Origin of the sequence: Sphingomonas elodea ATCC 31461, from assembly GCF_000226955.1 — a bacterium.
In the GTDB taxonomy this organism is placed as follows: domain Bacteria; phylum Pseudomonadota; class Alphaproteobacteria; order Sphingomonadales; family Sphingomonadaceae; genus Sphingomonas; species Sphingomonas elodea.
In genome coordinates, this window is sequence record NZ_AGFU01000016.1 from 1 (window position 1) to 53,922 (window position 53,922).

The 53,922-nt window shown below is 67.9% G+C and carries 60 protein-coding genes, 1 tRNA gene and 1 pseudogene (1 of these 62 only partly in view); 25 read left to right on the forward strand and 37 right to left on the reverse strand.

Annotation, left to right across the window (positions count from 1 at the left end; all coding sequences use genetic code 11):
- The 3 genes and pseudogenes from KK7_RS0105570 to KK7_RS0105580 all read right to left on the reverse strand — a co-directional run.
- A pseudogene (locus KK7_RS0105570) lies at window positions 1–593 on the reverse strand (methyl-accepting chemotaxis protein); the annotation flags it as partial.
- A gap of 169 nt (window positions 594–762) precedes the next feature.
- Complete coding sequence (locus KK7_RS0105575; protein ID WP_010543654.1) at window positions 763–1,878, reverse strand: zinc-binding dehydrogenase; 1,116 nt, start codon at window positions 1,876–1,878, stop codon at window positions 763–765.
- Between the two features lie 20 nt (window positions 1,879–1,898).
- Window positions 1,899–2,369 carry a low molecular weight protein-tyrosine-phosphatase gene (locus tag KK7_RS0105580; RefSeq protein ID WP_029622887.1) on the reverse strand — a complete coding sequence of 157 codons (471 nt, stop codon included), beginning with the start codon at window positions 2,367–2,369 and terminating at the stop codon, window positions 1,899–1,901.
- A gap of 81 nt (window positions 2,370–2,450) precedes the next feature.
- Between KK7_RS0105580 and KK7_RS0105585 the strand changes: the two genes are divergently transcribed.
- Window positions 2,451–4,019 (forward strand): MFS transporter, encoded by a 1,569-nt coding sequence (locus KK7_RS0105585; RefSeq protein ID WP_010543656.1) that lies wholly within the window; start codon window positions 2,451–2,453, stop codon window positions 4,017–4,019.
- 4 nt (window positions 4,020–4,023) lie between these two features.
- On the opposite strand, the gene KK7_RS0105590 is transcribed toward KK7_RS0105585, so the two are convergent.
- Window positions 4,024–4,560: a superoxide dismutase family protein gene (locus KK7_RS0105590; protein ID WP_010543657.1), complete on the reverse strand. Its 537-nt coding sequence runs from the start codon at window positions 4,558–4,560 to the stop codon at window positions 4,024–4,026.
- 278 nt (window positions 4,561–4,838) lie between these two features.
- Between KK7_RS0105590 and KK7_RS0105595 the strand changes: the two genes are divergently transcribed.
- The 5 genes from KK7_RS0105595 to KK7_RS0105615 all read left to right on the forward strand — a co-directional run bounded on the left by KK7_RS0105595 (window position 4,839) and on the right by KK7_RS0105615 (window position 8,837).
- The gene (locus KK7_RS0105595; RefSeq protein WP_237709143.1) at window positions 4,839–5,468 is read left to right on the forward strand and encodes a DUF4893 domain-containing protein; all 630 of its coding nucleotides are present in this window, start codon (window positions 4,839–4,841) and stop codon (window positions 5,466–5,468) included.
- Window positions 5,469–5,655: 187 nt separating this feature from the next.
- Window positions 5,656–6,306, forward strand: coding sequence for a hypothetical protein (locus KK7_RS0105600; protein WP_010543659.1), 651 nt, complete (start codon window positions 5,656–5,658; stop codon window positions 6,304–6,306).
- A 94-nt stretch (window positions 6,307–6,400) separates the two neighbouring features.
- Window positions 6,401–6,826, forward strand: coding sequence for a globin domain-containing protein (locus KK7_RS20190; protein ID WP_010543660.1), 426 nt, complete (start codon window positions 6,401–6,403; stop codon window positions 6,824–6,826).
- Window positions 6,827–7,199: 373 nt separating this feature from the next.
- Window positions 7,200–7,355, forward strand: a complete 156-nt coding sequence (locus tag KK7_RS22830; RefSeq protein ID WP_157999982.1) for a hypothetical protein — start codon at window positions 7,200–7,202, stop codon at window positions 7,353–7,355.
- A gap of 867 nt (window positions 7,356–8,222) precedes the next feature.
- On the forward strand, window positions 8,223–8,837 hold the full coding sequence (locus KK7_RS0105615; protein ID WP_010543661.1) for a hypothetical protein: 615 nt from the start codon (window positions 8,223–8,225) through the stop codon (window positions 8,835–8,837).
- Between the two features lie 44 nt (window positions 8,838–8,881).
- On the opposite strand, the gene KK7_RS0105620 is transcribed toward KK7_RS0105615, so the two are convergent.
- From KK7_RS0105620 to KK7_RS0105635, 4 genes are read right to left on the reverse strand one after another with little or no spacing between them, the layout of a single operon-like run.
- Window positions 8,882–10,198 (reverse strand): amidohydrolase, encoded by a 1,317-nt coding sequence (locus KK7_RS0105620; protein ID WP_010543662.1) that lies wholly within the window; start codon window positions 10,196–10,198, stop codon window positions 8,882–8,884.
- 53 nt (window positions 10,199–10,251) lie between these two features.
- Complete coding sequence (locus KK7_RS0105625) at window positions 10,252–10,878, reverse strand: DUF4893 domain-containing protein (RefSeq protein ID WP_010543663.1); 627 nt, start codon at window positions 10,876–10,878, stop codon at window positions 10,252–10,254.
- Window positions 10,875–11,660, reverse strand: a complete 786-nt coding sequence (locus KK7_RS0105630) for a 3-hydroxybutyrate dehydrogenase (protein WP_010543664.1) — start codon at window positions 11,658–11,660, stop codon at window positions 10,875–10,877. The genes KK7_RS0105625 and KK7_RS0105630 overlap by 4 nt, the downstream gene beginning before the upstream one ends.
- 15 nt (window positions 11,661–11,675) lie before the next feature.
- Window positions 11,676–12,824 carry a patatin-like phospholipase family protein gene (locus KK7_RS0105635; RefSeq protein WP_010543665.1) on the reverse strand — a complete coding sequence of 383 codons (1,149 nt, stop codon included), beginning with the start codon at window positions 12,822–12,824 and terminating at the stop codon, window positions 11,676–11,678.
- 115 nt (window positions 12,825–12,939) lie between these two features.
- Between KK7_RS0105635 and ypfJ the strand changes: the two genes are divergently transcribed.
- The 3 genes from ypfJ to KK7_RS0105650 are packed head-to-tail and all read left to right on the forward strand — an operon-like array spanning window position 12,940 to window position 16,058.
- On the forward strand, window positions 12,940–13,836 hold the full coding sequence (gene ypfJ / locus KK7_RS0105640; protein WP_010543666.1) for a KPN_02809 family neutral zinc metallopeptidase: 897 nt from the start codon (window positions 12,940–12,942) through the stop codon (window positions 13,834–13,836).
- A gap of 53 nt (window positions 13,837–13,889) precedes the next feature.
- Window positions 13,890–14,978, forward strand: a complete 1,089-nt coding sequence (locus tag KK7_RS0105645; protein ID WP_010543667.1) for a YjgN family protein — start codon at window positions 13,890–13,892, stop codon at window positions 14,976–14,978.
- A 12-nt stretch (window positions 14,979–14,990) separates the two neighbouring features.
- Window positions 14,991–16,058, forward strand: coding sequence for a M48 family metallopeptidase (locus KK7_RS0105650; protein ID WP_010543668.1), 1,068 nt, complete (start codon window positions 14,991–14,993; stop codon window positions 16,056–16,058).
- Here the strand turns inward: KK7_RS0105650 and KK7_RS23580 are convergent.
- The gene (locus tag KK7_RS23580) at window positions 16,055–16,189 is read right to left on the reverse strand and encodes a hypothetical protein (RefSeq protein ID WP_272941565.1); all 135 of its coding nucleotides are present in this window, start codon (window positions 16,187–16,189) and stop codon (window positions 16,055–16,057) included. The genes KK7_RS0105650 and KK7_RS23580 overlap by 4 nt on opposite strands.
- Before the next feature lie 107 nt (window positions 16,190–16,296).
- Between KK7_RS23580 and KK7_RS0105660 the strand changes: the two genes are divergently transcribed.
- The 5 genes from KK7_RS0105660 (at window position 16,297) to KK7_RS0105680 (ending at window position 19,519) form a co-directional block, all read left to right on the forward strand.
- Window positions 16,297–17,022, forward strand: coding sequence for an alpha/beta hydrolase (locus KK7_RS0105660; protein ID WP_010543669.1), 726 nt, complete (start codon window positions 16,297–16,299; stop codon window positions 17,020–17,022).
- Entirely contained in the window at window positions 16,998–17,831 is an 834-nt protein-coding gene (locus tag KK7_RS0105665) for a tetratricopeptide repeat protein (RefSeq protein ID WP_010543670.1), read from the forward strand. Before KK7_RS0105660 ends, KK7_RS0105665 begins: the two co-directional genes overlap by 25 nt.
- Window positions 17,832–17,900: 69 nt before the next feature.
- A complete protein-coding gene (locus KK7_RS0105670; RefSeq protein ID WP_010543671.1) occupies window positions 17,901–18,335 on the forward strand; it encodes a VOC family protein in 435 nt (144 codons plus the stop codon).
- 4 nt (window positions 18,336–18,339) lie between these two features.
- Complete coding sequence (gene gloB / locus KK7_RS0105675; RefSeq protein ID WP_010543672.1) at window positions 18,340–19,074, forward strand: hydroxyacylglutathione hydrolase; 735 nt, start codon at window positions 18,340–18,342, stop codon at window positions 19,072–19,074.
- A gap of 43 nt (window positions 19,075–19,117) precedes the next feature.
- Window positions 19,118–19,519 carry a hypothetical protein gene (locus KK7_RS0105680; protein ID WP_010543673.1) on the forward strand — a complete coding sequence of 134 codons (402 nt, stop codon included), beginning with the start codon at window positions 19,118–19,120 and terminating at the stop codon, window positions 19,517–19,519.
- 39 nt (window positions 19,520–19,558) lie between these two features.
- Here KK7_RS0105680 and KK7_RS0105685 read toward each other — a convergent pair whose 3' ends face one another.
- The 5 genes from KK7_RS0105685 to KK7_RS0105705 all read right to left on the reverse strand — a co-directional run bounded on the left by KK7_RS0105685 (window position 19,559) and on the right by KK7_RS0105705 (window position 24,957).
- The gene (locus KK7_RS0105685; protein WP_010543674.1) at window positions 19,559–21,676 is read right to left on the reverse strand and encodes a S9 family peptidase; all 2,118 of its coding nucleotides are present in this window, start codon (window positions 21,674–21,676) and stop codon (window positions 19,559–19,561) included.
- A gap of 174 nt (window positions 21,677–21,850) precedes the next feature.
- Window positions 21,851–23,143: an ATP-dependent protease ATPase subunit HslU gene (hslU, locus tag KK7_RS0105690; protein ID WP_010543675.1), complete on the reverse strand. Its 1,293-nt coding sequence runs from the start codon at window positions 23,141–23,143 to the stop codon at window positions 21,851–21,853.
- A 117-nt stretch (window positions 23,144–23,260) separates the two neighbouring features.
- The gene (gene hslV / locus KK7_RS0105695) at window positions 23,261–23,827 is read right to left on the reverse strand and encodes an ATP-dependent protease subunit HslV (protein ID WP_010543676.1); all 567 of its coding nucleotides are present in this window, start codon (window positions 23,825–23,827) and stop codon (window positions 23,261–23,263) included.
- Window positions 23,828–23,931: 104 nt separating this feature from the next.
- A tRNA-Pro gene (locus tag KK7_RS0105700) sits at window positions 23,932–24,008 on the reverse strand.
- A gap of 58 nt (window positions 24,009–24,066) precedes the next feature.
- The gene (locus tag KK7_RS0105705; RefSeq protein ID WP_010543677.1) at window positions 24,067–24,957 is read right to left on the reverse strand and encodes an ROK family protein; all 891 of its coding nucleotides are present in this window, start codon (window positions 24,955–24,957) and stop codon (window positions 24,067–24,069) included.
- Window positions 24,958–25,286: 329 nt separating this feature from the next.
- Here KK7_RS0105705 and KK7_RS0105715 point away from each other — a divergent pair, with 329 nt between their 5' ends.
- From KK7_RS0105715 to KK7_RS0105725, 3 genes are all read left to right on the forward strand, one after another.
- Entirely contained in the window at window positions 25,287–26,768 is a 1,482-nt protein-coding gene (locus KK7_RS0105715) for a PAS domain-containing sensor histidine kinase (protein WP_010543678.1), read from the forward strand.
- Window positions 26,765–27,379, forward strand: coding sequence for a response regulator FixJ (gene fixJ / locus KK7_RS0105720; protein ID WP_010543679.1), 615 nt, complete (start codon window positions 26,765–26,767; stop codon window positions 27,377–27,379). Before KK7_RS0105715 ends, fixJ begins: the two co-directional genes overlap by 4 nt.
- A gap of 113 nt (window positions 27,380–27,492) precedes the next feature.
- On the forward strand, window positions 27,493–28,746 hold the full coding sequence (locus KK7_RS0105725; protein ID WP_010543680.1) for a NupC/NupG family nucleoside CNT transporter: 1,254 nt from the start codon (window positions 27,493–27,495) through the stop codon (window positions 28,744–28,746).
- Between the two features lie 134 nt (window positions 28,747–28,880).
- On the opposite strand, the gene KK7_RS23145 is transcribed toward KK7_RS0105725, so the two are convergent.
- Together KK7_RS23145 and KK7_RS0105730 are read right to left on the reverse strand one after the other, a co-directional pair.
- Window positions 28,881–29,042 carry a hypothetical protein gene (locus KK7_RS23145; protein WP_010543681.1) on the reverse strand — a complete coding sequence of 54 codons (162 nt, stop codon included), beginning with the start codon at window positions 29,040–29,042 and terminating at the stop codon, window positions 28,881–28,883.
- A gap of 10 nt (window positions 29,043–29,052) precedes the next feature.
- Complete coding sequence (locus KK7_RS0105730; RefSeq protein ID WP_040597841.1) at window positions 29,053–29,388, reverse strand: cupin domain-containing protein; 336 nt, start codon at window positions 29,386–29,388, stop codon at window positions 29,053–29,055.
- Between the two features lie 49 nt (window positions 29,389–29,437).
- Between KK7_RS0105730 and tgt the strand changes: the two genes are divergently transcribed.
- The 3 genes from tgt (at window position 29,438) to KK7_RS0105745 (ending at window position 32,736) form a co-directional block, all read left to right on the forward strand.
- Window positions 29,438–30,568 carry a tRNA guanosine(34) transglycosylase Tgt gene (gene tgt / locus KK7_RS0105735; protein ID WP_010543683.1) on the forward strand — a complete coding sequence of 377 codons (1,131 nt, stop codon included), beginning with the start codon at window positions 29,438–29,440 and terminating at the stop codon, window positions 30,566–30,568.
- Window positions 30,569–30,656: 88 nt separating this feature from the next.
- Entirely contained in the window at window positions 30,657–31,325 is a 669-nt protein-coding gene (locus tag KK7_RS0105740; protein WP_010543684.1) for a TylF/MycF/NovP-related O-methyltransferase, read from the forward strand.
- 196 nt (window positions 31,326–31,521) lie between these two features.
- Window positions 31,522–32,736 (forward strand): hypothetical protein, encoded by a 1,215-nt coding sequence (locus KK7_RS0105745; protein WP_010543685.1) that lies wholly within the window; start codon window positions 31,522–31,524, stop codon window positions 32,734–32,736.
- Here KK7_RS0105745 and KK7_RS0105750 read toward each other — a convergent pair.
- From KK7_RS0105750 to KK7_RS0105790, 9 genes are all read right to left on the reverse strand, one after another.
- On the reverse strand, window positions 32,721–33,092 hold the full coding sequence (locus tag KK7_RS0105750; RefSeq protein WP_010543686.1) for an Mth938-like domain-containing protein: 372 nt from the start codon (window positions 33,090–33,092) through the stop codon (window positions 32,721–32,723). The genes KK7_RS0105745 and KK7_RS0105750 overlap by 16 nt on opposite strands.
- A 1-nt stretch (window position 33,093) precedes the next feature.
- A complete protein-coding gene (gene secF, locus KK7_RS0105755) occupies window positions 33,094–34,065 on the reverse strand; it encodes a protein translocase subunit SecF (RefSeq protein ID WP_010543687.1) in 972 nt (323 codons plus the stop codon).
- Between the two features lie 12 nt (window positions 34,066–34,077).
- Window positions 34,078–35,664, reverse strand: a complete 1,587-nt coding sequence (secD, locus tag KK7_RS0105760) for a protein translocase subunit SecD (protein ID WP_010543688.1) — start codon at window positions 35,662–35,664, stop codon at window positions 34,078–34,080.
- Window positions 35,664–36,002, reverse strand: a complete 339-nt coding sequence (yajC, locus tag KK7_RS0105765; protein WP_010543689.1) for a preprotein translocase subunit YajC — start codon at window positions 36,000–36,002, stop codon at window positions 35,664–35,666. Before yajC ends, secD begins: the two co-directional genes overlap by 1 nt.
- 130 nt (window positions 36,003–36,132) lie before the next feature.
- Entirely contained in the window at window positions 36,133–37,434 is a 1,302-nt protein-coding gene (locus KK7_RS0105770; RefSeq protein ID WP_010543690.1) for a hemolysin family protein, read from the reverse strand.
- A gap of 64 nt (window positions 37,435–37,498) precedes the next feature.
- On the reverse strand, window positions 37,499–38,002 hold the full coding sequence (locus KK7_RS0105775; RefSeq protein ID WP_010543691.1) for a hypothetical protein: 504 nt from the start codon (window positions 38,000–38,002) through the stop codon (window positions 37,499–37,501).
- A 60-nt stretch (window positions 38,003–38,062) separates the two neighbouring features.
- Window positions 38,063–38,491: a nucleoside deaminase gene (locus KK7_RS0105780; RefSeq protein ID WP_010543692.1), complete on the reverse strand. Its 429-nt coding sequence runs from the start codon at window positions 38,489–38,491 to the stop codon at window positions 38,063–38,065.
- Between the two features lie 64 nt (window positions 38,492–38,555).
- Window positions 38,556–38,738: a YqaE/Pmp3 family membrane protein gene (locus tag KK7_RS21800; RefSeq protein WP_083836043.1), complete on the reverse strand. Its 183-nt coding sequence runs from the start codon at window positions 38,736–38,738 to the stop codon at window positions 38,556–38,558.
- Entirely contained in the window at window positions 38,735–38,986 is a 252-nt protein-coding gene (locus KK7_RS0105790; RefSeq protein WP_010543694.1) for a hypothetical protein, read from the reverse strand. The genes KK7_RS21800 and KK7_RS0105790 overlap by 4 nt, the downstream gene beginning before the upstream one ends.
- A 148-nt stretch (window positions 38,987–39,134) precedes the next feature.
- Here KK7_RS0105790 and rpmB point away from each other — a divergent pair, with 148 nt between their 5' ends.
- Entirely contained in the window at window positions 39,135–39,434 is a 300-nt protein-coding gene (gene rpmB / locus KK7_RS0105795) for a 50S ribosomal protein L28 (RefSeq protein ID WP_010543695.1), read from the forward strand.
- Between the two features lie 76 nt (window positions 39,435–39,510).
- On the opposite strand, the gene KK7_RS0105800 is transcribed toward rpmB, so the two are convergent.
- The 4 genes from KK7_RS0105800 to KK7_RS0105815 form a co-directional block, all read right to left on the reverse strand.
- The gene (locus tag KK7_RS0105800) at window positions 39,511–40,506 is read right to left on the reverse strand and encodes an esterase-like activity of phytase family protein (RefSeq protein WP_010543696.1); all 996 of its coding nucleotides are present in this window, start codon (window positions 40,504–40,506) and stop codon (window positions 39,511–39,513) included.
- Between the two features lie 197 nt (window positions 40,507–40,703).
- Window positions 40,704–41,426 (reverse strand): acetoacetyl-CoA reductase, encoded by a 723-nt coding sequence (phbB, locus tag KK7_RS0105805; RefSeq protein WP_010543697.1) that lies wholly within the window; start codon window positions 41,424–41,426, stop codon window positions 40,704–40,706.
- Window positions 41,427–41,461: 35 nt separating this feature from the next.
- Entirely contained in the window at window positions 41,462–42,469 is a 1,008-nt protein-coding gene (gene hemH / locus KK7_RS0105810) for a ferrochelatase (RefSeq protein ID WP_010543698.1), read from the reverse strand.
- Window positions 42,466–44,709: a xanthine dehydrogenase family protein molybdopterin-binding subunit gene (locus KK7_RS0105815; RefSeq protein ID WP_029622897.1), complete on the reverse strand. Its 2,244-nt coding sequence runs from the start codon at window positions 44,707–44,709 to the stop codon at window positions 42,466–42,468. The genes hemH and KK7_RS0105815 overlap by 4 nt, the downstream gene beginning before the upstream one ends.
- A 128-nt stretch (window positions 44,710–44,837) precedes the next feature.
- Between KK7_RS0105815 and lgt the strand changes: the two genes are divergently transcribed.
- From lgt to pgeF, 4 genes are read left to right on the forward strand one after another with little or no spacing between them, the layout of a single operon-like run.
- Window positions 44,838–45,716 (forward strand): prolipoprotein diacylglyceryl transferase, encoded by an 879-nt coding sequence (lgt, locus tag KK7_RS0105820; protein WP_010543700.1) that lies wholly within the window; start codon window positions 44,838–44,840, stop codon window positions 45,714–45,716.
- A 10-nt stretch (window positions 45,717–45,726) separates the two neighbouring features.
- The gene (locus KK7_RS0105825) at window positions 45,727–46,821 is read left to right on the forward strand and encodes a class I SAM-dependent methyltransferase (RefSeq protein ID WP_010543701.1); all 1,095 of its coding nucleotides are present in this window, start codon (window positions 45,727–45,729) and stop codon (window positions 46,819–46,821) included.
- Window positions 46,818–47,321, forward strand: coding sequence for a GNAT family N-acetyltransferase (locus KK7_RS0105830; RefSeq protein ID WP_010543702.1), 504 nt, complete (start codon window positions 46,818–46,820; stop codon window positions 47,319–47,321). The genes KK7_RS0105825 and KK7_RS0105830 overlap by 4 nt, the downstream gene beginning before the upstream one ends.
- Entirely contained in the window at window positions 47,318–48,085 is a 768-nt protein-coding gene (pgeF, locus tag KK7_RS0105835) for a peptidoglycan editing factor PgeF (RefSeq protein ID WP_010543703.1), read from the forward strand. Before KK7_RS0105830 ends, pgeF begins: the two co-directional genes overlap by 4 nt.
- A gap of 132 nt (window positions 48,086–48,217) precedes the next feature.
- Here pgeF and KK7_RS0105840 read toward each other — a convergent pair whose 3' ends face one another.
- The 8 genes from KK7_RS0105840 to KK7_RS0105875 all read right to left on the reverse strand — a co-directional run.
- Entirely contained in the window at window positions 48,218–49,129 is a 912-nt protein-coding gene (locus tag KK7_RS0105840; RefSeq protein ID WP_010543704.1) for a hemolysin family protein, read from the reverse strand.
- An 8-nt stretch (window positions 49,130–49,137) separates the two neighbouring features.
- Window positions 49,138–49,647, reverse strand: a complete 510-nt coding sequence (gene ybeY / locus KK7_RS0105845; RefSeq protein WP_010543705.1) for an rRNA maturation RNase YbeY — start codon at window positions 49,645–49,647, stop codon at window positions 49,138–49,140.
- Window positions 49,647–50,042 (reverse strand): type II toxin-antitoxin system VapC family toxin, encoded by a 396-nt coding sequence (locus tag KK7_RS0105850; protein WP_010543706.1) that lies wholly within the window; start codon window positions 50,040–50,042, stop codon window positions 49,647–49,649. Before KK7_RS0105850 ends, ybeY begins: the two co-directional genes overlap by 1 nt.
- Complete coding sequence (locus KK7_RS0105855) at window positions 50,039–50,290, reverse strand: type II toxin-antitoxin system VapB family antitoxin (RefSeq protein ID WP_010543707.1); 252 nt, start codon at window positions 50,288–50,290, stop codon at window positions 50,039–50,041. The genes KK7_RS0105850 and KK7_RS0105855 overlap by 4 nt, the downstream gene beginning before the upstream one ends.
- 51 nt (window positions 50,291–50,341) lie before the next feature.
- Window positions 50,342–51,349 carry a PhoH family protein gene (locus KK7_RS0105860; RefSeq protein WP_010543708.1) on the reverse strand — a complete coding sequence of 336 codons (1,008 nt, stop codon included), beginning with the start codon at window positions 51,347–51,349 and terminating at the stop codon, window positions 50,342–50,344.
- 215 nt (window positions 51,350–51,564) lie between these two features.
- The gene (gene miaB / locus KK7_RS0105865) at window positions 51,565–52,869 is read right to left on the reverse strand and encodes a tRNA (N6-isopentenyl adenosine(37)-C2)-methylthiotransferase MiaB (protein ID WP_010543709.1); all 1,305 of its coding nucleotides are present in this window, start codon (window positions 52,867–52,869) and stop codon (window positions 51,565–51,567) included.
- Between the two features lie 176 nt (window positions 52,870–53,045).
- A complete protein-coding gene (locus KK7_RS0105870; protein WP_010543710.1) occupies window positions 53,046–53,867 on the reverse strand; it encodes a lysophospholipid acyltransferase family protein in 822 nt (273 codons plus the stop codon).
- A gap of 49 nt (window positions 53,868–53,916) precedes the next feature.
- On the reverse strand, window positions 53,917–53,922 hold the 3' portion of the coding sequence (locus tag KK7_RS0105875) for a Fur family transcriptional regulator (protein WP_010543711.1). Its footprint extends 417 nt past the window's final position; only the last 6 of its 423 coding nucleotides appear in the window; its start codon lies off the right edge, out of view; the stop codon is at window positions 53,917–53,919.

The following is a 53,922-nucleotide window of genomic DNA, read 5'->3' on the forward strand; positions in this document are numbered from 1 at the left end:
CTTTCGGTGCGCCGCGACAGATCCTCGGAGGCGCTGGCGATCTCGTTCGATCCGGTGCTGATCGTCTCGGCCGACACCGCGACCGAGCGGACCAGTTCGCGCAAGGCCGCGAGCGCTTCGTTGAAGTTGGTCTTGAGCACGGCGTTGGGACCGGGGAAATCCGCGGTGACGTCGGCGGTCAGGTCGCCCTTGGCGAGTTTCTCGAGCGAGTGCCCCAGCTCCCGCACCACCTCGGCCTGCTGCTCGGCGGCTTCCTTCTGCGCCACGGCGGCATCGCGGAACACCAGCATCGCGCGTGAGATGCGGCCCACGCAGTCCTCATAGTCGGTATGGGCGATCGGCGCGCGCAGGTCGCCGCTGGCCAGCCCCTCCATCCGCACTACGGTTGCGACATAGGGGTCGGCGATCATCCGGCGGAACATGCGCGTCATGCCGAAGGCGACGGCGATGACGACGACGTTGAGCCCCAGCATCACCCAGTGCGGCAGGAACGTGTTGAGTATCGCCAGGATCACCATGACCCCGATCATCGCCCCGAACGCGACCTTCAACTTCTCCCGGATGGGAGCCTTCACTTCAAACCAATGCAGCATTCGTGACGTCCTCAATTGGGGCGTCTTCGACGTCACTGCGTCTCCCGCCCTCTTCGCTCACCCTGCAACATTGTAGGAAGGAAGAGAGCGGGTGTGGGATTCTGACAAAGATTAGAAACAAGATGTCACGTGGAACATACGCTTTCCTAAGGGTCAGCCCCTTCGCCGATCAGCCAAGCGACGGATCAATCAGAAATTTCTCGCCGGTGGCCTTGCGCTCATAGGCACGCAGAACCTCGGGCTGCAGCGCCTCCGCCAGCCCGATCGTGCGGGTGTAGCGACTCGCGAACGTAGTCTTGAGCTCGGCCAGGATACGCTTCCGCATCGCGCCGAGCGTCTCCATGCCGGCACGGCGCAGGAACGGCATCAGCAGCCAGCCGGAAACGCTCCACTGGAAGCCGAAGGCAAGCCGGTTGAGCGAGGTCGGCGCCAGGTCGAGCGCGCCGTAGATATAGAGCTGCTTGAACTGCTCAGAGCCGTAGCGGCTGTATTCGGCCATCTGGCGCACCGCCGCCGCTTCCATCGCCTGGAGGATATCGCTGCCCAGCGTGCCGCCGCCGATCGCGTCGAAGGCGATGGTGGCGCCGGTCTCCGCGACGGCGTCGACCAGCCTGGCGCGGAAGTCCTCGTCCCGGCTGTTGAGCACATGAGTGGCACCGAGGTCGCGCAGGATCTGCGCCTGCTCCTCGGAACGTACGATGTTGACCAGCGGCACGCCGTCGGCGAGGCAGATCTTCTGCAGCATCTGCCCCAGATTGGATGCGGCGGCGGTGTGCACGATCGCGCTGTGCCCGTCCCGCCGCATCGTCTCGACGAAGCCGAGCGCGGTCAGCGGGTTGACGAAGATCGCCGCCCCGTCCGCGGCGCTGGCATCCGCCGGCAGCTCGACCACGTCACGCGCCTTGAGCAGGCGGTAGTCGGCGAACATCGCCCCACCGATCGCGGCGACGCGTTTGCCCATCAGCGCTCCGGCCTCCGCACCGGCAGCCACGACCGTGCCCGCGCCTTCATTGCCCACCGGCATCGCCTGGCCGAGCCGTGCCTTCATGCTGGAAAGCCGCCCCCTGGGCACGTCGAACAGCAGCGCGCCGCCCTCTTCGCGCAGGGTATCGACCTGCGCCGGGCCGAGCAGCAGCCCCAGATCGCTGGGGTTGATCGGCGCGGCCTCGATACGGACGATCACTTCGTCGGCCGCCGGATCGGGGTAGGAGACCTGCTCCAGCGACAGGCGCAGCGTGCCGTCCTCATGCAGCGTCGAGCGCAGCTCGCGTCCGGTGAAGGTCATCATTCCTCTCCTCTTTTCGTTCAACGGGTCTGTACGAGTTCTTCGACCAGCCGGTCGGCGGCGGCGCGTACCTCGTCCCAGGTGCGCGCGAAGCCTTCGGGGCCGCCATAATAGGGATCGTCCACCGCGCGGCCCTGCCAGCCGGGCACCGCATCGAGCAGCAGCCGCAGCCGGGCGCGACCGTTGGCCGGCGCGATCCGGCGCAGATCGGCAAGGTTCTGCGGGTCCAGCGCCAGGATATGATCGAAGCGATCGAAGTCGCCGCGTTCGACCTGCCGGGCGCGCAGGCCCGAAATGTCGATGCCGTGCTGCGCCGCCACCGCGATCGAGCGGCGATCGGGCTTCTCGCCGGCGTGCCACCCGCCGGTGCCCGCCGAATCCGCGATCACCGAAATGCCGGCCGCCGCCGCCGCCGCGCGAAACGCCGCCTCGGCCAGCGGCGAGCGACAGATATTGCCCAGGCAGACGAACAGGAATGCCGGTTCGGCCATCGTGCGATTCATCCTTTCGTAAAACGGGTACGCTCTGCTAGCCTCGCTGGCAACGGCACGAACCAAGCCGAAGGAGAGGATATGGCCAGCTTGCCCTCCACGCCCGATGGGGCGAAGGCGTCTCCCTATGCCTGGTATGTGCTGTCGCTGCTGCTGCTCGTCTATATCCTGAACTTCGTCGATCGCCAGATCGTCGCGATCCTGGCCGACGACATCAAGCACGACCTGGGCCTGCGCGACCAGGACATCGGCTTTCTCTACGGCACCGCGTTCGGCGTGTTCTATGCGCTGTTCGGCATTCCGCTCGGCCGGCTGGCGGACAGCTGGCACCGGGTGCGACTGATGACCGCCGGGCTGGCGCTGTGGTCGAGCATGACGGCACTGTCCGGCTTCGCACGAAGCGGGCTGGTGCTGGGGCTGGCGCGGATCGGCGTCGGCATCGGCGAGGCGACCGCGAGTCCCGCCGCCTATTCGCTGATCTCCGACTGGTTTCCCAAGCGGCTGCGCGCCACCGCGCTCGCGCTCTATTCGTCGGGCATTTATCTGGGCGGCGGCCTTTCGCTGTTCATCGGCGCGATGATCGTGCAGCGCTGGAACCACGCCTTTCCCGGCGGCGGCCCGCTGGGCCTTGTCGGCTGGCAGGCGGCATTCCTCGCGGTGGGCGTGCCCGGACTGCTCGTCGCGGCCTGGGTGTTCACCCTGCGCGAGCCGCCGCGCGGGTTGTCCGAAGGGCTGGCGACCCCCGCCCACCCCGCTCCGTTCCTTGCCTTTTCCGAGGAACTGTTGACCATCGTGCCGCCCTTCACGCTGATCGGCGCCGCCCGGCTCGGGCCCGCCGCACTCGCGCGTAATCTGGCGGTGCTGGCGCTTGTCGCCGGGGTGGTGGCGCTGCTCGTCGCGCTGGGCGAGCCGATCCCGCAATGGGCGGCCGTGGGGATCGGGGTCTATGCCGTCTACAGCTGGGCAACCGCCCTCAAGCGCCGGGATCCGGCGACCTATGCGCTGATCCTCGGCACCCCCGCCTTTCTGTGCGTGGTACTGGCCTATGGCCTCAATACCTTCCTCGCCTATGCCATGGCCGGATTCGCGCCGAGCTTCCTGCGGCGCAGCTTCGACATTCTGCCCGAACAGCTGGGCGTGCTCGGCTTCTGGATCGGTGCGCCCGTCGCGCTTGCCGGCTTCCTGGGCGTGACGCTGGCCGGCCGCGTCGCCGACGCCCTGCGGGCGCGCAGCCCGGTGGGACGGATCCATGTGATCCTGTTCGGTTGCCTGGCGCCGCTCCTCCCGATGGCGCTGCTGTTCACCGCCGACAGCCTTGCCTTCGCGCTGTGGATGCTGCCGCTGGCGCAGTTCCTGATCTGCGGCGCGCTCGCCGCGGCGGCGGCGACGACGCAGGATCTGGTGCTGCCGCGGATGCGCGGGACCGCCACCGCCGCCTTCTTCATCGGCACGACGCTGATCGGCCTGTCGCTCGGGCCCTATACCGCGGGACGGATCGCGACGCTGACCGGCAACCTCGCCACCGGTGTGCTCGCGCTGTTCGCCAGCGTGCCGGTGGCGCTGGTCGCGATCATCGGCGCCTATCGGCTGTTGCCGGCGGCGGAGGCGAGCAAGCTGAATCGCGCCCGCGCCGCCGGCGAAGCGGTGTGACCGCTCAGACCGTCTGGAACACGCCGCAGGCGATGCGCCCGCCGCTGTTTCCCGCAGGGTCGCTTTTGTAATCGTCCTCGCCGGCATGAACGACGAGCGCCGCGCCGTCCTGATCGATCAGCTGGTCGAACGTGCCGCCGGGCAGGGTGAAGCTGAGATGACCATGGCCCTTCTCGTCCACCTTCATGTTCGGCAGGTCGCCGGCATGCGGGCCCATCGGGTTTTCCTTGCCGTGCTTGGCCGCGCCCGGATTCCAATGACCGCCCGCGCTGGCGAAATCGGGCGGCGTGCAGACGCCGATGGTGTGGACGTGCACGCCGTGCGGCCCCGGCGATATGCCGGTCACGTCGACCAGCACGCGGATCGATCCGTCGATCTGTTCGGCGACCGCGGTGCCGACCGCCTTGCCGGCCGCATCGTGCAGTTCCGCCTGGGCGCGGAAACGGCCCGCCATGTAGCGATCGTTCTGCGCCTTGGTCGCGCAGCCGCCCAGCAGCAGCGCAACGCCCGTCGCACTCGCGGCGATTCCCCAAGCCTTCATACTCCGTCCTCCGGCCATGTCCTTGAACAAGCGTAATGGCCCTTCGCGTCGACGGTTCCAAGGGCCAAGCCGCACGGAGCGCGGCCGCACGGTGCCGTTGATCGCCGGGCACCACTCGGCTCGCCGCATCGGGGCGCCGTCCATCGCAGCTTTTACTTTTCGTTAACATTCCTTTACGAAAATTCGCGACGGGGACGCTGCGGCAGGGCCGCGCGCCAAAAACGTCACAGGGGATCATCACCATGCACCGGCTCGCCTGCGCGATGCTTGTTCTGCCCATGCTTGCAGCCTGCCATGCCGGCAGCGCGGAGATCGGCGTGCGCCCCACGGCTGTCGTCGAGGAAGCGCCGCCCCCGCCCCTGTGGCGCACCCGCATCGCCGATGCGGACCTGCCGCGGCTGGAAAGCCTGCCCAGCGCCTGGCGGGAACTGTACGAGCAGGTGCGCGCGCCCGTCCGCAAGGTGCAGGGCGCGGTGCTCGATCCCGATGCAGGCCAGCCGCATCCGGCGCTGCCTCCCGGCTCCTATCGCTGCCGCACGCTGCACCTGAAGCGCGGGCCCAGCGGCCGGGCGCTGGTCCAGCCCAGCCCCGCCGGCTTCTGCTACATCTCCGCCGCAAACGAAGAGGCGGATGACGCGCCGCTCGGCCTCGCCAAGCAGACCGGCACCGATATCGTCGCCGGCTATGTGTTCCCGGACGGCAAGCGCTATGTCTTCCTTGGCGCGCGCCAGGCCAAGGCGGGGGCGAACGATACCGGCTATGGCAATCCGGGCGCCCGCGACGTGGTGGGCATGGTCGAGCGCTTCGGCGCGTTCCGCTGGCGCCTCGCTGTTCCCGGCGCGCTGCCCGGCAGCGTCGATCTCTACGAACTGACCCCCGTTCCTCCCGAGGGCCAGCCCAAGGGCTGAGCCGCCTTTCCGTTCATCGAAGCGACAGAAACCGTTGCCGCAGTGCAACACATGCCGACAAAGCTTCGCGGCGATGCAACCTTGCCGCTCGCCCGGGCATTTGACGGTCCATCTCCAGCCGCCCGCCTTTCGCCGTGGGCCCGCTGCAGGGATATGTGTTTCACCAGCGTAGAGGTTTCCTCCCCCCATGCGTACCATCATCGCCGTCGCGGCACTCGCTGCCGCGCTCCCCGTCGCCGTCCCCGCATTCGCCCAAGACGCAGGCACCACCGGTGCCGGCACGATGGAGACCACCGCCGCCCCCACCGCCGCGCAGGAAAGCGACACCCCGCGTTCGCCGGACGGTTCCAAGGCCTTCGGCATCGAGCCCTATGTCGGCGTGCTCGGCGGCTGGGAGCGTTTCGACCGCCAGTCCAATGCCGGCATCCCGATCCCGCCGCGCGGCTACCGTCTCGACGGCGCGCTGGTGCAGGGCGTTGCCGGCGTCAACGTGCCGCTGGGCCCTGTGTTCGTTGGTGCCGAGGGCAATGTCGCCAAGGGCGTGAGCGGCGACATCGACTGGGAATATGGCGCCGCCGGCCGCTTCGGCCTGCGCGCCGGTGACAGCGGCCTGATCTACGGCAAGGTCGGCTACCAGTGGATCAACTTCGACAAGATGGCCAATACCAATCGCGACTATCACGCGATGACCTATGGCCTCGGCGTCGAAGTCGGCCCGAAGGATATCGGCCTCGGCGGCATCACCGGCCGCAGCGGCCTGCGCCTGCGGTTCGAGATGAACACGTTCAACAACGCGAAGAGCTTCCGCCCGATGGCGGGTGTGATCGCGCACTTCTGATCCGGCGCGCCGCCCTTTCCCCACGTGGAAAGGGCGGCAACCCGTTGATTCCGGTCAACGCCTCGCACGCGCTTTTGCGCTAGAGGCGATGGTCATGTCCGAATCCAGCCTGCCTTTCGACCGCGTCGGCGGTGAAGAGTCCGTTCGCGCAATCGTCGACCGCTTCTACGATCTGGTCGAGCAGGATCCCGCCTATGCCGCGCTCCACGCGATGCATCAGCCCGACCTGACGGCGCTGCGCCATTCCCTCACCCGCTTCCTGATCGCCTGGCTGGGCGGCCCGCGCGACTGGTTCGATGCGCGCCCCGGCATGTGCATCATGGGCTTTCACCGCCAGCTGAAGGTCACCGCGCAGACCGCGGCGCAATGGGCGCACGCGATGGACCGCGCGATCGGCGCCGATCCCGGCATCGAGCCCGAAACCGCCCGCCAGATGAGCGAAGCGCTGCACCGCATGTGCCGCGCGATGGCAGTGCAGGCCCGCACCGTCGCCGAGGCCGAGACCGCCGCCGCAGCTTGATCCGCTTCGGACAAGGTCCGCCCCCGCGAATCGCTCTCCTGCGCTACCAGTGCTGCAGAACGAAGGTGTGACGCGTCCGTCAGCGCTGCGCACGATCCTTCGGACCAAACGGGTGGCGCGGGCCTCAACCCCCTCCCGCAACACCCGCAGCGCGCGAGCGCGGGGGACGGGTCTGCCGGAGGTGGTGCTCCGGCAGGCCCGCAACTCGCGCCGCGATGGGAGGGGGTGCGCGTCGGGGGTCAGCGGGCACGAGCGACAAAGCAACAAAACGACACGTGGCAAATCGGCGGCCGGCATGGCCGAGCAACGAAACGCCTGCCGGGACAGGCGACCGCGGTGGCGCAGGCGTACCCGCCGATATACGCTGCCCTGCATGGAAGACGACGATCCACCAACGCCATCGATCTGGGACGAAGAGCCCGGGCCGCTCGCCAAGGGACTAGGCTGGGGCTGTTTGCTCGTCCTCGCGCTGCCGATCGCCTATTACTTCTTTTTCCTTCTGACCTTCTGCGAAATCAACTGCAGCTGAGCCGGGTTGCCATGTGCCGAAGCAGGCCCTTGGTCCGTGTTCTGCCGGCCGCTGCCTCGCCAGAGGACCGCCCGCTTCTAGGTGAGAAGCGGTCGTTATAGCCGCCTTGCGCCACCACCGAATTCAGTACGGATGGAACCAGTAAACGCCCGGGGCAAGTTTCGAATATCGCCCCGCAGGCTGTGGACCGCCACCTTCGTCTCGTGACACATAGTATCCCCAGCCACCATCAAAGAACGCCTTGGTGATTATGTCGACGCCGTCCGGTGAGACAATTATGAAATCAGGTTGGAGGCCCGAGATAGCGGGTGGCCACTGGCCTTTCGGAAGAGCTGGTCCAGGATAAGTCCGCTTAGCCGCCATCAATATTAATGATTCGGCTCTTACAGCATTTAGCGTCGCCCGATCATAAGTTGGGTGCGGGATAGCGCAGTAGCTGCCGATCGCCACCAAAATAGCGATCGCGCTTCCAACACTCAGACACCCTTTCACTCCGGCTTCTCCGGTGCAGGCTTATACCTCGCCGATATCGTTTGTCTCTCAACAGGCGACAGTTCGACTTCATCTGCTCCCATGGCGAAAACTCTGCACGCTTCTCACGATGTCCGCAACTGGGGCGGCAGCCGACATCCCGTCTTTGAACCTAGGCATGGGCGTCGCCTCCGCCGCTGGCACGCGTCCACTGGGCTGCGGTCGCGCGCAGCATCGCACATATGCATGGCCGTGTGCATGTCCCGGCACCGGCCGCACCGCCAGGCCGCCGCTATCGCGCCACGTCCAGGCCGCCCTGGTCGCGCGGGTGGCTGGACGTGTCCGCACCGCACGCTAAGGGGAGACAAAGGCAACCGGACCCTTGGAGCGGCACGCATGAATGATCAGGTTTCCCAGAGCTATGGCGCGGTCGCCGCGGCGAGCGACAGCGGCTGGCTGACCGCGTCCTTCGTGCTGATCGCGATCGGCATCGCGATGGCACTGTTCGTGCTGGTCTGGGGTGCGCGCCTTGCCGCACGCCGGCGGACGGCGCGTGCCGAACTCGCCGATCGGGGCGAGCTCAAGGTCGCCGATGCGCCCGAACCGATCGCGAGCCTGACGCCCCCGCCGAGCGCGCCCGAAGCGACGAACGCGGTGGCCGAGCCCGCGCCGCTTGCCGACGAACCGATCGCTGCCGCCGCCCCCGTCGCCGCGCCGAGCGCCGCGCTGGCCGCCGATACCAACGCCGCCTCCTCGCCTGCCGCCACCGCGGAAACCGACGACCTGACCCGGCTGAAGGGCGTGGGCCCCAAGCTGGCGGCGCGGCTGAACGAGCTCGGCGTCACCCGCTTCGCCCAGCTCGCCGCGCTGGATGCCGATGCCGCCCAGGCGCTCGACGCACAGCTCGGCAGCTTTCAGGGCCGCATGACCCGCGACCGCTGGATCGAACAGGCTCGCTTCCTCGCCGCGGGCGACAAGGCCGGATACGAGGCGGTGTTCGGCAAGCTCTGAACGCTGGATACGCCTCCCCTGGCGGGGAGGATCGGGTGCCCCCGCTACCGCTTCAGGATATCCAGCGCCGCCGCCGTCATCGCCTCGGTCGCGGTGCTGACCACCGCCTCGGCATCGGGGGCCCATTCGGCACTGTGGAGCGACGGCAGGGTCGCCTTGCCGGCCTGCGCGGCATCCCATTTCGCCTTGGGCACGCCGCCCACCCAGAAGATCGTGCTCTGGATGCTCTGGTCGGCCAGCCAATAGCGGCTGAAATCCTCCCCGCCCATCACCGCCTTCTGCTCCACCACCCGATCCTTGCCGAAGCGTGTCGCGAAGAGCCCCTGCAGCCGGCCGGCGAGCGGCTGGGTGTTGAAGGTGGCGGGGGTGAATTCGTCCTTCACCTTCATCACCGGCATCCGGTCCTCCGGCACGCCCGCCGCGATCGCTTCGCCGCGCGCGATGCGGGCGATGCCGTCGAGCAGCTGCTGGCGCGATTCGGGGGTGAAGCTGCGCACGGTGAGCAGCATCGTCACGTCGTTGCCGATGATGTTGTGCTTCGATCCGCCATGGATCGCGCCCACCGTGACCACCGCCGGCTGCTGCGGATCCATCTCGCGGCTGACCAGCGTCTGCAGCGTGGTGACGATCCGCGCGGCGAGCACGATCGGGTCCTTGGTGGTGTGCGGATAGGCGCCGTGGCCGCCCACCCCCTTCACCACCAGGTCGACCGAATCGACATTGGCGAGGGCATAGCCCGGCGTGATGCCGATCTGCCCGGCGGGCAGGCCGGCACTGTCGTGGAAGGCGAGCGCATAGGCCGGCTTGGGAAAGCGGGTGAACAGCCCGTCGTCGAGCATGTCCTTGGCGCCGCGCCCGCGCTCCTCGGCGGGCTGGGCGATCATCACCAGCGTGCCCTGCCACCGGTCGCGCATTGCGGCGAGGTTGCGCAGCGTGCCGACCCAGCTCGCCATGTGCGTGTCGTGCCCGCAGGCGTGCATCACGCCGCTCTCGATGCCCTCGTCCGTGGTCGCGCGGACCTTGGAGGCGAAGGGGAGGCCGGTATTCTCGACCACCGGCAGCCCGTCCATGTCCGCGCGGATCAGCAGCACCGGGCCGGGACCGTTGTGCAGGACCGCGACGACGCCGGTGCCGCCCACCTTCTCGGTGACCTCATAGCCCGCCTCGCGCGCGGCCGCCGCCATCTTGGCTGCGGTCTTCACCTCGTGCAGGCTGAGTTCGGGATTGGCGTGGAGGTCGCGGTAGAGCGCCATCAGCTGCGGCATCGCCCTCGCCGTCGCCTCGCGCACGGGATCGGCGGCGGCAGCAGCGGCAGGCGTGCCGAGGCTCATTGCCCCGGCCAGCAGGAAAGACGTGAACATGAGGCCCCCTTGTCGATCATCGGGGGCGAGTGTCCTGCCTCGCCGCCCGCGTGTCAAACCGCGGGCACCATCTCGATCAAATCCAGCTTGGATTCGAATGCCGGGAACGGCAGCACCAGCCGCCAGCGCTTTTCGCCGATGCGCTCCGCATAACCGATCAGATCGCGCTTGTTGTCGAGCCCGTAGCGGAGCGGCGCCGCATCGTCGCCGACCTCCAGCGTGCCGATGAAGGCGACGCGCGCCTTCACGTCCGGGAACAGGTTGCCGTCCGGTCGCTGCACGCCGCCTTCGAGGCGAAAGTGGCGGACCTGACCGTCCTCGCCGAGCATGCAGGGGCGCCAGTCGTAGCGGACGATCGCGCTGACTGCGGTGCCGCCCCCGCCGAGCTTGAAGGTGCGGCAACGATAGCTGCCGGCCGGCGGCATCGCGTCGGCCAGCGCGCGATCGGGATCGAACAGCGCAGGGTCGCCGTCGATCAGCGCCGAATCGGCGGCGCGGGCGAGGGGCAGCGCCTCGCTCCACGCCTTGCGCCAGTTGCGCAGCTTCTCGCGGTCCACGTCGGTCGCCACGCGGCGCCAGTTGACGCTGGCGTCCATCACGGGCGACGTGGCCTCACGGTAGACGCTGCAGCCCGCCAGCGCCGCACCCAGCCCGATGGCGACGAACGCGCGCAGCATCATGCGGCGGTCCAGCCGCCGTCGATCGAATAGTTCGATCCGGTGATCTGCGCGGCCTCGTCGCGGCACAGGAACACGGCCAGCGCCGCGACCTGCTCGGGCAGCACGAACTGCTTGGTCGGCTGGGCATCGAGCAGCACGTCGTTGATCACCTGCTCGCGGGTCAGCCCGCGCGTCTTCATCGTGTCGGGGATCTGGTTCTCGACCAGCGGCGTCCAGACATAGCCGGGCGAGATGCAGTTCACCGTGATGCCGTGCGTCGCCACTTCCAGCGCCGCCGTCTTGGTGAGGCCGGCAAGGCCGTGCTTGGCGGCGACGTACGCCGCCTTGTTCGGGCTGGCGACCAGGCTGTGCGCGCTGGCGGTGGAGATGATCCGGCCCCATTTCCGCGCCTTCATGCCGGGAATCGCCGCGCGCATCAGGTGGAAGGTCGAGCTGAGGTTGATCGCCAGGATCGCGTCCCACTTCTCGATCGGGAATTCGTCGATCGGGGCGACGTGCTGGATGCCGGCGTTGGAAATCGCGATGTCGACCGCGCCGAATTCGGCCTCGGCACGCGCGACCATGGCGGCGATCTGGTCCGGCTTGGTCATGTCGGCCGCGTCGTAGAGCGCCTTGCCGCCGCTGGCCTCGGCCAGCGCCGCGCGCTCCTTCTCGATCGCCTCTGCATCGCCGAAGCCGTTGATCAGCACGTTCGCGCCTTCGGCCGCCAGCGCCTTGGCATAAGCGAGGCCGATGCCCGAGGTGGACCCGGTGACGATCGCGGACTTGCCCTTGAGGAACATCGGCATACTCCCTTGTTAACGCTGGGTGAGATCGAAGGCGGCGGTCTTGCCGTCGAGGATGTTCTGCGCGACGAGGCGGCTATTGGCCATGGTCTCGGCCACCGCCATGCGGCCGGCCTCCCAATGCTCGCGCATCGTGCGCGTGGAAAATTCGAAATCGCGCGATCCACCTTCCCAGATCTTCGCGCGGTAGATCAGCTGGACGACATTGACCGGATGCTCCGTCACAAGGTCGCGCACGGCCTTCACTTCCGGCTCGTCGGCGATGTGCGCGGGCAACTTGTCGAGCAACGCCTTCACCGTCTCGCGCGCCTTGCGGATGCGCAGCCGCTCGTCGGAAATGGCGCGGGTGCGGCTGGAGAAGCGAATTTCCTTCTCGCGGCCCATCACGTCCATGATCGTGCGCGGCAGTTCGTTCTCGGCGGGAAACAGGTCGACCTGGAAGACGAGCATCTCGGCCTCCTGCCGATCGAGGACATGGGTAAGTGGGGTATTGGAGACGAGTCCCCCGTCCCAATACCAGCAGCCGTCGATCTCGACCGGCGGCAGCCCGGGCGGCAACGCACCAGACGCCATGATGTGCCGCGCGTCGATGCGTTCGTCGCGCGTGTCGAAATAGCGGAAGTTGCCGCTGTGCAGATTGACCGCGCCGACCGACAGCCGGACGGGCCCCTCGTTGAGCAGGTCCCAGTCGATCAGCCGGTCCAGCGTCTCGTGCAGGGGGCTGGTATCGTAGAAGCTCAGCGCGCCGGGCGTGCCCGGCACCGCGAAGGCCGGCGGAATCGGGCGCGGGCGGAAAAAGCCGGGCACCCCGCCGAGAATCACCGCGCCGGCGGACCATTCATGGGCGATCTCGCGCAGCTGGTCGTTCATCGGGAGCGGCACATCGGGGAGCGCCGAGGTCACCTGCTCCCAAAAGGCACGGATCGCCCCTAGCCGCTTCTCGGGCGGGTTGCCGGCGAACAGCGCGGCGTTGACCGCGCCGATCGAAATGCCGGCGACCCAGTCGACCTCGATATCGGCGGTGGCGAGTTCCTCGATCACCCCGGCCTGGAAGCTGCCCAGCGCCCCGCCCCCCTGCAGCACCAGCGCGACGGTATCCGGCAGCGGCATGCCGGGTGCGGCATGGCGGCGGCGGTGCGGGCGGGACTCGGCATCGGCCATGGCGAGGGATGTGGCGCATCCCATGCTGCGGAGCAATACGGCCCTTCGCAGAAGCACGTGCAACGCAAGGCGCGTTGGCGCATTGTCACGGCCAAGCAACCAAAGGGGAGGCCCGATGCGGCTCGACGATCTCGATCCTACCGACAATGCCCGCGACCTGGGCTCGGGCGGCGGTGGCGGCGGTTTTCCGCTGCTCGGGCTGCTGCCGATGTTCCTCGGGCGCGGCATGGGCTGCGGCGGCATCGTGCTGATCGGCATCATCGCACTGGTCATGTTCGGCCTGGGCGGCGGTGGCGGCATGCTGGGCCAGAGCGGCGGCGGCGGCACGGCAGGTCGCTCCCCCACCGCGGGGCAGTCGGGCCAGCAGGTCTGCCGCGTCAACGAACGCCGGCTGGAGGCGTGCCGGGTCATGCGCAGCACCGATCTTACCTGGGAGAAGATCTTCCAGGAAATGGGCCGCAGCGACTACAAGCCGGCGACGATCAACTTCTTCAAGGGCGGCGCGAACACGGGCTGCGGCGCGGCCAGCTCGGCCGTCGGCCCCTTCTACTGCCCGAGCGACGACGGCGTGTATATCGACACGACCTTCTTCGACGATCTGCAGAACCGCTTCGGCGCCAAGGGCGACTTCGCCCGCGATTACGTGATCGCACACGAGATGGGCCACCACATCCAGGACCTGCTCGGCACCTCGTCCGAAGTGTCGCGCGCGCAGGCCCAGGCGAGCAAGACCGAGGGCAATCGCCTTTCGGTGAAACTGGAGCTGCAGGCCGATTGCTACGCCGGCGTCTGGGCCGCGCGCAATCGCGACCGGCTGGAGCCGGGCGATATCGAGGAAGGCATGACCGCCGCCAACGCGATCGGCGACGACACCCTCCAGCGCGAGGCGCAAGGAACGGTGGTGCCGGACAGCTTCACCCATGGCAGCTCGGCCCAGCGCAAGGCATGGCTGAAGCGCGGGCTGGATACGGGCGACCCCCGCCGGTGCGACACCTTCAGCGCTGCCCAGTGAACGTTACTTGACGTAAACCCCCGGCCGCTATTGGATGGCGGCCAAAGGGAGATATGATGACTCAACAGCACGAGCGCGGTGCGTTCGAATTCACCGGCTCGTGGCGGGAATATGCCCCGATCGCCTTCACCAACCTGCTGCTGACAATCGTCACGCTGGGCATCTACAATTTCTGGGCGCGTACCCGCACCCGGCAATATCTGTGGAGCCGCACCCGCTTCATCGACGATCGGCTGGAATGGACCGGCACCGGCGGCGAGCTGATGCTCGGCTATGTCATGGTCGTGCTGGTGTTCTTCCTGCCGCTCGCCGCGATCCAGTTCGTGATGGGCGGGCTGGTGATGCGCGGCACCCCGGCAGCGGCAGGCGCGGCGTTCCTGCTGGCCATGTTGTTCTACCTCGCGGTGCTGGGACTGGGCGGCGTCGCGATCTTCCGGGCGCTCCGCTACCGGCTGAGCCGCACCTACTGGCACGGTATTCGCGGCGGCAGCGACGACCAGGGTTTCCGCTATGGCCTGTCCTATCTCTGGCGGACGATGCTGGGCGGGATCGCCTTCGGCCTGCTGGTGCCCTGGGCGCTGGTGACCTTGTGGAACAAGCGCTGGAACGCGATGAGCTTCGGCCCCCATCGCTTCGTCGCCACCGCCAGCTCGGACGGGCTGATGGGCCGCTACCTGCTCTATTATCTCCTCCCGATCGCGCTGGTCGTACTCGGCGTGATTGCGGGCGTGGCGGCAGCGGCAACCGCGCGCAATCCTGCCGAGCTGACCCAAGGCTATCAGGTCGGGCTGTTCTTCTTCGGCTTCTACCTGATCTTTTTCGTACTGCTCGGCCTCGTCTCGCTTTACTTCTACGCGGCCTATTTCCGGCAGGTGATCGCCGGACTGTCGCTCGGCAATCTCGAATTCGAGTTCACCGCCCGTACCGGCGACTGGCTGAAGCTGATGCTCGGCACCTTCGCGCTGGTGGTGTGCACGCTCGGCATCGGATCGGTATTCATCGCCTATCGCAACTGGGCGTTCTTCGTCCGCCACCTGCGGGCCTATGGCACGCTGGATCTGGACCAGTTCACCCAATCGACCACGCGCGCGCCCGGCCAGGGCGAGGGGCTGTTCGACAGCCTCGACATGGGCGCCTTCTGAGGAGAGCGGACGGTGGAAACGCGCGTCTGGCATTATGATGGCCGCAGCGGCGAGCGGCGCATGCCGATCATCGCCCTTACCGCCGACCAGCGGCACTTCGTCCTCGAAGGCGACGGCGCCGATCCGGGACCGTATGCCTTCACCGATCTGAAGCCGCACGGCACGTCGCACCACGAGCGGGCCTTCGGCCTGAAGGGGCGGCCGGGCTGGCGGATCACCTTCCTCGAGTTTCCGCCCTCCGAGATCGCGGTGCAGCTGCCCAAGCAGGGCCGCTACGGCCGCTGGATCGATCGGTTCGGCCTGTGGCGCTCGGTCGGCGTGCTGGCGGTCCTCGCCGCGCTGGTGGTGGCGGTCACGCTCAAGCTGCCGCCGTTGATCGCCCGGCTGATCCCGCAATCCATGGAACAGCGCATGGGCCGGCTGATGGTCGGCAACATGGGCGCCTATGCCTGTACCACGCCGGAGGGCGAGGCGGCGCTGAAGGCGCTCGCCGCGCGCCTGCGTCAGGGGGACGGCATCACGATCCGGGTCGTCAACGCGCAGATGGTCAACGCGGTCGCCTTTCCGGGCGGGCAGGTGGTGCTGTTCGACGGATTGATCCAGAACGCCCAGTCGCCGGACGAAGTAGCGGGCGTGCTCGCCCATGAACTCGGCCATGTCGCGCATCGCGACGGGATGGAATCACTGGTCCGCCAATATGGCCTCAGCCTGCTGCTCGGCGGGTTCGACAGCAACATCAGCGGCTATGGCAACGCGCTGCTCAACGCGCGCTATTCGCGCAAGACGGAAGCCGGGGCGGACGGCTATGCGATCGGCCACCTGCAGGCGGCCAACGTCTCGCCCCGCCCCACCGCCGCGCTGTTCGCGCGCCTTGCCAAGCAGGACGAGCAGTCGGGCAATGCCGGGCTGCTGCTCAACTACCTGTCCTCGCACCCGCTCTCGTCGGCCCGCGAGCAGCGTTTCGCCGCGAGCGCGGTGAAGGGGGCGGCCTACACGCCGTCGCTGACCCCGTCGCAGTGGCAGGCGCTGCGCAAGATGTGCGCAGACGGCCCGCCCGCTCCGACGGGCATCAACTTCTAGGCGAGCAGCGCCAGCAACCTGCCCGCCAGCACCGACAGGCCGGAGACGGCAATGGCGGCGCCGAAGGCGAGCTGTGTGCCGGGGACGAACCGGCGGACCGGCAGGGCGATGGCTTTTTCTACCGTACTCATGCGCGCACCCTGCTCCTGTTCGTCGAGATTGTCCTGCGATCAATCCCGATCGCAGTGATCGGTTCCGTCGCTGGCGATATGCGGGTGGAGCCGCTACACGCTGGGCCATGACCAGCCTGGCCCATCACCACAGCCCCGGCGCCCAGCCGACCATCGTCTTCCTGCCCGGGTATCGCTCCGACATGCAGGGATCGAAGGTGCTGGCGCTCGAGGCTTGGGCCCGCGAGCGCGGCCAGGCGTTCCTCCGCTTCGATTATCATGGCTGCGGCGAAAGCCCCGGCGCCTTCGAGGACCAGACGCTGGCCAGCTGGCGCGACGACGCGCTCGCGATGATCGACACGCTGGTCGAAGGGCCGGTGGTGCTGGTCGGGTCCTCGATGGGCGGCTGGCTGATGCTGCTGGTGGCCAGGGCGCGGCCCGAGCGGGTGGTAGGCTTGGTCGGCATCGCCGCCGCGCCCGACTTCACCGACTGGGGCTTCACCGCGGAGGAGAAGCGCGTCCTCGCCGAACAGGGCCGGCTGGAGCAGCCCAGCGCCTATTCGGACGAGCCGATGGTCACCACCCGCGCCTTCTGGGACTCGGGCGAGGCGAATCGCGTGCTCGACGCGCCCCTCGCCTTCGACGGCCCGGTCCGCCTGCTCCAGGGCCAGTGCGACGAGGAGGTGCCGTGGGAACTGGCGCTGCGCATCGCCGCCAACCTCCGTTCAGAGAAGGTCCAGACATGGATCGTCAAGGACGGAAATCACCGCCTGTCACGCGACGGCGATATGCGCCTGCTGCTCCGTGCTGTTGAGGACGTCCTGACCGAATGCTGCTCCCCCTCCTCCTGCTGATCGCCCAGCAGACGACCGCCACCGCCCCCAAGTCCGGCCCCGTGCTTCGCGATGCCGAGCGCGCCCGTGCCGCCGCGGCCAAGGCCGCAGCCCCTGCGCCTGCGCCTGCGGGCGAACCGCCGCGCTTCACCAAATGCATGGACCTCGCGACCGGGGACCCCACCGCCGCGATCAGCGAGGCGGTGAAATGGCGCACCGAGCAGGGCGGCATGTTCGCCCGCCAATGCCTGGCCGTTGCCTATGCCAACCAGAGCCGATGGGAATCGGCGGCCGCCGCCTTCGAGGAAGCGGCAGGCGAGGCAGAGAGCGCCAAGGACGGCACCCGCGCCGCCACCTACTGGACCCAGGCGGGCAACGCCTGGCTGGCGGCCGGCAAGCCACCCAAGGCGCGGGCCAGCTTCAATGCCGCGCTGGCTACCGGCGCGCTCAAGGGGCTGGGCTTGGGCGAGGCCTATCTCGACCGCGCCCGGGCGGCCGTCGCCTCGGGGGAGAATGCAGGCGCACGCGCCGATATCGACATCGCCCTGGCCAAGGCGGGGGACGATCCGCTTGCCTGGCTGCTTTCCGCCACCCTCGCCCGCCGCATGTCCGATCTGCCGCGCGCGCAGAAGGACATCGCCGAGGCCGTGAATCGCGCAGGCGACGACGCCGCGGTGCAGCTGGAAGCTGGCAACATCGCTGCGGCGAGCGGCGACGAGGCTGCCGCGAAAACGGCGTGGAACAAGGTGGTTACCGCCGCCCCGACCAGTCCGCAGGCGACGGCTGCGCGCGCGGCGCTCGCCCAGTTCGATCCGCCTCCCGCCAAATAGCCGGGTGGCGGGCGGCATCTGCCGCACCTATCTTGCCGCCAAGGCCAACCCAGGGAGCGTGCCACCCCCATGAAGTTTCTCCACACCATGATCCGCGTCACCGATCCGGACGCGAGCATCGCCTTTTTCGAGCTGCTGGGCCTGAAGGAGACCCACCGGATCACCAGCGAGAAGGGCCGCTTCACGCTGATCTACCTCGCGTCCGAGGAAGACATCGACCCCGAAACCGGCCGCGGCCGGGCGGAGGTGGAGCTGACCCACAATTGGGATCCCGAAACCTATAGCGGCGGCCGCAATTTCGGCCATCTCGCCTTCCAGGTCGACGACATCTACGAGACGTGCCAGCGGCTCCAGGATGCCGGCGTGACGATCAACCGCCCGCCCCGCGACGGCCACATGGCGTTCGTTCGCACACCCGATGCGATCTCGATCGAACTGCTCCAGAAGGGCAGCCTGCCGCCGCAGGAGCCCTGGGCATCGATGCCGAACACCGGCGAATGGTAAGGCGATGACCGCGCTCCAGATCGTCCGCCTGCCCGCCTTCACCGACAATTACCTGTGGCTCGTCCATGATCCCGTGTCGGCGGAGACGATCGTGGTCGATCCCGGCGCGTCGGAGCCGGTGCTGGCGGCGCTCGACGAGCGCGGCTGGACGCTGACGGCGATCTGGAACACCCATTGGCACCCCGATCACACCGGCGGCAACGCGGCGCTCAAGACGGCAACCGGCTGCACCGTGATTGCCCCCGCCGCCGAGGCGGCGAAGATTCCGACGGCAGATCGTCTGGTGGCGGACGGGGATGTCGTCGCGATCGGTGCGCACCAGGCGGCGGTGATCGCGGTACCCGCCCACACCGCCGGGCATATCGCCTATCATCTGGCCGAGGATGCGGTGATATTCGTCGGCGACACGCTGTTCGCGATGGGCTGCGGGCGGCTGTTCGAGGGCACCGCCGACGACATGTTCGCCGCGATGCGCCGCCTGGACGCGCTGCCGGGCGAAACGCGGGTCTATTGCGCACACGAATATACCCTCAGCAACGCGCGCTATGCCGTGGTGGCCGAACCGGACAACGCCGCCATCGCCGTCCGCCTGGCCGAGGTCGAGCGCCTCCGTGCCGCGGGCGAGGCGACGGTGCCGACGACGATCGCGGACGAACGCGCCACCAACCCCTTCCTGCGGGCAGCGGATGCGGTCATTCTGGCCAAGCGACGCGCCGCGAAGGATAGTTTCGTCGGCTGAGTCGTAGATCCTGAACGGCCGCAAAGGCTGGAGGAGAAAGAGGATGCGTATCGTCATCACGCTGGGCGCCCTGGCCCTTGCCGGCTGCGCCCAGAATGCCGACTATCAGGCCGCCCGCGACGCGCAGGCGCGGCGGGAGCTTGCCAGCACGCTGGGCGACCGGGTGCCCGGGAAGCTGCAGGATTGCATCAACCCCGGCCTCACCGACGGCCCGCAAATCATCGACACCCGCACGCTGATCTATCGGCAGGGCGCGCGGCTGTATCGCAACGATCTCGTCTCCGAATGCCCGTCGCTTGCGCCGCTGACCACGGTGATCGTCGAGATGCGCGGCAGCCAGCTTTGCCGGAACGATCAGTTCCGCGTGCTGACGCCGGGAACGAGCATCCCCAGCGGCTATTGCCGCCTCGGCAAGTTCACGCCCTACACCCGGCCGAAGGGCTGAACCTTGCGTAACCCTCCCCCGCAGGGGGAGGATCGGGCGTCACTGCACGTTCAGCTGGTCGAGCGCGAAGGCGAGATATTCCGCATTCTGGTGATAGCGTTCGAACCGGCCGGACTTGCCGCCATGGCCCGCTTCCATGTTGACGCGGAACACCAGCGGGTTCCGGTCGGTCTTGGTCGCGCGCAGCTTCGCCACCCATTTGGTCGGCTCGTAATATTGCACCTGGCTGTCCCACAGCCCGGTGCCGACATACATCGCCGGATAGGCCTGCGCCGCCACGTTATCGTAGGGCGAGTAGCTGAGCATATAGTCGTAATAGCGCTGCTCGGCGGGGTTGCCCCATTCGTCGAACTCGCCGGTGGTCAGCGGGATCGAGGTGTCGAGCATCGTCGTCACCACGTCGACGAACGGCACCTGCGCGACGATCACCCGGTAATCCTGCGGCGCCATGTTCGCGACCGCGCCCATCAGCAGCCCGCCCGCGCTGCCGCCTTCCGCCGCCACCCGGCCCTTGGCGGCATAGCCCTGCGCCACCAGGAAGCGGGTCACGTCGATAAAGTCGGTGAAGCTGTTCTTCTTGTGGAAGATCTTGCCGTCGTCATACCATTTCCGACCCATCTCCTGCCCGCCGCGGATATGCGCGATGGCATAGACCATGCCGCGATCGAGCAGGCTCGGCAGCGTCGGGCGGAAGCTGGGATCGGTCGAATAGCCGTAGCTGCCATAGGCGTACTGGTAGAGCGCGGCGGTGCCGTCCTTCTTGAAGCCCTTGGCATAGACGAGGCTCACCGGCACCTTGGTCCCGTCGCGCGCCGTCGCCCAGACGCGTTCGGTAACGTATTTGGACGGGTCGTAGCCGGGCACCGGCTGCACCTTCAGCACGGTGCGCTTGCCGGTCGCGGCGTCGACCTCATAGGTGGTGGTCGGCGTCACCAGCGAGCCATAGGTGTAGCGCAGCACCGGGCTGGCCGGATCCTCGTTGACGTCGAGGTTCATCACATAGGCGGGCTCGTCGGCGCTGACGAAGCTGCTCTTGCCGGTCGGGGTGCGGAGCCGCAGCCGCTTGTTGCCCCCCGAGCGCTCCTCGATCGCAAGAAAGCGGTCGAAGGGCTGGAAGCCTTCGATGAACACGCTGTCGCTGGTCGGAACCAGATCGGTCCAGCCCGCGCGGCCAGCCGCAGCCTTCGCGTCGGGCACCGTCATGATGCGGTAATTGGGCGCCTGCCAGTTGGTGCGGACGATCCAGCGCCCGCCGAGATGATCGGCCGTGTACAGGAAGTCCCGCTCGCGCGGCGCGACGGGCTTGAACGCCACCGGGTTGGCGGCGGACGCGCAGCGCTGCTCGTCGCTCACCGTCGAATGGAGGTTGATGCAGATATAGCGCTCGTCGGTAGTCGCGCCGATGCTCATGTAGAAGGTGTCGTCCTTCTCGGTGTAGATCAGCCGGTCGGCCGAGGCGGGCGTGCCGAGCACATGCGCCTTCACCCGGGTGCCGAGCAGCGTGACCGGGTCCTTCTCGACATAGAAGATCGTCTTGCCGTCCGCCGACCAGACGAGCCCAGGCTCGATATTGCCAACCGTGTCGGCGAGCAGCGTGCCGGTGGCGATATCCTTCACCTTCAGCACGTACTGCCGCCGTCCGACCAGGTCCTCGGCCCAGGCGATGCGGGTGTTGTCGGGGCTTACCCGCCAGCTGCCGATCTGGAAGAAGCTCTTGCCCTTGGCCATGGCGGGCTGGTCGAACAGCACCTGCTCGGGCGCGGCCATGCTGCCCTTGCGGCGCGCGATCACCGCATAGTCGGCGCCGGTATCGAAGCGGGTGTAGTAGAAATAGCCATGCTTGGCATAGGGGACGCTCGCGTCGTCCTGTTTGATGTGGCCGATCGTCTCGCGATAGAGCGTGTCCGCCATCGCTTTCGTCGGCGCCAGCACCGCATCTGCATAGGCGTTCTCGGCGGCGAGATAGGCCAGCATCTCGGGATTCTTCCGCGTATCGTCGCGGAGCCAGTAATAGGGGTCCTCGCGCGTCGCGCCGAAGGGCGCCTTGACGGTGTAGGGCTTCTTTGCAGCGACCGGCGGCGTGGGGGCACTGGTCTGGGCGAGCAGCGGCGCTGCAGCGGCACCGGCCAGCAGCGTGGCGAGAACGAGCTTTTTCATGGAGTCCCCCGGGATCTAGTCGATGCGGGGAACCTGCCAGAACGCCGGGGCACTTCAAGCCCCTCCTCCTTGGAGGAGGGGTCGGGGTGGAGGGATTCCAGAACGCTGGTTGGTCTCGGTGAGACCCTACCCCACCCCAACCCCTCCCCTGGATGAGAGGGGCTTAGACCTAGATCACAGCACGTAGCGGCTGAGATCCGTGTTCCGCGCCACGCTGGCCAGCTGCTGGTCGACATAGGCCGCGTCGATCACCACGGCGCTGCCCGAGCGGTCCTCGGCCTCGAAGCTGACTTCCTCGAGCAGCTTCTCCATCACCGTCTGGAGCCGCCGTGCACCGATATTCTCGACCTCGGCATTCACCTCGGCAGCGATCTTCGCCACCGCGCGAATGCCGTCCTCGGTGAAGTCGATCGAGACGCCCTCGGTGCCGAGCAGCGCGGCATATTGCCGCACCAGGCTCGCCTTGGTGTCCGAAAGGATCGCGACGAAATCCTCCTCGGTCAGCGCCTTCAGCTCCACCCGGATCGGCAGGCGGCCCTGCAGCTCGGGCAGCAGGTCGCTGGGCTTCGCCACATGGAACGCGCCGGAGGCGATGAACAGGATATGGTCCGTCTTCATCGGGCCGTACTTGGTGGCCACCGTGGTGCCCTCGATCAGCGGCAGCAGGTCGCGCTGCACGCCTTCGCGGCTCACCGAACCGCCGCGCACGTCGGACACGGCGATCTTGTCGATCTCGTCGAGAAAGACGATCCCGTTCGCCTCGGCGTCCGCAAGCGCCACCCGGCTCACCTCGTCCTGGTCGAGGCGCTTGTCGGCTTCTTCCTCGACGAGCTTCTCCCAGGCCGAGCGCACGTTCAGCTTGCGGCGCTTGAGCGGGGTGCCGGTCAGGCCCTTCATCATCTCCGACAGGTTGATCATCTGCGGCGCGCCGCCGGGGATGTCGAACGGCATCTGCGGCGCCTGCTCCACCTCGATCTCGATCTCGGTGGCGTCGAGCAGCCCCTCGTTGAAGCGCTGCTTGAACGCCTCGCGCGTCGCGGTGCTCGAATCCTTGCCGGTCAGCGCGTCGAGCAGCCGGCCCATCGCCGCTTCCTCGGCCTTGTCCTTCACCGCCGAGCGGCGGCGCTCCTTCTCCAGCCGAATCGCTTCCTCGACCAGGTCGCGGGCGATCTGCTCGACGTCGCGGCCGACATAGCCGACCTCGGTGAACTTGGTCGCTTCCACCTTCACGAAGGGCGCATCGGCCAGCTTGGCGAGGCGGCGGCTGATCTCGGTCTTGCCGCAGCCGGTGGGCCCGATCATGAGGATGTTCTTCGGCGTCACCTCGTCGCGGAGGTCGGCCGAGAGCTGCTGCCGGCGCCAGCGGTTGCGAAGTGCTACCGCGACGGCCTTCTTGGCGTCCTTCTGGCCGATGATGTGCGCGTCGAGCGCGGCGACGATCGTCTTGGGGGTGAGGTTCTGGTTCATGTCTTCTTCTTCCCCCCTCCCGCTTGCGGGAGGGGTCGGGGGAGGGGATGACCGCGGCGGGCAGGACGGTGGGAGAGCATCCCCTCCCCTAGCCCCTCCCGCAAGCGGAAGGGGAACTCAGTTGGCCGCGTCCAGCGTCTCCACGGTCAGCCGGTCGTTGGTGTACACACACAGCTCGCCGGCGATTCCCATCGCCTTGCGCGCGACCACTTCGGCATCGGGTTCGTACTCGATCAGCGCGCGCGCCGCAGAGAGCGCGAAGTTCCCGCCCGATCCGATCGCCGCGACGGTGCCATGCTCGTGCGCCTCGGGCTCGAGAACGTCGCCATTGCCGGTGATCACCAGCGTCACGTCGCGATCGGCGACGAGCAGCATCGCCTCCAGGTTGCGGAGATATTTGTCGGTGCGCCAGTCCTTGGCGAGCTCCACCGCCGCGCGCAGCAGCTGGCCGTGGTGGCGCTCCAGCTTGGCCTCCAGCCGCTCGAACAGGGTGAAGGCATCGGCGGTGGCGCCGGCGAAGCCCGCGATCACCTTGCCGTCCCCCAGCGGGCGCACCTTGCGGGCGTTGGGCTTCATCACGGTGTTGCCGGCCGAAACCTGGCCGTCCCCTGCGATGACTACCTTGCCGGATTTGCGCACGGAGAGGATCGTCGTGCCGTGCCACACGGTGTTCTTGTCACTCATGGACGCGCATATGGGTGGCGGGTGCGGGCGTGCAAAGGGGGAGTTCCCCTAAAGCCGCGTCCGCGCAACGATCCGACGATGTGAAGGAATGCTTGGGTGTGGCTTGGTCGGGGCGACAGGATTCGAACCTGCGACCCCCACACCCCCAGTGTGATGCGCTACCAGGCTGCGCTACGCCCCGACCGAGGGTGCGCCCTGTATGCCGCTTGGGCGCAGGACGCAACCCCCAAACGCCCGAATCACCGATCGAGCGCTTCCAGCCCCATCGCGATCGCGCCCAGCGGCCCCGCCATGTCGCCCAGCCCCGGCGGGCCGATGCGGGTGTCGAGCTCGGCGCAATAGCCGGCCAGCGCGCCATAGCCGTTGATCATCGCCGCGACCTTTTCGCGCACAGCGCCGAACAGTTGCGGCCGCTTGGTCATCACGCCGCCGCCGATCGCGATGCGTTCGGGCGCGAGCGACACGATCAGATTGTGGAGCAGTGCCGCCAGATCATGCGCGAAATACTCCCATTCGGGCGCGTCGTCGGCCACCTCCTGCCCCGGACGGCCGAATCGCGCCGCCAGCGCCGGGCCCGATAGTAGCCCCTCGGCGCAGTCGCCATGATAGGGGCACCAGCCCTTGAACGTGTCACCGGGCGCGCGGGCCGAGCGCATGTGCCCCGCCTCGCCATGCGCATAACCCATGATCGGCCGGCCATTGGCCACCAGCCCCACGCCCACGCCGGTGCCGATGGTGATATAGGCATGGGTGGAAAGCCCGGCCGAGGCGCCCCAGCGCGCTTCGGCGAGCGCCGCGCCGTTGACGTCGGTCTGGATCGCCAGCGGCTTCCCGTAGCGCGCCGCCAGTCGCTTGGTGAGATCGGTGTCGTTCCACCCCGGCTTGGTGGTCGCCACGATCGAACCGAAATCGGGCCGCGCGGGATTCAGTTCGATGGGCCCGAAGCTGGCGATGCCGATCGCGTCGAACTGCCAGCCGTCGAGCACCGATTCGATCGCCGCCAGCGTCGTCGCCGGGTCGGTCGTCGGCACGACATGCTGTTCGCGCACGTCGCCCGGCCCGCTGCCCAGGGTTGCCACACATTTGGTTCCGCCCAGCTCCAGGCCGGCAATCGAAAGGTTTGCAGTCATGCAGATCCGCTAGCGCGCCGCGCCGCGCGGGGGAAGCCCGTGCAGCTCAAAGATCGCGCGGATGCATATAGTCGCTAAGGCTTACAAAGGCGAGCGCCGCCGTGAACACGCCCATCGCCGCCAGAACCATATAGAGATAATTGCCACCAATAACGTCGAGCATATCCGCCTCCATCTGGAAGAGCGGAACGTTCACGCATTTGTCAGGTCTTTACTTTGACCCCGATCAAATTCTGGCGTTTCGGCGGCAGGTTGCGTACGATCATGCAAGCTACGAGGTACAAACACCGGAGTTTATGACACAAAGGCCGAGCCATGACCCTGCGGCAATGGCGCTCCTGTTCGAGGCGGCGACCGATCGGGGCGTGATCCTGCTCGATGCCGAGGGGCAAATCGCAAGCTGGAGCCGCGGCGTCGAACTGCTAGACGGCTGGCAACCCGAAGATCTGGCCGGCGCCGGCCTTTCGCTCCACTACCCGCCTGGCGAAGCCGCCGCCGGAAAGCCGGCGCGCGACCTTGCCCGCGCCCGCAGCGAGGGCCGGCTGATCGAGGAGGGCTGGCGGGTGCGCCGCGACGCCAGCGAGTATCTGGCCGAGGTACAGCTCACCGCCCTCCGCGATCCGGACGGATCCTTGCGCGGCTATGCCGAGGTGTTCCGCGACATCACCGATCACAAGGCCTCGCAGACCGCCCTGGCCGGCAGCGCGCTGCACCTGCGCTCGATCCTCGCCACCGTGCCCTCTGCGATGGTAGTGATCGACGACCAGGGCATCATCCTCTCGTTCAGCGCGGCGGCCGAGCGGCTGTTCGGCTGGACCGAGGCGGACGTGATCGGGCGCAACGTCAGCATGCTGATGCCCGCGCCGGATGCGCAGCTGCACGACAGCTATCTCGCCCGCTACATGACCACCGGCGAGCGCCGGGTGATCGGCATCGGCCGCATCGTCGTCGGCCAGCGGCGCGACGGCACCGACTTCCCGATGGAGCTGCAGGTCGGCGAGGCGAGCAGCGAGGGCAACCGCATCTTCACCGGCTTCATCCGCGACCTGACCGACGAGCAGCGCGCCGAGCTGCGGTTGAAGGAGCTGCAGTCGGAGCTGATCCATGTCTCGCGCCTTTCGGCGATGGGCACGATGGCCTCCACGCTGGCACACGAACTGAATCAGCCGCTCACCGCCATCACCAATTATCTGGAAGCCGGCCGCAACCTGATGGCGCGCGACAACCAGGACCCCGAGGATCAGGCGATGATCCAGGAGGCGATGGAGGAATCGGTGAAGGAGGCACTGCGGGCGGGCAACATCGTGCGCCGGCTCCGCCAGTTCGTCGCGCGGGGCGAGGCGGACATGGGGCTGGTCGACCTGCCGCGGCTGATCGACGAGGCCAGCCGCCTGGCGCTCACCGGATCGCGCGAACTGGGCGTCCGCGCCTTCTACGCGCTCGATCCGCACGCCACCGCGGTGCTGTGCGACCGGGTGCAGATCCAGCAGGTGCTGGTCAACCTGATCCGTAACGCGATCGAGGCGATGGCGGCGAGCCCGGTGCGAGAGATCACCATCGGATCGGAGCTGGCGCCGCGCAACCTGGTACGGCTGTGGGTGGCGGATACCGGCCCCGGCATCGCCCCCGAACAGGCCCCACGGCTGTTCCAGGCCTTCGCCACCACCAAGGAGGCAGGCATGGGCCTGGGCCTCTCCATCTGCCGCACCATCGTCGAGGCGCATGGCGGCCGCATCTGGGCCGAGCCGCGCGAGGAGGGCGGCACCATCTTCAATTTCACCCTCATGTCCGCAAACGAGGAACCCGCATGAGCGATCGCAAGCGCATTCATCTGGTCGACGACGAGGAGTCGGTGCGCCGCTCGACCAGCTTCATGCTCCGCACCGCGGGCTATGACGTGGATACCTATCCGTCGGGCGTGGCGTTCCTTGACAAGGTGCAGGGCGCCAGACCCGGCTGCATCCTGCTCGACGTGCGCATGCCGGAGATGGACGGGATCGAGGTGCAGGCCGAGTTGGCCAAGCGCGGCGTGAAGCTGCCGGTGATCGTGCTGACCGGGCACGGCGATGTCGGCACCGCGGTGGCGGCGATGAAGGGCGGTGCGATCGACTTCCTCGAAAAGCCGTTCGACCGCGACGCGCTGATGGAGGCGCTGGAGCGCGGGTTCGAGCGGATGGAGGAAGGCGAGGTGGCGGTCGCCACCCAGGCCGAGGCGACGCGGCGCATCGCCTCGCTGTCCCCGCGCGAGCAGGACGTGCTGCGTGGGCTGGTGCGCGGGCATCCGAACAAGACGATTGCCTATGATCTCGGCATTTCGCCGCGCACGGTCGAGGTCCACCGCGCCAACGCCATGGCCAAGCTGGAGGCGCGCAGTCTGTCCGAGGCGCTGCGCCTCGCCTTCGCGGCCGGGCTCGACGGCTGACCCCCTGTCCCGCTGCGGCATACGCAAGCGGCTGGCAAGATGCGCCATCCCGTGTATGGTCGGCGGGTTTGCTGGCAGGCATTCCGCCGGCGATGGGGACCTACGACTTCAGAATGACTCATTTCCCGATCGGCATTTTCGGGGTGCTGGCGATTTTGGGCATCGCCTTCCTGCTTTCCAGCAATCGCCGGGCGATCCGCCTGCGCATCGTCGTCCCCGCCTTCCTGCTGCAGGCCGGCATGGCGATCATCGTCCTGCGCACCGCCTGGGGCCAGGTGGCGCTGCACAGCATGGCCAATGGCGTCTCGGCGCTGCTCGGCTATGCCAGCGCGGGCACCCAGCTGCTGTTCGGCAACCTCGCCAAGCCCGAGTTGGGCGGGCAGAGCCTCGCCATCGCCGCGCTGCCGGTAATCATCTTCTTCGCCGCCCTCGTCTCGATCCTCTACCATGTCGGCATCATGCAGCTGGTCGTCCGCTGGATCGGCGGCGCGATCGAGAAGGTGACCGGCGTCAGCAAGGTCGAATCGCTCTGCGCGGCGGCGAACATCTTCGTCGGCCAGAGCGAGGCGCCGCTGGTGATCCGCCCCTATCTCGCCCGACTCACCCCCTCGCAGGTGTTCGCGGTGATGAGCGTGGGCATGGCCGGCGTCGCGGGCACGATCCTCGCCGCCTATGCCAGCCTGCTCGGGCCCGCCTCGCTGCCCTATCTGCTCGCCGCGTCGTTCATGGCGGCGCCGGGCGGGCTGATGATGGCCAAGATCATCATGCCGGACGAGCCCGCCGCCATCGACGCGCCGATGTCCGGCGAGGACGAGGTGATCCGCGTCGCCGAAGAGGACTTCCAGGAGGAACGCGCCGCCAACATCATCATGGCGGCGGCCAATGGCGCCTCCACCGGCGTGAAGATCGCGGTCGCGGTGGGCGCGATGGTGCTCGCCTTCGTGGCGCTGGTCGCGCTGGCCAACGGCCTGCTCGGCATCGTCGGCGGCTGGTTCGGCTATCCCGGGCTCAGCTTCCAGGCGATCATCGGCACGATCTTCGCGCCCGTGATGTACCTGCTCGGCATCTCGTGGCACGAATCGCTGACCGCCGGCGGCCTGTTCGGCACCAAGGTGGTGCTCAACGAGTTCGTCGGCTTCATCGAGCTGGGCAAGGCGACCGACCTCGCGCCGCGTTCCAAGGCGATCATCACCTTCGCGCTGTGCGGCTTCGCCAATTTCAGCTCGATCGCGATCCAGATGGCGACCACCGGCAGCCTGGCGCCCAACCAGCGCCCGGTGATCGCACGACTGGGGATAAAGGCGCTGATCGCCGGCAGCCTCGCCAACCTGATGTCGGCGGCGCTGGCGGGTCTGTTGCTGCCGTAAACCGGCAGGGAAGGTCGCCACTGCCTTCCTAGTGCTCCTGCGAAAGCAGGAGCCCAGGGTAGGAGAGCGAGTCGCCCGCGACCCTGGCCCCCTGCTTTCGCAGGGGCACTAGGAACACAGGAGCGGTTCAACGCTCAGGCCCCGCCGATCCCCTCCACAACCTTGCCGGTGCCACCGCAGTCCGGGCACTCCCCCGTCTCGATCCGACCGGACCCGCCACAGATGCGGCACCAGTTCTCGCCGGTTCCCGGCGTGCCGGGAGCGGCTTCGTCGCCGGGATTGATGGGGTCGGCCATGGTCCTGCTCCTATTCGCCCAGATGTACGGCTAGCCAAACGCTCGGCCGGTCGCGGGCGGTCCATGTCACCCAATGTTTCTGGCCGGCCTGGATCAGCAGATGGTCGCCCGGCCCCAACCGCAGCTCAGCCGAATCCTCGATGCGGAGGCCCGCCGCGCCTTCGAGCAGCACCACCCACTCGTCCCAATCCTGCACCATCGGCGCATCCTCGGGCGTCGCCTGCCCGTGCGAAACGATCCGCTCGATCCGCACGCCGGGGCGCGTCAGCAGATCGGTGAAGACCTCGCCGTCGCGGGCATCGGGCAAGCCCGCCAGCAGGTTCGTCGCCTGTCCCGTCCGCTCCACCACCTGACCCTCCCTTGGATTCCGGCCCCAAACGCGCCAATAGCGCAGCATGCCCCGTTTCCAGTTCACCATCCACGCCACCGACGGCAAGGCGCGTCGCGGCACCATCGCCATGCAGCGCGGCGAGATCCGCACGCCTGCCTTCATGCCGGTCGGCACCGCCGCCACCGTGAAAGCCGTGAAGCCGCAGGACGTGCGTGCATCCGGCGCCGACATCCTGCTCGGCAACACCTATCACCTGATGCTGCGCCCCACCGCCGAGCGCGTCGCGCGGCTGGGCGGCCTGCACACGTTCATGGGCTGGGATCGCCCGATCCTCACCGATTCGGGCGGCTATCAGGTGATGAGCCTGTCCGAACTCACCAAGCGCAGCGAGGAGGGCGTCGCCTTCGCCTCGCACCTCGACGGCTCGCGCCACATGATGAGCCCCGAACGCTCGATGGAGATCCAGCGGCTGCTGGGTTCCGACATCGTCATGGCGTTCGACGAGCTGGTCCCCACCACCTCGACCCGCGACGTGCAGGCCAAGGCAATGGAGCGTTCGATGCGCTGGGCGAAGCGCAGCCGCGCCGGCTTCGATTCGGGCGAGGATCATGCCGCCCGCGCCGCTTTGTTCGGCATCCAGCAGGGCGCGCTCGACGAGGGACTGCGCAAGGCGAGCGCCGACGCACTGAAGGATATCGGCTTCGACGGCTATGCGGTGGGCGGCCTCGCGGTGGGCGAAGGGCAGGAGGCGATGTTCGGCGTGCTCGACTATGCGCCCGGCCAGCTCGACGCAACCAAGCCCCGCTACCTGATGGGTGTCGGCAAGCCCGACGACATCGTCGGCGCGGTCGAGCGCGGCATCGACATGTTCGATTGCGTGCTGCCCACCCGCTCGGGCCGCACCGGCCAGGCGTTCACGCGGGCCGGGCCGATCAACATCCGCAACGCGAAGTTCGCCGAGGACCAGGGCCCGCTCGATCCGGCATGCCCCTGCCCGGTCTGCGGCACCTGGAGCCGCGCCTATCTCCACCACCTCGTCCGCGCCGGCGAGATTCTCGGCGCGATGCTGATGACCGAGCACAATCTCTGGTTCTACCAGACGCTGATGGCCGATCTGCGCGCGGCGATCGAGGAACAGCGGCTCACGGCCTTCGCGAATGACTTCCGGGCGAAATATCAGACGAAGCAAGGCTGACCCCGCGCCACGCGCCGCCCCATTCACCCTATGATAACCATATCGTAGGAGTGCAGGGCGGCGCGCCCCGCGCAGGAGGAAGCCCCGGATGCCGCATTACCACCCGTCCGATGCGATCGACGCCTATGAGGCGGAGAACAGCTTCTACCTGCGTTCGCACCCCTCGCGGATGGCCAAGCTGCTGGCGCATTACGAGCTGTACAAGCAAATCGTGCCCCTGCCGGGCGCCGTCGTGGAACTGGGCGTGTACAAGGGCGCCTCGTTCATGCGCTTCGCCAGCTTCCGCGACATTCTCGAAAACGCATATAGCCGGCCGCTGATCGGCTTCGACGCGTTCGGCTCCTTCCCGCGCGAAGGCATCGAGGAGCGGGAGGACCAGCGCTTCATCGACCGGTTCGAGGCGACCGGCGGCCAAGGCATCTCCCGCGCCGATCTGGAGGCGCTGCTCGCCGCCAAGGGCTATGCCAACACCACGCTCGTCGAGGGCAATGTCTTCTCCACGCTGCCGGACTTCGTGACCGCACAGCCCGCCCTGAAGATTGCGCTGCTGCACCTGGACATGGACGTGTACGAGCCAACTGCCTTCGCGCTCGAACAACTGCTGCCGCACATGGCGCGCGGCGGACTGGTGGTGTTCGACGATTACGGGCTGGTGCAGGGCGCCACCCGCGCCGCCGACGAGGCATGCGCGCGGCTGGGCGTCGGCATGGAGAAATCGCCGGGCTATGTCATCCCGGCATTCTTCCGCGCCCCGTGACCGCGCCGGCAAAGGCTAGGCACTAGGCAAAAATTGCCGGGCGCCCACCGGCGGCGGCAGTAGCGGCCTATAAGAACTAGAGCGTTTTCACCTTGGGCGAAGACGCCCTAGGTTTTCGATTGCCGCATTTTCCGAGTCGTTGACCGTAAACGGTCAACTTGAAAATGCTCTAGGCATATCCCGCAGGAGCCTTGCCTTGTCGTCCGTCCCCCACGTCGAGCAGCGCCAGCGGGTGCTCTTCTACCTGCCGATGATCACCAACTGGTGGTTCGTCCACATCGTCGAGCCGCTGATCCGCCGCACCGCCGAGCGTCACGAGGTGCATGTGCTCGCCCCCGCCCCCTGGCGCGGCACCGGCCTCGGGCCCGAGGAGCTCGGCCGTTGCACCGATCTGTCGGAGGTCCACTGGTACATCATGGACGGTGCCGACCATCCGAGCACGCGCACCGCGCCGGAAGATGCCGAAGGCCTGATCGATTTCGTCCGCAGCCTCGCGCCGGACCTAGTGCTGTGTCGCACCGCCGACCACGAAACGGTCCGTCACTTCCCCGGCACCGTGCGACTGCTGATGGAGGGCCGCTACGAGCCGTTCGCGCCGCCCCCGCGCTGGCTGCAACTTGCCGAGCGCCCGCACGATCATGGCCTGCTCGCCTCGATCGACGCGAAACACGCCGCCCGGCTGCGCGCGATGATCACACCGGCCTGGGACCGACTCCAGAAGAGCCTCGCCCCCGCACCCGGCGAGCGCGAGGCGCTGTTCGCCCGGTTCGGCATCCCCGCCGACCGCCCGGTGCTGCTGCTGCCGCTCGAATGCGAGACCGACGATAATTTCTTCGCCATGCATCGGCTGGTCACCAGGCCCAATTCGTCGCTGGTGCGCGAACTCTCCGCCCGGATCGGCGATCGCTTCACGCTGGTCGCCTCCAACCATCCGCTCAACGATGCGCATGTCGATGCCGCTTCGCTGATCGAGACGGTGAACGCGTGCGACAATGTCGTGCTGCTGCCGCCGCGGATCGGCATGCTGCCGGCGACGCTCGCCATGGCCCGCCATGCCGACGGGATGATGGTAGGCGATTCGAAGACCTTCGCGCTGGCGGCCTTCTTCGGCGTGCCGATGCAGCGGGAGACGCGCTTCGCGACCGGGGCATGGCTCGCGCCCTATCCGGCCATGGCGCCCTTCCTTGCCGACATCGCCGCCGGAACCGTCCGCCGCCCGGATCCGGAGCAGGCTCGGCTGTGGTTCGCGCAATATCTGTTGAACGACGCGATCGATCCGCTGGATGCGGGGGACGATGTGCTGGCCCATGCCGCCCGCCCCGTCGATCCGGATCGCTGGGAGGCGGCGCTGGCGCGGCTGGAGCAGACGCTGCCCGAGCTGTTCGCCGCCGAGGCTCAGCCGAGCGGGTAGAGCGCGCCCGCCACCCAGCGCAGTTCGGCGCGGAGCACGCCCCAGGCGCGCGCGGCCGCGCGGCTGTCCATCGCCTCGATGCCGATGCCGCGCTTCTCCAGCGCCTTGACGAGAGCAAGCGGCGGCCGCACCAGGGTCGTGCCGGTACCGAGCAGCAGGAACTCCGGCTGCGGATCGAGCGCGAAGGCCGGCGCCAGGTCCGCCTCGGTCAACTCGGACACGGCGGGCGGCGACCAGCCATCGGCGCGCTGGGGGGTGATGATCAGCCCATGATAGACATTCTCGTCCACCCGGAAGCCGCCGCCGGAAAATCCGGAGATCAGCGGCCCCTCGGCACTGCGCCGTTCGATCTTCATCTCAAGGACGCTCGCGCGGACCCACGCGCTCGGCGTTGCTGGCGATGGAGTCGGCCTTTTCGGGCTTCACACCCGGCTTGAGGCCGAGCGTGATCAGCAGCGAGGACGAGACATAGATCGACGAATAGGTACCGACCACGATGCCGAGCATCATCGCCGCGGTGAAGCCGCGCAGCACATGCCCGCCGAACACCAGCAGCGAGGCCAGTGCCAGCAGGATGGTGAGCGACGTCATCACGGTACGCGGCAGCGTCTCGTTGACCGACAGGTCGATCAGCTCGCTCATCCCCATCTTGCGATACTTGCGCATGTTCTCGCGGATACGATCGTCGATCACCATCTTGTCGTTGATCGAATAGCCGATGATCGTCAGCACCGCCGCGACGATATTCAGATCGAACACCATGCCGGTTACCGCGAAGAAGCCGAGCGTCATCAGCACGTCGTGCACGATCGCCACCGCGGTCGAGACGCCGAACTGCCATTCGTACCGGAACCACGAGAAGATCGCGATGCCGACGATCGCCAGCACCACGGCGAGCACGCCGTTGCGGATCAGCTCGCCCGAAACCTTGCCCGACACGGTGGAGTAGGTCGAGAAGGTCGCGCCGGGGAACTTGGCCGCGACCGCGCCCTTCACCCGCTCGACCATCGCGTTGGTAGCACCCGGGTCGTTCGACTTCGGCACCGGCAGGCGAATGGTGACGAGGTTCTTGCCGCCCATTTCCTGCAGCGTGGTCTCGCCATAGCCGAGCTTGTTCACCGTCTCGCGCAGTTCGTCGAGCGGCGGGGCCGAGGCGAACTTCTCTTCGATCGACACGCCGCCGATGAAGTCCACGCCGAAGTTGAGGCCGTGCACCGCGACCAGACCGATCGCGGCGACCGTCAGCAGCGCGGTGATCGCGAACGCGATGAACCGGATGCGGACGAAGCCGATATTGGTGTTGTCGGGTACGATCTTGAGGAGCCGCATGTCGGCGCTTCCTTAAATGTGGATCTCGCTCGGGCGCTTGCGGCGCAGCCAGAGCGTGACGAGCATGCGCGTGAACACCACGGCGGTGAAGACGGAGCTGGCGATACCGATCAGCAGCACCACCGCGAAGCCGCGGATCGGGCCGGAGCCGAGCACCAGCATGATCGCGCCGGCGATCGCGTGGGTAACATTGGCCTCGAAGATGGTGCGGCTGGCTTCCTTGTAGCCGAGTTCCACCGCCTGCATCACGCTGCGGCCGCGGCGGCGCTCCTCGCGGATACGCTCGTTGATCAGCACGTTGGCGTCCACCGCGGTACCGATGGTCAGCACGAAGCCGGCGATGCCCGGCAGGGTCAGGGTTGCGTTGAGCATCCCCATCACCGCCAGGATCACCAGCACGTTCAGGGTCACGGCGATGTTCGCATAGACGCCGAAGCGGCCATAGGTCAGCACCATGAACACCACGACCGCGACGATCGCGATCACCGACGCGGTGACGCCGGCGCGAATCGAATCGTTGCCGAGTTCGGGGCTGACGGTCGATTCCTGCACGACCTTCAGGTTGATCGGCAGCTTGCCCGAGCGCAGCGCGATGGCGAGCTGATTGGCGCCATCGACGGTGAAACCGCCCGAGATCGAGGCGCTGCCGCCCAGGATCGGCTCGTTGATGTTCGGCGCGGAGATCACCTTGTTGTCGACGATGATCGCGAAGGGCTTGCCGGTATTCTCCTGCGTCACGCGGGCGAAGCGCTTGGCGCCCGCGCCGTCCAGCTGCAGCGTCACGTCGGGACGGCCCTGCTGGTCGTAGCTCTGCTTGGCATCGACCAGCATGTCGCCGGTGATCATCGCGGTGCGGTTGACCACGATCGGCGCGCCATTCTCGTACTGGAGCAGCTGCGAGGTGACGGGGATGTCGCCGCTGGCGATCTGCTGCGGGGTCACGCTGGTGTCGACCAGCTTGAACTCGAGCTTGGCGGTCTTGCCGAGCAGCGCCTTGAGCTGGCTTGGATCCTGCAGGCCGGGGACCTGCACAACGATGCGGTTGCTGCCTTCGCGGATCACGTTCGGCTCGCGGGTGCCGAGCGCGTTGATGCGCTTGTCGACCACTTCGCGCGCGTCGTTCATCGCGGTTTCGATCTGCTGCGCCAGGCCCGCCTGGGTCGGCGTCAGCACGAAGCGGGTCGAATCGACGACCGAGATTTCCCAGTCGCGCTGGCCGGTGGTGCCGACGCCGTTGGTCATCGGCAGCAGCTTCTCGCGCGCCGCGTCCACCTTGCCGGGATCGCGGACCATGAAGCTCAGCTTGCCGCCCTGAATCGAGATGTCACCGATGTCCACGCGCGGATCGCGCCGCATCGCCAGGCGCACCTGCTCGCGCATCTGCTCGAGCTTGGTCTGCTGCACGTCGCTCGTATCGCCCTCCAGGAGCAGGTACGAACCGCCGGCGAGATCGAGGCCGAGGTTGACGGCAGGCTTGGGCACCCAGTGCGGCCAGGTGTTGCGGATGCTCTCCGGCACCAGGCTCGGCACCGCGAGCAGGACCATCAGGGCAAGGCCGAGGGTGATCGACCAGACCTTCCAGCGCGGAAAATCCAGCATCAGTCGTTCGCAGGCTTGGCGCCGTGCGGGCGCACTTCGGCGAGCGTCGACTTGATCGCGCGGACCTTCACGTTCGGCGCGAGCTCGATCTCGACCTCGGTCTCGTCGACGCGGCTGACCTTGCCGATCAGGCCGCCAGCGGTGATCACCGTGTCGTTCTTCTTCACCGCCTTCACGGCGTCCTGCAGGCTCTTCATCCGCTTCTGCTGCGGACGGATCATCAGGAAGTAGAAGACGATGAAGATCAGGACGAGCGGTGCAACCGATACGATCCCGGCCAGAGTGCTACCCTGACCAGCCGCGCCCGCGGCCTGTGCATATGCTGGAGTGGCGAACATGGGTTCCCGAAAAGCCTGAAAGGTAGGGACGCGGAATGGTCCCATTCAAGCCGCGGGCGCTACCATGCGCGGCAGGGAGGCGCAACTGTAAGGGCTGCGGCGAAATTCCCGGGATCGGAAGCGAAAGACCTCAGGCCGCCTCGCGGCTCACCAGCAGCTTGTCGATCTTGCGACCGTCCAGATCGACGATCTCGAAGCGCCAGCCCTGTTCGATGAAGACCTCACCCTCCACCGGCAGGTGCTTGAACACCGCCAGTGCCAGGCCCGCGACGGTGGCATAGTCGCGGTCCTCCGGCAGATCGATGCCGAGCCGCTCGGCGAGCTGGTCCGCCGGAGTCGCGCCCGCGACGAGCAGCGAACCGTCCTCGCGCACGACGATGTTGGGGTTGTCGCCCGGTTCGGCGTCGGAGGCGAACTCGCCGGCGATCGCGGCGAGCAGGTTGGCCGGCGTGACGATGCCTTCGAAATGGCCATATTCGTCGTGCACCAGCCCCATCGGCACATCGGCCTGGCGGAGCGCGGTGAGCGCGTCCATCGCATCGACCTGGTCGGGCAGCACGGGGGCCTTGCGCATCAGCTTGCGCAGATCGAGCGGCTCGCCGCGGAACAGAGCGGCGGCGATGTCGCGCGCCTGGACCACGCCGATCACCGCATCGATCGAGCCTTCCGCCACCGGCAGCCGAGTATGCGGCGTGGCGAGCAGTTCCTCGCGGATGCCGGCGCCGTCGAGGTTCACGTCGAGCCAGTCGACCTGGGTCCGCGGCGTCATCACCTCGCGCACCGGCCGGTCGGCGAGGCGGACGACGCCGGAGATGATCGAGCGCTCATGCTCCTCGATCACGCCCGACTTGCTGGCCTCGGCGACGATCAGGTGCAGTTCCTCGGCGGTGACCCGATTTTCCGATTCGCGGTTCAGGCGCAGCAGGCGGAAGACCAGCCCGGTCGACGAATCGAGCAGCCAGACGACCGGCGCGGTGCTCCAGGAGAGCCAGCGCATCGGCAGCGCCATAGCGGCGGCGATCGGCTCGGGCGAGCGCAGCGCGAACTGCTTGGGCACCAGCTCGCCGATCACCAGCGAGCCGAAGGTGGTGAGGCCGATCACCAGCGTGAGGCCCAGCGTGTGGGCAAGCTCGGCGGACAGGCCCAGCGCCTCGATCCGCTTGCCCACCGGTTCGCCCAGGCTGGCACCCGAATAGGCGCCGGCAATGATGCCGATCAGGGTGATGCCGATCTGGACGGTGGAGAGGAACTTGCCGGGATCCTGCGCCAGTTCCATCGCGGTCTTGGCGCCGCGATTGCCCATCCGGGCCAGCGCCTCCAGCCGGGCGGGTCGGGCGGAGACAATGGCCAGCTCCGACATCGAGAAAATGCCGTTGATCGCGATCAGCACGAAGATGATCGCTACGTCGATCCAGGGAAAAGGTGCGCTCATGGTGCACCGCCCTCATATCCGGAGGAGCTGGCAGTTCACAACCTTTTGCAGTGCAGGATGCAATTTAGAGGTGCTGTGCCGCCAGAACCGCAGGATTGCTCGCCAGGCCGTGGAGATAGGCGTGGCGCTCCGCCGAGCCGGTGCGAAGGGTGCGCAGATGGCGCTGCTGGTCCGGTGTCAGCTGAAACTGGGTGTAGCCGCGGGCACGAAGGCAACCGGACACGGTATCCTGCAGCAAGGTGCGAACCTGCTTCATCCGCTCCGCCGGGCGGGTACGCTCGACGATGCGCCCCGAATCATTGGCGACCTGCATCGCCCGGTCGATATCGCCGCCCACCATGCTGAGCGCGGCCTCGTTGCTTTCCAGCTGCCGCGAGGCGTCCTTGAACACCTTCGCCGCCTCGGTGTTCGAGATGTCGAGATAATAGCCCTGCCGCCCGCATTCGACGGCGTCGGTGCGATAGGCCTCCAGCGTCACGCCGGACTTGCCCCAGCTCACTACCGGCCGCTCGGCGGCACCGACGCACATCGGCAGCATGATCAGGATAGCGGTAAGGCAGCGCAGCATCGGCTCTCTCCTGTTTGCGCAGCCATAGCGCGTTTCGGCGTTTTCGGCCAGTAAGGGGCCTCAGCGGCGGCTGCGAAAGAAATCGCGGAGCAGCGCCCCCGCCTCGGCCTCGCCGATGCCGGGATAGACTTCGGGGCGATGGTGGCAGGTCGGCTGGCCGAACAGGCGGGGCCCGTGTTCGACCGCGCCGCCCTTGGGATCGCTCGCGCCGTAATAGAGGCGGGCGATCCGGGCATGGGCGATGGCGCCGGCGCACATCGCGCAGGGCTCCAGCGTCACCCACAGGTCGCAATCCTCCAGCCGATCGCGACCGAGCGCATGCGCAGCAGCGCGGATCGCCAGCATCTCGGCATGGGCGGTGGGATCGCGCAGCGCACGCGGGGCATTGGCGCCTGTCGCGACGATCGAACCGTTCAGCAGCACCACCGCGCCGACGGGCACCTCGCCGGCTGCCGCAGCCGCTTCGGCAGCCGCCAGCGCGGCCCGCATCGGTGAAGGGATCGGAAACATCGCGCTCGGCTTTAGCCGCACCGGGCGGCGCGGTCACCTGCGCTCAGCCGGCGGAAGCGGCGAGCGGGCGGTACAGGCGCCACAGCGCATAGCCGGCGCCCGGCAGGAAGCCGAGCATCGTCAGCCCGCACGCCAGCCGGAAGGAGCGGCCCGCCCCTTCCACCAGATAGATGCCGAACGGCGGCAACAGCGCCGCTGCAGCGATTCGGGCTGCGCCTAGGCTCACTGCGCCGGCGACGGCGTCGGCTCCGGCGCCTTCTGCACGTCGATGGTCGGCAGCTTCACCTGCTTCTCCTTCATCTCGACGGTCGGCACCCGCACGGTGCTGTTCGATTCGCCGACCGCGACCTTGCCGGTCTCGGCCGCGACCGTGGGCAGCTTGCCGCCGCGCACATCGACGTTCAGGAACCCCAGCGCGATCAGCACGACCGCGATCAGCACCAGCACGCCCAGCAATCCCAGGATTGCGCGCATCCCATTCTCCTCCTATCGTTCGATATGCCCAACGCCCCGGCGGCGAGCGGGTTGCGCGGCCGTTTCCAGTGAATCGGTTGACTGCAACGCGCATCGACGCTAACAGCGCGGCCTTTCCGGCTTTCTGCCCAACTCAGGATTTGAAGCGATGTCGCGCATTTGCGAGCTGACCGGCAAGGGCCGGCAGGTGGGACACAATGTTTCCCACGCCAACAACAAGACCAAGCGTACGTTCCTGCCGAACCTGCAGAACGTCACGCTGATCTCCGATTCGCTCGGCAAGAGCATCCGTCTGCGCGTCTCGACGCACGGCCTGCGTTCGGTCGAGCATGTCGGCGGCCTGGACAACTGGCTGCTGAAGTCGCGCGACGAGGATCTCTCGCTGCGTGCGCGTCGCCTGAAGCGCGAAGTGCGCAAGGCGTCCGCCGGCACCGCTGAAGCGGCCTAATCCTCTTCAGATCGACGGTTTGGCCCGCTACTGCACGCGCAGTGGCGGGTTTTTCCGCGTCTGCATCCGGGGAGTATCAAAGGTCGAGGCGGAACTTGAGCAGCAGCGTCTGCTGCCACCATTGCTCATTGTCGTCCGAGACCATCCACAGCATCAGCGAATCACCCTCGCGCTGCACGGCCAGCCCTTCGAAATTGTCGTGCTGGAGCGGGGCGGAAAAGTCCGCAATCTCGGTGCCGCGCAGCACCTGCCCCGGCCGCACGCCGCGGATATCGACCAGTTCGATCTTCACCGTGAACAGGGAAGGCAGGGCGAATCGCCGGACGAGCACCAGCAACCGCCCGTCGGGCAGCAGCGCCGCGTCGCTGGGATCATAGTGCGGGGGCGGCACATATGCGAACCGCATCGGCTCCGAATCACCCTGGGTCGGGTCGTGCGGGAACAGCAGCACCTCCCGCTGCGCGCGCACGCCGCTCAGCGGCCGGGCCGTCTCGCCGAGCACGAGGAACCGTCCATCGGCCAACCGCACGAGCGATTCGGCACCGCCGTTGCGCGGCCATCGCCGCATCGCGGCCGGATATCCGTGGCTCAACGCCATCCGGAACGCGGAATCGTACCGAAAGATCGCGTTCTTGGATTCGAATCCGATCCAGAACTGGCCGGTCGCGGGGTCCCTGGTCAGCGATTCGGAATCGCGACTATTCTTGAACGCGCCGATTCCCGGCCCGGCGGGAAGATCGCCGAACCATATGTCGAACGGGCGCCAGTCGCTTCCCATCCGGAAGCGCACCAGATTCCCGCGATCGCTGAGCAGGGTGAACGAATCGCCGGCCACACTGAGCGCCGAGAAGCCGGAGAAGCCGAGGTCCCGGCTCGTCAGTCGCACGCCGCCCAGATAGCGAAGTCGCCCGACCGTCGTGCGGCCGGGATCGCCAGGCGCAAGCGGGACGCGCTCCGCCCGCATCTCCGGCCGGCTACCCAGCGGGGTGCGCAACTCCCTGCCGGACGCGGTGAGGAACAGAATCGAAAGCGCCAGCGGCGGAAGGGCGAACAGGCGGAGCCGAAAGCGCATCCCCTACTCTTTAGCGATTCCCACCGCGGCCGCCAGTGCTGCACCTGCGAAGATGAACGACAAATAACCAAGTCGTTCAGGAAAGGCTCAAGGGAACCGGACTAATCGGAAGGTGTTGTACGCGTACACTTGCTCTCGCGTAGCGTATCGAGAGACGTTGGGGGCCGGATCCACCAGGATCCGGCCCCCTTGTTCGCTCAGTACATATGCTGGCCGCCGTTGATCGACAGCGTCGATCCGGTGACGAACCCGCCCTCTTCCGCGCAGAGGAACGCCACCGCACGGGCGATCTCGTGCGCCTGGCCCAGCCGGCCGACGGGGATCTTGGCGACGATCTTCTCCAGCACGTCCGCCGGCACCGCGGCGACCATGTCGGTATCGATATAGCCCGGCGCGATCGCATTGACGGTCACGCCGAATCGCGCGCCTTCCTGCGCCAGCGCCTTGGTGAAGCCGTGGATGCCGGACTTGGCGGCGGCATAGTTCACCTGCCCGTACTGGCCGGCCTGGCCGTTGATCGAGCCGATGTTGACGATGCGGCCCCATTTGCGGGTGCGCATGCCCGGGAACACCGCATGCGCCATGTTGAAGCAGCCGCCCAGGTTGATGCGGATCACGTCTTCCCACATGTCGCGCGTCATTTTCAGGATGGTGCCGTCACGGGTGATGCCGGCATTGTTGACGACGATGTCGACCGGGCCGAGCTCGGCTTCCACCTGCTGCACGCCGGCGGCGCAGGCATCGAAATCGCCCACGTCCCACTTGTACGCCTTGATGCCGGTGCGTTCGGTGAAGGCGGCAGCCTTCTCGTCATTGCCGGCATAATTGGCGGCGACGGTGATCCCGGCGTCCTTGAGCGCCAGACTGATCGCTTCGCCAATACCGCGGGTACCGCCGGTAACGACCGCTACACGTGCCATGTGCCTTCCTCTCCACAATCAAACCCAAGAAATGGCTAGGCGGGGTTCACCCAGCCGGCAAGTTCGCGCCCGATAAGTTGTCGGAGCAACTCCATGCCCGCGCCGCTATCATTGAGACAAGGCAAATATGCGAAATTCTCGCCGCCCGCGTCCAGGAAGGATTCGCGGCCGCGGATCGCCAGTTCTTCCAGCGTTTCGAGGCAATCCGCCGAGAAACCGGGCGCCACGATCGCGATGCGGCGGATGCCCTTGGCGGGCAGCGCCTCCAGCGTCGTGTCGGTCGCCGGCTCCAGCCACTTGGCGCGGCCGAATCGCGACTGGAAGGTGACGATCAGCTCGCGCCCCAGCGCCTCGCCCAGCAGGCGCCCGGTCTTGCGGCAATGGCAGTGATAGGGATCGCCCCGTTCCAGCGTCCGCTGCGGCATGCCGTGGAAGCTGGCGATCACCGCATCGGGGGTGAAGTCGAGCCCGGCCAGCCCTTCCTCGACGCTGGTCTTCAGCGCGGCGATATAGGCGGGGTCATCGTAATAAGGCGGCAGCGTGCGCAGCGCCGGCTGCCAGCGCATCGCCATCAGCGCGGCGAAGGCAACATCGTTGGCGGTGGCGGTCGTCGCCGCGCAATATTGCGGGTAGAGCGGCGCCACCAGGATACGCTCGCACCCCTGCGCCTTCAGCACCGCGATCTGATCGCCGACCGAGGGCTTGCCGTAGCGCATCGCGTGAAGGACGGTCACGCCCGGCCCGAACGCGCCCTCCAGCCCGCGTGCCTGCGCCTTGGTGATCGCGGCAAGCGGCGAGCCGTCCTCGCGCCACACCTGGGCATAGGCATGCGCCGATTTCTTCGGCCGGGTGCGCAGGATGATCCCGCGCAGGATCGGCTGCCACAGCAGCGGCGGGATCTCGACCACGCGGCGATCGGACAGGAATTCGCCGAGATAGCGCTTCACCGCTTGCGGCTCGGGCGCATCGGGGGTGCCGAGGTTGACCAGCAGCACGCCGACGCGGGCAGGCGGGATCTTCGGATGATCGGCAGGCAGGGTCATTCGGTATCCGATAGCAGGGGCAGGCGGCGGAACCGCGTACCGGTGGCGGTCTGTAGCGCGTTGGCGATGGCCGGCGCGGTCGGCGGCACGGCGAGTTCGCTCACCCCGCCGGGGTCCGATCCGCTCGGCAGGATTTCGACGGTGATGTCGGGCGTGCTCGCCAGCGTCGGCAGATTGAGATCGGCCAGGCTCTGCACGTCGGCGATATTCTCGCTGAACGTGGCGGAGGCGCCGAGGGCTGCGGCCAGGCCGAACAGCAGCCCGCCCTCGATCTGCTGGCGAACGAGATCGGGATTGACCACCCGCCCGCAATCGACGGCGGCAACCAGCCGCTCGACGACGATCTCGCGCTGGGGCGTCAGGCGCGCCTCGGCCATCACGGCGATATAGGATCCGCGAAAGGCATGGGCGGCGAGCCCCTGCCCGCTGCCCGGCTCGCCGCCCTGCCACCCGCCGAGCTGGGCCGCGGTCTGCAGGCAGCGCGCGAGCCGCGGCTGGTTGCCGAGCATTGCCATCCGGAACGACAGCGGATCGCGATTGGCGACATGCGCGAGTTCGTCGACGAAGCTTTCGGCGAAGAAGCAGGTGTAGCTGTGCGCCCCCGAGCGCCAATAGCCGGTCGGCACGCCGATCTCGGCGGGATGGTGATCGACCGCGAGGTTCGGGATCGCATAGGCGGGCGCGATCCCCTCGACCGCGGAGGCATCGCCCGTGCCCGGCATCGCCAGCCCCGCCGCGGCAACCGTATCGCCAGCGAGCAACCGTGCTGCCAGTTCGCGTCCCGTGGCGGGGACGGCGACCTTGGCCAGCCATGCGGAAATGGTGCCCCCCTGCCCCAGCTTGGCGGTCAGCCGCGCGGCCGCGGCGGGGCGGAACCGGTCGCGACGAAGGTCCTCGTCGCGGGGCCAGGTGAGCTGCACCGGCCGCTGGACCGATTGCGCGATCAGCGCCGCCTGCACCGCCGCATCGACTTCCAGCTTCTCGCCGAACGATCCGCCACCGAGCATCGCGTGCACCGTCACCCGCGCCGGATCGATCCCCAGCGCCTTGGCCGCCGCCGCGCGGGCGAGGCCCGGCGCCTGGCTCGGCAGCCATAGCGACAGGCGGCCATGGGCATAGTCCGCGGTGCAGGTCATCGGCTCGAGCGGGGCGTGCGGGGCAATGCCGACGCGATAGTCCGCCGTCACCACCCGCGCGCCGCGGAAATCGCCGGCGAGGTCGCCCCTCGCCTCGATGCGGGTGCCGTCGCCGGCCAGCGCGGCATCGAGCGCCGCGTCGATACTGTCGTCGTTGACCACGCTCGCGGGATTGCGGAAGCGCGGCCGCATCGCCTGCAGCGCACGTTCCGCCGCCCACCAGTTGTTCGCCACTGCCGCGACCCATTGCTTGGTGGTGACGATCGAGAGCATGCCCCGCACCCGGTTGGCGGCCTCGCGGTCGACATGGACGAGTTCGGTCTCGCCGATCGGCCCTTGGCGGATCGCGGCGAACACCATGTCGGGCAGGCGGACATCGGCGGCAAAGTTGGCGCTGCCGTCGATCTTGGCCGGCGCATCGAGCCGCGGCAGCGGCTGGCCGTAAAGCCGCCCGCTGTCGCCACCGCGCAAGGGCAGCTGCGCCGGCGCCCGCTCGCGCGCCGCCGCCTCGGCCAGTTCGCCGAAGCCCAGCCGCTGGTTGCCGTGGATCACCGCGTTGCCGGCCGTCCCGCACGCCTGCCAGTCGACGCCCCAGCGCCGCGCCGCCGCCTTGCACAGCAGCACCCGCGCGGCGGCACCCGCCTGGCGCAGATCGTCCTCGAACGCGCGGATCGAGGTGGAACAGGCGGTGAGCATCAGGTCCGCGCGGGCGGCATGGCTGCGCTGCATCTTTTCCGGCAGCCCGCCCAGCGCGGCCGCGAACAGGGTCTGCGCGGCCAGCGGATTGGCGTAGAGCGGGTTGAGCGGCGCGGGCTCGACGCCGACCAGCTTCCAGTCCGCGCCCAGTTCGTCGGCGAGGATCTGGGGGAGCGCGGTATAGACGCCCTGCCCCATCTCCGCCTGCGGCACGGCGACGCGCACCTGCCCGTCCCGCCCGATCTTCAGCCACGCCCCGAACAGGCGCTCGCCGGGGCCTGCGGTGAGGTTCGGCGCATAGCTGCGCGGCCACAGCCCCCAGGCGACCACCAGGCCGAGGCCCGCGCCGCCGCCGATCAACAGCCTGCGTCGATCGATCCTGATGCGGGGTGCGGGTTTGCCAGCCATCGGCCCGCTCTATCGCGGGCGGCGCGCCCACGCCAGCATGGGCTTTCGATCACCCTGATCGCCCCCTTGGGTTTGCGGCATTTTGGTTCTATCGCGGGGCCAATCGCATTTCACGCCGGGGATATGACGTGCTGCCCACCTTGCTTGCCGCTGCCGGCGGACATCTTCACTACAACGATCTCCACCTCAATCCGGTGGCGATCAATCTCGGCTTCTTCCAGATCAAATGGTATTCGCTGGCCTATATCAGCGGCATCCTGCTCGGCTGGCTGTACCTGATGAAGCTGCTCGCCCAGCCCGGCGCGCCGATGGCGCGGCGCCATGCCGACGATCTCGTCTTCTACGCGACGCTCGGCATCATCCTGGGCGGCCGGCTCGGCTATGTGATCTTCTATGCGCCGGAGATGTTTGCCAATCCGCTGCAGATCCTGATGCTGTGGGAAGGCGGCATGAGCTTCCATGGCGGCGTGATCGGCACCTCGCTGGCGATTGTCTGGCTGTCGTGGCAGCACAAGCTCAACTGGCTGCGCATCCACGATTATGTGGTCTGCTGCGCACCGTTCGGGCTGTTCTTCGGCCGTCTCGCCAATTTCGTGAACGGCGAGCTGTGGGGCAAGCCAGCGGACGTGCCCTGGGCGATCGTCTTCCGTGGCACCGTCGCCAGCGGCCTGCCCGAGCCGGCGCGCCACCCCAGCCAGCTCTATGAGGCGGGGCTGGAAGGCCTGCTGCTGTTCGCGGTGCTGTGGTTCTTCTTCTGGCGCACCGATGCGCGCTACCAGCCGGGCAAGCTCGCCGGCATCTTCCTGCTCGGCTACGGCCTGTGCCGCTTCTTCGTCGAATTCTTCCGCGAGCCCGATCGCCAGCTGGTCTGGCTGGTCGACCTCACCGGCCTGCACATGGGCCAGTGGCTGTGCCTGCCGATGATCGCGGGCGGAATCTTCCTGATCGCCACCGCCCCCCGCCGCCGCAAGCGGATCGAGGCGATCACCGGCCCCAGCGTCGCCTGACGAACGCGCGATGACCAATCCTCTCGACGCCCAGCCCGACGAACGCCGCGAGAACGCCGCTGAACCCGCGCTGCCGGAACGGCTGGCCCGCGCGATCACGCTCGCCGGCCCGATCCCGCTCTCGCAGTTCATGGGCGCGGCAAACGCGCATTACTACGGCACCCGCGACCCGCTGGGCGCGCGCGGCGATTTCACCACCGCGCCCGAGATCAGCCAGATGTTCGGCGAGCTGATCGGCCTCTGGCTGGCCGATCTGTGGGACCGCGCCGGCCGCCCGCCCGCCGCCCGCTATGTCGAGTTCGGCCCCGGCCGCGGCACGCTCGCATCGGATGCGCTGCGGGCGATGGGCAAGGCGGGGTTCGCGCCGCCGGTCGATTTCCTCGAAACCAGTCCGGTGCTGCGCGCCGCCCAGAAGGAACGCGTGCCGCAGGCCGAATGGCATATCGACCTGGTCGGCCTGCCCGACGATGCGCCGCTGCTGGTGGTGGCCAACGAGTTCTTCGACGCGCTGCCGATCCGCCAGCTGGTCCATACCGCGCAAGGCTGGCGCGAACGGCTGGTCGCCTGCCAGGATACGCTGTTCCTGCCGGTGACCGGCGATCGCGGCTTCGATCCGGTGATCCCGCCCGCGCTGCGCGACGCCGCACCGGGCGCGATCCTCGAGACCTCGCCCGCCAGCGTCTCGCTGCTCCGCGCGCTCGCCCAGCGGCTTCTGGCGCAGGGCGGCGCGGCGCTGATCCTCGACTATGGCTATGAGGGCCCGGCGATCGGCGACACGCTGCAGGCGGTGCGCGGCCATGCCTTCGCCAATCCGTTCGACGCGCCGGGCGAGGCGGATCTCACCGCGCATGTCGATTTCGGCACGCTCAAGGAAGCCGCCGAGGCCGAGGGGCTGACCGTCCACGGCCCGGTGACGCAGGGCGATTTCCTGAAAGCCCTGGGCATCGACGATCGCGCCCGCGCGCTCGCCCGGGCCGCGCCCGAGCGTGGCGATGCGATCGCTGCCGATCGCAACCGGCTGGTGGGCGACGACCAGATGGGATCGCTGTTCAAGGTGCTCGCGATCACCGCACCCGGCTGGCCGGTACCGGCGGGGTTCGCATGATCTACCGGGACGCCACCCCCGCCGATGCCGCCGTGCTGCACGCGCTGTACCGCGAGAGCTTCGTCGCGACCTTCGGCCATCTCTATGCACCCGAAGACCTGGCGCGCTTCTTTGCTCCACTGACCCTCGAGGCGCGCATCGCCGAACTGGAAGACCCGCATTGCGCCTTCCGGATCGTCGAAGATGCGCATGGAGCTGCAGGCTATTGCAAGGTCGGTCCACTGCACCTGCCGGCCGCAACGAAAGGGCCTGCGCTCGAACTGGACGAACTATACCTGCTCGATCGTGCCAAAGGCAGCGGCGCCGCGCAGACGCTGATGGATTGGGCGATTGCCACCGCCCGCGCGCGCGGCGCCGCCGAACTGTGGCTCTCCGTCTATGTCGACAACCACCGCGCCAAGCGCTTCTACGCGCGCAACGGTTTCGAGGATCGTGGACCCTATGCCTTCATGGTGGGCAACCATGCCGACGAGGATCGGCTGATGCGGCGGGCGCTGTGAGCGCGGTGGAAGCGATCCGAGCCCGGGCGCTGTCCGGCACGCCGCACGGCTTTCTCGGCCGTGCCGGGGGCGTGTCGACCGGCATGGTCGCGGGGCTCAACGTGGGCACGGGATCGAACGACGATCCCGCCGCGATCGCGCGGAACCGCCGGCTGGCGGTTCAGGCGGTGCTGCCGGGGGCGCGTCTCGTTACCGTGTACCAGGTGCATTCGGCCGACGCGGTGACGGTGATCGAGCCGTTCGACGAGGATCTCCGCCCGCGCGCCGACGCGCTGGTCACCAATCGTCCGGGTATCGTGCTCGGCATCCTTACCGCTGATTGCGCACCGGTACTGTTTACCGACCGCGAGGCCGGCGTGGTCGCTGCCGCCCATGCCGGCTGGAAGGGTGCGCTAGGCGGGGTCACCGATTCGACGATCGCCGCGATGGAAGCGCTGGGCGCCCGTCGCGAACGCATCGCCGCGGCGGTCGGACCCTGCATCGCCCGCGCCAGCTACGAAGTGGATGCCGGCTTCTTCCGCCGCTTCTGCGAGCAGGATCCGGCCAACGAACGCTTCTTCGCCGACGGCCGGCCCGAGCATTTCCAGTTCGATCTGGAAGCCTATGTCGTCCACCGACTGGCGCTGGCCGGGCTGCGCACGATCGAGGCGCTGGGCCTCGACACCTATGCCGACGAAGACCGCTTCTTCAGCTTCCGTCGCGCGACGCACCGGCTGGAGCCGGATTATGGCCGGCAGATCAGCCTGATCGGGCTGGCGGGGTAATCACGCCCAGGTAAAAGGCTGTCGTCCCGGCGAAAGCCGGAACCCAGTCGCCTCTCGGTCATAGCAAAAGTGGCGACGGAGACCCCATGGATCCCGGCTTTCGCCGGGATGACGATGGAGGGGTTCCGTGTCCTACGCCGCGTCTTCCACCCGCATTTCGGGCGGATGCAGCCGCAGCCGGTTCACCTTGCGCTCGTCGGCATCGATGACTTCGAGCTTCCAGCCGCTGTCATGCTCGAGGCATTCGCCGACCTGCGGCACATGGCCCGCGAGCACGAAGGCGAGGCCGCCGATCGTGTCGACATCCTCCTCCACCTCGGCCAGCCGCGGATCGACCGTCTCGGCGACGTCCTCCAGCTCGGCGCGGGCATCGGCTTCCCAGCCGCCGCCGTCGATCGGCACGATCAGCGCGGCGGGCGCCTCGTCATGCTCGTCCTCGATCTCGCCGACGATTTCCTCGATCAGGTCCTCGATGGTGATCAGCCCCTCGGTCCCCGAATATTCGTCGAGCACGATCGCAAGATGCGTGCGCTTCACCCGCATCTGCGCGAGCAGATCGAGCGCGCCCATCGATTGCGGCACGTACAGCGGCTGGCGGATCAGCGCGGCGATCGTCGGCGGATAGGCCTCGCCCTTGGCCAGGATCTCGAACACGTCCTTGATATGGACCATGCCGATGATCGTATCGAGCTCCTCACGATAGACCGGCAAGCGGCTGTGCCCCGCCTCGGCGAAGAGCTGGACGAGATCGGCGAAGCTGGTCTGCTCCTCGACCGCGATGATGTCGGCGCGAGGCACGCCGACGTCACCGGCATCGCGCTCGCCGAAATGCAGCAGGTTCTTGAGCATCTGCCGCTCGATCGGCGCGAGATCACCAGCGGGCGGCGTGCCGCCGTCGCTCTCATGCTCTTCGATGGCTTCTTCCAGCCGCTCGCGCAGCGTCTCTTCCTGTTCCTCACCGAACAGGAGCGTGCGCAGGCTGCGCCAGATTCCTCCGTTTTCGTGTCGGTGTTCGGGCGAGCCGGTACTGGGGCCCTCGTTCATGTTGGTGGTCAGTCCTCGCGTACGGGATAGGGATCGTGCAGGTTCAGGGCCGTCATGGCGGCCTGTTCCATCGCCTCCATGGCTTCCGCCTCGCCATCCTCGATATGGTCATAGCCTAGCAGATGCAGCATGCCATGGACAATCAGATGCGTGGCGTGATCTTCCACGGAAATGCCGCGCTCGCCTGCTTCGACCGAACAGACGCCGTGCGCAAGCACGATATCGCCCAGCAATACTTCGCCATCATCGCTGTTCTGGGTGACGGTATCGAGCAGATCGGGCTGGATCATCGGGAAGGACAGCACGTTGGTCGGCTTGTCCTTGGCCCGATACTGGCGATTGAGCATGTGGACTTCGTCGTCGCTGGTGAAGCGCACCGCGACTTCGATCGTGCTCGGCGCGCCCTGCCAGTCGGCATAGGGCGTCTGCGCGATCGCCGCGCCCGCCGCGCGCAGGGCGAGCGACTCCCAGTCGCCGTCCGGCCAGGGCGATTCGGGGAGGGCGGCAACGTCGAGCATCAGGCGAGGTCCGTTTTGGAGAAATCGTCGCCCTTGTAGAGCAGACGCGCGTCATGCGATTTGGCGCAGGCATAGGCGAAGCAATCGCCCATGTTGAGTCCGGCCGGGTGGCGCCCCTTGCCGAACTGCTGATAGGCATCGAGCGCCAGTTCCAGCTCGCGCGCACCGATCGGCACCAGCCTCAACCCGAGCTGATCGGCGTAGAGCCCGGTTTCCTGGCGCGCGGCGCTGATATCCATTTGGCGCGAACGCGAGAGCGCCGCGACGGTTTCCCACGCCGCCATCGCGGACCATAGCGCCGGCGTGCCCTCGACCGCCTCGACCACCAGCCGATCGCGCTCGGGTTCCTCGGCGATGATCGCGACCATCGCCGATGCGTCGACGAACAGCGTCAAGCCTCGCCCCACAGCTCGTCGAAAAAGGCCTTGTCGGCGGGCAGTCCGGTCGGGGGCGGCAACGGGTGGGCGCGGCGATGCGCGTCGAGCTTGCGCAGCACGTCCTGGGCCCGCCCCTTGGCCTCCAGCTCCGCCTTGCGCCGCAACAGGCTGTCGCGCACCGCCTCGGTCTTGGTGGTGCCGAGCGCAGCCGCCACCTCGGCGGCGAGCGCCGCGGTGTCCGGATCCTTGATATAGAGCGATGCCACGCCGTGCCTCCGAAAGGGATATCCCGAATGTAGGACGGGATATCCCCGCCTTCAACCTTCGCCCTCATAGGCGGCGACGATGCGGCCGACGATCGGGTGGCGCACCACGTCGCCCACGCCGAAGCGCACCATCGAGATGCCCTCCACGCCCTCCAGCCGGTCCACCGCATCGTTCAAGCCGGAGGCATTGGGCCCGCCGGGCAAGTCGGTCTGGTTGGGATCGCCGCAGATCACCATCCGGCTGTTCTGGCCGAATCGCGTGAGGAACATCTTCATCTGCATCGGCGTGGTGTTCTGCGCTTCGTCAAGAATGACGAACGCGTCCGCAAGCGTGCGGCCGCGCATGAAGGCGATCGGCGCGATCTCGATCTCGCCACTCGCGATGCGCCGCTCCACCTGCTCGGCCGGCAGGCAGTCGTAGAGCGCGTCGTAGATCGGGCGGAGATAGGGATCGACCTTCTCCTTCATGTCGCCCGGCAGGAAGCCGAGTCGTTCGCCCGCCTCGACGGCCGGGCGCGACAGGATCAGCCGCTGGACGCTGCCGGTGATCAGCTGCGCCACGGCCTGCGCCACCGCCAGATAGGTCTTGCCGGTACCCGCCGGCCCGAGCGCGAAGATCAGGTCGTTCGAGGCGAGCTCGCGCATGTAATGCGTCTGCGTCACCGAACGCGGCACGATCGTCTTCTTGCGCGTGCGGATCATGATCGAGGGCTTGGAGCCGGGATTGCCCGCCGGCTCGGCGCGCACGATGCCGGTGAACATCGGCTCGCTCGACATGGCGATCACCGCGTCGATCAGGCCGCCATCGACGTCCTCGCCGCGGATCACGCGGGCATGCAGTTCCTGCAGCACCTCGCGGGCATGGGCCACCACTTCCGCCGTACCCTCGATCACCACCCGCTGGCCGCGCGCGTGGATGTACACGCCCAGCCGCTCCTCGAGCATCAGCAGGTTGGAATCGAATTCGCCGAAGAGCTGCGGCAGGAGCTGGGGCTTGTCGAAGGTCACCTCTACCCGGGAACGTTCGCCGGACTGGGCGGGGACAGGCTTGCGGCTCATGCGGTCCTTTCGATGTTGGCGACGGGCGCGAAGTTCCTGGCGCTCCAAAGGAGCAAAGCCTGGCAGGGGACGGAGGTTCCGTGGCGCATCGTCACGCCGGAAGATGACAGAGGTTCGGCAGGTTGCACAGGGGATAGATGGGGCGTCCCCATCGATAGCGCCACAGTGTGACCGGCGAGCGACAGCGCGGGCCCCAAATCCGTGCGCTTCCGTGCTCAGGCCGCGACCAGCTCCCTTCCGCCCAGCGAATTGGGGCCGGCGCTGACCAGTTCCACGTCGATCAGATCGCCGATCCTGGCATTGGTCTCCAGATGGACCGACTGCAGCCAGGGCGACTTGCCGATCATCTGGCCGGGGCGACGGCCCACCCGCTCGATCAGCACCGAACAACGGCGACCGACGCTCGCCTGGTTGAACGCCTGCGAATCGCGCGCCAGCGCCGCCTGGAGGCGCTGGAGCCGCGCATCGGCCACTTCGGCGGGCAGATACTGGTCGACGAGTTCGGCCGCCGGCGTGCCCGGGCGCGGCGAATATTTGAAGCTGAAGCACTGGGCATAGCCGACCGCGTCGACCAGCTGCAGCGTCTCCTCGAACTCCGCCTCGGTCTCGCCGGGAAAGGCGACGATGAAGTCGCCCGACAGCGCGATATCCGGCCGCGCCGCACGGACGCGTTCCAGGATGCGCAGATAGGAATCGCGGGTGTGGCTCCGGTTCATCGCTTTCAGGATGCGGTCGCTGCCCGCCTGCACCGGCAGGTGCAGGAACGGCATCAGCTTGCCCACATGGGCGTGCGCCTCGATCAGTCCCTCGGCCATGTCGTTGGGATGGCTGGTGGTATAGCGGATGCGGGCCAGCCCCTCGATCCGGTCGAGCGCCACGATCAGGTCATGCAGGCCCCGGCCGTCGTCATCGCCCCAGGCGTTGACGTTCTGGCCGAGCAGGGTGATTTCGCGCGCGCCGGCATCGACCAGCGCCTTCGCCTCGTCGACGATGGCCGCATAGGGCCGGCTCACCTCGGCGCCGCGGGTATAGGGCACCACGCAATAGGTGCAGAACTTGTCGCAGCCTTCCTGCACGGTGAGGAAGGCGCTCGGCCCCACCTTGCGGCGCGCGGGCAGTTTGCCGAACTTGCTGGCGATCGGCATGTCCGTATCAAGGCCGAGCTGGCCCTCGGCCGCCTTGGCGACCAGCTCGGGCAGGTTGTGATAGGCTTGCGGGCCGACCACCACGTCCACCTTGGCGCGGCGGGCGATCTCCTCGCCCTCGGCCTGGGCGACGCAGCCGGCGACCGCGATCATCGGCTTGCCGCTCTCGCGCAGCTTCAGGCGGCCGATCTCCGAATACACCTTCTCGGTTGCCTTTTCGCGGATATGGCAGGTGTTGAGGACGACGAGATCGGCCTGATCCGCCTCGGCGGCGACAAGGCCCTGGGCGGCCATCAGCTCGCCCATGCGCTCGCCGTCATAGACGTTCATCTGGCAGCCATACGACTTGACGTGATAGGTCTTGGGGGTGGTCATGATCGGCGCGCCTATACGCGCAAATGGTGGCGAGAAACAGGCCCTGGGGCGTGTTTGCGAGGGCAGCGCCACCCCACCCGTCATCCCGGCGGAAGCCCGGATCCATTGGGGTCTCCGTTCCCGCTCTAGCTGGCAGCGATAGGCGACTGGATCCCGGTTTCCGCCGGGATGACGGTTTATAGGGAGGGCCTGGCCATCCCTGCCGCCGGCGTCTTGTACCCGATCGGATCGTCGGCGAAGCGGAACGGCCGCAGCGGCTCGCCGAGGGTGCGGACCAGCGCCGTCTCGATCCGCCGCCGGCTCTCCGCCGCGATTGCCTTGCGGCCGGGAAAGTCGCGCGGGTCGAACGGCTCGAGGAAATGGACCCGCAGGCGGAAGCGCTGCTTGCGCGCCAGAACGCGCTTGGCGTTGTTGAGCCCCCGCTCCTGCCCGATCCAGGCGATGTCGTCGGCAGCGGGGCCATAGTCCAGCATCACCGGCTGCACCATCACGCCGGGCGGCGGCGGCTCCAGCACGCGCAGCATGGGCGTCTTGAACGGCAGCAGCGAACGGCCATCGGTGGTGGTGCCTTCCGGGAACACGGTGATCGCCCAGGTCTCGGCAAGCGCCGCGCGCAGCTGATTGATCTGCTCCGCCACGCCCATCCGATTCTCGCGCTTTACATAGACGGTGCGGTTGAGCCCTGCGAGCCAGCCGACCAGCGGCGAGGCCCCGATCTCCGCCTTGGCGACGAAGGCGGTGCCGCTCGCCCCGCCCAACGCCAGGATGTCGATCCAGCTCAGATGGTTGGAAATGTAGAACACATCCCGCTTCAGCGGCGTGCCGACGCACTTGACCTTGGCACCGGCGATCCGCGCGGCGCTGGCCAGAAACAGCCGCGGCCAGGGCGAGGGCAGCCGCACCAGCCGGAACAGGTAATGGAGCGGGATGTGGATGAGCAGCGCCAGCGCCAGCCGCGCGACGCGAAACCAGACGCGCGCGGCCTCTCCCGCGGTCAACCGCGTGGGCAGCCCCTGGGTCGCTTCCTCGCGGCGGCGCCGGGCGCGCTCAGTT

Bases quoted from the DNA above. Each gene is read 5' to 3' on its own strand.
- KK7_RS0105575 (WP_010543654.1), bottom strand. From the start codon at position 1,878: ATGACCTTCACCGGACGCGAGCTGCGCTCGACGCTGCATGAGGACGGC.
- KK7_RS0105580 (WP_029622887.1), bottom strand. From the start codon at position 2,369: ATGGCCGAACCGGCATTCCTGTTCGTCTGCCTGGGCAATATCTGTCGC.
- KK7_RS0105585 (WP_010543656.1), top strand. From the start codon at position 2,451: ATGGCCAGCTTGCCCTCCACGCCCGATGGGGCGAAGGCGTCTCCCTAT.
- KK7_RS0105590 (WP_010543657.1), bottom strand. From the start codon at position 4,560: ATGAAGGCTTGGGGAATCGCCGCGAGTGCGACGGGCGTTGCGCTGCTG.
- KK7_RS0105595 (WP_237709143.1), top strand. From the start codon at position 4,839: ATGCTTGCAGCCTGCCATGCCGGCAGCGCGGAGATCGGCGTGCGCCCC.
- KK7_RS0105600 (WP_010543659.1), top strand. From the start codon at position 5,656: ATGCGTACCATCATCGCCGTCGCGGCACTCGCTGCCGCGCTCCCCGTC.
- KK7_RS20190 (WP_010543660.1), top strand. From the start codon at position 6,401: ATGTCCGAATCCAGCCTGCCTTTCGACCGCGTCGGCGGTGAAGAGTCC.
- KK7_RS22830 (WP_157999982.1), top strand. From the start codon at position 7,200: ATGGAAGACGACGATCCACCAACGCCATCGATCTGGGACGAAGAGCCC.
- KK7_RS0105615 (WP_010543661.1), top strand. From the start codon at position 8,223: ATGAATGATCAGGTTTCCCAGAGCTATGGCGCGGTCGCCGCGGCGAGC.
- KK7_RS0105620 (WP_010543662.1), bottom strand. From the start codon at position 10,198: ATGTTCACGTCTTTCCTGCTGGCCGGGGCAATGAGCCTCGGCACGCCT.
- KK7_RS0105625 (WP_010543663.1), bottom strand. From the start codon at position 10,878: ATGATGCTGCGCGCGTTCGTCGCCATCGGGCTGGGTGCGGCGCTGGCG.
- KK7_RS0105630 (WP_010543664.1), bottom strand. From the start codon at position 11,660: ATGTTCCTCAAGGGCAAGTCCGCGATCGTCACCGGGTCCACCTCGGGC.
- KK7_RS0105635 (WP_010543665.1), bottom strand. From the start codon at position 12,824: ATGGCCGATGCCGAGTCCCGCCCGCACCGCCGCCGCCATGCCGCACCC.
- ypfJ (WP_010543666.1), top strand. From the start codon at position 12,940: ATGCGGCTCGACGATCTCGATCCTACCGACAATGCCCGCGACCTGGGC.
- KK7_RS0105645 (WP_010543667.1), top strand. From the start codon at position 13,890: ATGATGACTCAACAGCACGAGCGCGGTGCGTTCGAATTCACCGGCTCG.
- KK7_RS23580 (WP_272941565.1), bottom strand. From the start codon at position 16,189: ATGAGTACGGTAGAAAAAGCCATCGCCCTGCCGGTCCGCCGGTTCGTC.
- KK7_RS0105660 (WP_010543669.1), top strand. From the start codon at position 16,297: ATGACCAGCCTGGCCCATCACCACAGCCCCGGCGCCCAGCCGACCATC.
- KK7_RS0105665 (WP_010543670.1), top strand. From the start codon at position 16,998: ATGCTGCTCCCCCTCCTCCTGCTGATCGCCCAGCAGACGACCGCCACC.
- KK7_RS0105670 (WP_010543671.1), top strand. From the start codon at position 17,901: ATGAAGTTTCTCCACACCATGATCCGCGTCACCGATCCGGACGCGAGC.
- gloB (WP_010543672.1), top strand. From the start codon at position 18,340: ATGACCGCGCTCCAGATCGTCCGCCTGCCCGCCTTCACCGACAATTAC.
- KK7_RS0105680 (WP_010543673.1), top strand. From the start codon at position 19,118: ATGCGTATCGTCATCACGCTGGGCGCCCTGGCCCTTGCCGGCTGCGCC.
- KK7_RS0105685 (WP_010543674.1), bottom strand. From the start codon at position 21,676: ATGAAAAAGCTCGTTCTCGCCACGCTGCTGGCCGGTGCCGCTGCAGCG.
- hslU (WP_010543675.1), bottom strand. From the start codon at position 23,143: ATGAACCAGAACCTCACCCCCAAGACGATCGTCGCCGCGCTCGACGCG.
- hslV (WP_010543676.1), bottom strand. From the start codon at position 23,827: ATGAGTGACAAGAACACCGTGTGGCACGGCACGACGATCCTCTCCGTG.
- KK7_RS0105705 (WP_010543677.1), bottom strand. From the start codon at position 24,957: ATGACTGCAAACCTTTCGATTGCCGGCCTGGAGCTGGGCGGAACCAAA.
- KK7_RS0105715 (WP_010543678.1), top strand. From the start codon at position 25,287: ATGGCGCTCCTGTTCGAGGCGGCGACCGATCGGGGCGTGATCCTGCTC.
- fixJ (WP_010543679.1), top strand. From the start codon at position 26,765: ATGAGCGATCGCAAGCGCATTCATCTGGTCGACGACGAGGAGTCGGTG.
- KK7_RS0105725 (WP_010543680.1), top strand. From the start codon at position 27,493: ATGACTCATTTCCCGATCGGCATTTTCGGGGTGCTGGCGATTTTGGGC.
- KK7_RS23145 (WP_010543681.1), bottom strand. From the start codon at position 29,042: ATGGCCGACCCCATCAATCCCGGCGACGAAGCCGCTCCCGGCACGCCG.
- tgt (WP_010543683.1), top strand. From the start codon at position 29,438: ATGCCCCGTTTCCAGTTCACCATCCACGCCACCGACGGCAAGGCGCGT.
- KK7_RS0105740 (WP_010543684.1), top strand. From the start codon at position 30,657: ATGCCGCATTACCACCCGTCCGATGCGATCGACGCCTATGAGGCGGAG.
- KK7_RS0105750 (WP_010543686.1), bottom strand. From the start codon at position 33,092: ATGAAGATCGAACGGCGCAGTGCCGAGGGGCCGCTGATCTCCGGATTT.
- secF (WP_010543687.1), bottom strand. From the start codon at position 34,065: ATGCGGCTCCTCAAGATCGTACCCGACAACACCAATATCGGCTTCGTC.
- secD (WP_010543688.1), bottom strand. From the start codon at position 35,664: ATGCTGGATTTTCCGCGCTGGAAGGTCTGGTCGATCACCCTCGGCCTT.
- yajC (WP_010543689.1), bottom strand. From the start codon at position 36,002: ATGTTCGCCACTCCAGCATATGCACAGGCCGCGGGCGCGGCTGGTCAG.
- KK7_RS0105770 (WP_010543690.1), bottom strand. From the start codon at position 37,434: ATGAGCGCACCTTTTCCCTGGATCGACGTAGCGATCATCTTCGTGCTG.
- KK7_RS0105775 (WP_010543691.1), bottom strand. From the start codon at position 38,002: ATGCTGCGCTGCCTTACCGCTATCCTGATCATGCTGCCGATGTGCGTC.
- KK7_RS0105780 (WP_010543692.1), bottom strand. From the start codon at position 38,491: ATGCGGGCCGCGCTGGCGGCTGCCGAAGCGGCTGCGGCAGCCGGCGAG.
- KK7_RS0105790 (WP_010543694.1), bottom strand. From the start codon at position 38,986: ATGCGCGCAATCCTGGGATTGCTGGGCGTGCTGGTGCTGATCGCGGTC.
- rpmB (WP_010543695.1), top strand. From the start codon at position 39,135: ATGTCGCGCATTTGCGAGCTGACCGGCAAGGGCCGGCAGGTGGGACAC.
- KK7_RS0105800 (WP_010543696.1), bottom strand. From the start codon at position 40,506: ATGCGCTTTCGGCTCCGCCTGTTCGCCCTTCCGCCGCTGGCGCTTTCG.
- phbB (WP_010543697.1), bottom strand. From the start codon at position 41,426: ATGGCACGTGTAGCGGTCGTTACCGGCGGTACCCGCGGTATTGGCGAA.
- hemH (WP_010543698.1), bottom strand. From the start codon at position 42,469: ATGACCCTGCCTGCCGATCATCCGAAGATCCCGCCTGCCCGCGTCGGC.
- KK7_RS0105815 (WP_029622897.1), bottom strand. From the start codon at position 44,709: ATGGCTGGCAAACCCGCACCCCGCATCAGGATCGATCGACGCAGGCTG.
- KK7_RS0105825 (WP_010543701.1), top strand. From the start codon at position 45,727: ATGACCAATCCTCTCGACGCCCAGCCCGACGAACGCCGCGAGAACGCC.
- KK7_RS0105830 (WP_010543702.1), top strand. From the start codon at position 46,818: ATGATCTACCGGGACGCCACCCCCGCCGATGCCGCCGTGCTGCACGCG.
- KK7_RS0105840 (WP_010543704.1), bottom strand. From the start codon at position 49,129: ATGAACGAGGGCCCCAGTACCGGCTCGCCCGAACACCGACACGAAAAC.
- ybeY (WP_010543705.1), bottom strand. From the start codon at position 49,647: ATGCTCGACGTTGCCGCCCTCCCCGAATCGCCCTGGCCGGACGGCGAC.
- KK7_RS0105860 (WP_010543708.1), bottom strand. From the start codon at position 51,349: ATGAGCCGCAAGCCTGTCCCCGCCCAGTCCGGCGAACGTTCCCGGGTA.
- miaB (WP_010543709.1), bottom strand. From the start codon at position 52,869: ATGACCACCCCCAAGACCTATCACGTCAAGTCGTATGGCTGCCAGATG.